The sequence below is a fragment of the Limnohabitans sp. 15K genome, from assembly GCF_002778285.1.
Classification (GTDB): Bacteria; Pseudomonadota; Gammaproteobacteria; order Burkholderiales; family Burkholderiaceae_C; genus Limnohabitans_A.
The window spans coordinates 1,015,140-1,071,139 of the sequence record NZ_NESM01000001.1 but is presented as its reverse complement, the minus strand read 5'-3'; the positions used below and the strand labels follow the sequence as shown (position 1 = coordinate 1,071,139).

At 59.3% G+C, this 56,000-nt stretch carries 53 protein-coding genes, 1 tRNA gene and 2 pseudogenes (1 of these 56 only partly in view); 33 read left to right on the top strand and 23 right to left on the bottom strand.

The window, feature by feature from the left end:
• Positions 1–14: 14 nt before the first annotated feature.
• From B9Z40_RS05060 to B9Z40_RS05045, 4 genes are all read right to left on the bottom strand, one after another.
• Positions 15–2,924, bottom strand: a complete 2,910-nt coding sequence (locus tag B9Z40_RS05060) for a ribonucleoside-diphosphate reductase subunit alpha (protein ID WP_100172934.1) — start codon at positions 2,922–2,924, stop codon at positions 15–17.
• Between the two features lie 422 nt (positions 2,925–3,346).
• Positions 3,347–3,922, bottom strand: coding sequence for a 1,6-anhydro-N-acetylmuramyl-L-alanine amidase AmpD (gene ampD / locus B9Z40_RS05055; RefSeq protein WP_100172168.1), 576 nt, complete (start codon positions 3,920–3,922; stop codon positions 3,347–3,349).
• Positions 3,923–3,940: 18 nt separating this feature from the next.
• Positions 3,941–4,177: a PP0621 family protein gene (locus B9Z40_RS05050; RefSeq protein ID WP_100172167.1), complete on the bottom strand. Its 237-nt coding sequence runs from the start codon at positions 4,175–4,177 to the stop codon at positions 3,941–3,943.
• Positions 4,174–4,950 (bottom strand): inner membrane protein YpjD, encoded by a 777-nt coding sequence (locus B9Z40_RS05045; protein ID WP_369823405.1) that lies wholly within the window; start codon positions 4,948–4,950, stop codon positions 4,174–4,176. The genes B9Z40_RS05050 and B9Z40_RS05045 overlap by 4 nt, the downstream gene beginning before the upstream one ends.
• A gap of 104 nt (positions 4,951–5,054) precedes the next feature.
• On the opposite strand from B9Z40_RS05045, the gene ffh reads away from it, so the two are divergent.
• Positions 5,055–6,440, top strand: coding sequence for a signal recognition particle protein (gene ffh / locus B9Z40_RS05040; protein WP_100172933.1), 1,386 nt, complete (start codon positions 5,055–5,057; stop codon positions 6,438–6,440).
• 1 nt (position 6,441) lies between these two features.
• On the opposite strand, the gene B9Z40_RS05035 is transcribed toward ffh, so the two are convergent.
• Genes B9Z40_RS05035 through B9Z40_RS05025 form a run of 3 tightly spaced genes read right to left on the bottom strand, consistent with a single transcriptional unit; the run spans position 6,442 to position 9,666 of the window.
• Positions 6,442–6,771 carry a 2Fe-2S iron-sulfur cluster-binding protein gene (locus tag B9Z40_RS05035; protein WP_100172165.1) on the bottom strand — a complete coding sequence of 110 codons (330 nt, stop codon included), beginning with the start codon at positions 6,769–6,771 and terminating at the stop codon, positions 6,442–6,444.
• Positions 6,772–6,796: 25 nt separating this feature from the next.
• Complete coding sequence (locus tag B9Z40_RS05030) at positions 6,797–8,278, bottom strand: glutamine synthetase family protein (protein ID WP_100172164.1); 1,482 nt, start codon at positions 8,276–8,278, stop codon at positions 6,797–6,799.
• Positions 8,275–9,666 (bottom strand): aromatic ring-hydroxylating dioxygenase subunit alpha, encoded by a 1,392-nt coding sequence (locus B9Z40_RS05025; RefSeq protein WP_100172932.1) that lies wholly within the window; start codon positions 9,664–9,666, stop codon positions 8,275–8,277. The genes B9Z40_RS05030 and B9Z40_RS05025 overlap by 4 nt, the downstream gene beginning before the upstream one ends.
• A 191-nt stretch (positions 9,667–9,857) precedes the next feature.
• Here B9Z40_RS05025 and B9Z40_RS05020 point away from each other — a divergent pair, with 191 nt between their 5' ends.
• Positions 9,858–10,253, top strand: coding sequence for a gamma-glutamylcyclotransferase (locus tag B9Z40_RS05020; RefSeq protein ID WP_100172163.1), 396 nt, complete (start codon positions 9,858–9,860; stop codon positions 10,251–10,253).
• A gap of 12 nt (positions 10,254–10,265) precedes the next feature.
• Here the strand turns inward: B9Z40_RS05020 and miaB are convergent, their stop codons facing one another.
• From miaB to B9Z40_RS04990, 7 genes and pseudogenes are all read right to left on the bottom strand, one after another.
• Positions 10,266–11,603, bottom strand: a complete 1,338-nt coding sequence (gene miaB, locus B9Z40_RS05015; RefSeq protein ID WP_100172162.1) for a tRNA (N6-isopentenyl adenosine(37)-C2)-methylthiotransferase MiaB — start codon at positions 11,601–11,603, stop codon at positions 10,266–10,268.
• A gap of 518 nt (positions 11,604–12,121) precedes the next feature.
• A complete protein-coding gene (locus B9Z40_RS05005; RefSeq protein WP_143473923.1) occupies positions 12,122–12,730 on the bottom strand; it encodes a hypothetical protein in 609 nt (202 codons plus the stop codon).
• A 540-nt stretch (positions 12,731–13,270) separates the two neighbouring features.
• Positions 13,271–13,396, bottom strand: a pseudogene (locus B9Z40_RS17420) (cell division protein FtsZ); the annotation flags it as partial.
• A 594-nt stretch (positions 13,397–13,990) separates the two neighbouring features.
• Positions 13,991–15,223, bottom strand: a pseudogene (locus tag B9Z40_RS17415) (VIT and VWA domain-containing protein); the annotation flags it as partial.
• Positions 15,224–15,227: 4 nt separating this feature from the next.
• The gene (locus tag B9Z40_RS04995) at positions 15,228–15,626 is read right to left on the bottom strand and encodes a helix-turn-helix domain-containing protein (RefSeq protein ID WP_100172158.1); all 399 of its coding nucleotides are present in this window, start codon (positions 15,624–15,626) and stop codon (positions 15,228–15,230) included.
• Positions 15,627–15,844: 218 nt separating this feature from the next.
• A complete protein-coding gene (locus B9Z40_RS17045; protein WP_143473922.1) occupies positions 15,845–16,045 on the bottom strand; it encodes a hypothetical protein in 201 nt (66 codons plus the stop codon).
• Positions 16,046–16,068: 23 nt separating this feature from the next.
• A complete protein-coding gene (locus B9Z40_RS04990) occupies positions 16,069–16,653 on the bottom strand; it encodes a DUF2889 domain-containing protein (protein ID WP_233204790.1) in 585 nt (194 codons plus the stop codon).
• A gap of 60 nt (positions 16,654–16,713) precedes the next feature.
• Between B9Z40_RS04990 and B9Z40_RS04985 the strand changes: the two genes are divergently transcribed.
• From B9Z40_RS04985 to B9Z40_RS04895, 19 genes are all read left to right on the top strand, one after another.
• Positions 16,714–18,273, top strand: coding sequence for an acyl-CoA synthetase (locus B9Z40_RS04985; protein ID WP_199172493.1), 1,560 nt, complete (start codon positions 16,714–16,716; stop codon positions 18,271–18,273).
• A gap of 132 nt (positions 18,274–18,405) precedes the next feature.
• Positions 18,406–19,209, top strand: coding sequence for a GntR family transcriptional regulator (locus tag B9Z40_RS04980; RefSeq protein WP_199172492.1), 804 nt, complete (start codon positions 18,406–18,408; stop codon positions 19,207–19,209).
• Between the two features lie 19 nt (positions 19,210–19,228).
• Positions 19,229–20,431, top strand: coding sequence for an ABC transporter substrate-binding protein (locus tag B9Z40_RS04975; RefSeq protein WP_100172156.1), 1,203 nt, complete (start codon positions 19,229–19,231; stop codon positions 20,429–20,431).
• Positions 20,432–20,468: 37 nt separating this feature from the next.
• Complete coding sequence (locus B9Z40_RS04970; RefSeq protein ID WP_100172155.1) at positions 20,469–21,341, top strand: branched-chain amino acid ABC transporter permease; 873 nt, start codon at positions 20,469–20,471, stop codon at positions 21,339–21,341.
• Positions 21,338–22,315: a branched-chain amino acid ABC transporter permease gene (locus B9Z40_RS04965; RefSeq protein WP_100172154.1), complete on the top strand. Its 978-nt coding sequence runs from the start codon at positions 21,338–21,340 to the stop codon at positions 22,313–22,315. The genes B9Z40_RS04970 and B9Z40_RS04965 overlap by 4 nt, the downstream gene beginning before the upstream one ends.
• Entirely contained in the window at positions 22,312–23,088 is a 777-nt protein-coding gene (locus B9Z40_RS04960; protein ID WP_100172153.1) for an ABC transporter ATP-binding protein, read from the top strand. Before B9Z40_RS04965 ends, B9Z40_RS04960 begins: the two co-directional genes overlap by 4 nt.
• Complete coding sequence (locus tag B9Z40_RS04955; RefSeq protein ID WP_100172152.1) at positions 23,085–23,795, top strand: ABC transporter ATP-binding protein; 711 nt, start codon at positions 23,085–23,087, stop codon at positions 23,793–23,795. Before B9Z40_RS04960 ends, B9Z40_RS04955 begins: the two co-directional genes overlap by 4 nt.
• 73 nt (positions 23,796–23,868) lie before the next feature.
• On the top strand, positions 23,869–24,846 hold the full coding sequence (locus B9Z40_RS04950; protein ID WP_100172929.1) for a tripartite tricarboxylate transporter substrate binding protein: 978 nt from the start codon (positions 23,869–23,871) through the stop codon (positions 24,844–24,846).
• Positions 24,843–26,123, top strand: a complete 1,281-nt coding sequence (locus B9Z40_RS04945) for a 3-isopropylmalate dehydratase large subunit (RefSeq protein WP_100172151.1) — start codon at positions 24,843–24,845, stop codon at positions 26,121–26,123. The genes B9Z40_RS04950 and B9Z40_RS04945 overlap by 4 nt, the downstream gene beginning before the upstream one ends.
• Complete coding sequence (locus tag B9Z40_RS04940; RefSeq protein WP_100172150.1) at positions 26,120–26,623, top strand: 3-isopropylmalate dehydratase; 504 nt, start codon at positions 26,120–26,122, stop codon at positions 26,621–26,623. Before B9Z40_RS04945 ends, B9Z40_RS04940 begins: the two co-directional genes overlap by 4 nt.
• A 35-nt stretch (positions 26,624–26,658) precedes the next feature.
• The gene (locus tag B9Z40_RS04935) at positions 26,659–28,323 is read left to right on the top strand and encodes a hydantoinase B/oxoprolinase family protein (protein ID WP_100172928.1); all 1,665 of its coding nucleotides are present in this window, start codon (positions 26,659–26,661) and stop codon (positions 28,321–28,323) included.
• Positions 28,320–30,392 (top strand): hydantoinase/oxoprolinase family protein, encoded by a 2,073-nt coding sequence (locus tag B9Z40_RS04930; protein WP_100172149.1) that lies wholly within the window; start codon positions 28,320–28,322, stop codon positions 30,390–30,392. The genes B9Z40_RS04935 and B9Z40_RS04930 overlap by 4 nt, the downstream gene beginning before the upstream one ends.
• Positions 30,389–30,991, top strand: a complete 603-nt coding sequence (locus B9Z40_RS04925) for a cysteine hydrolase family protein (RefSeq protein WP_100172148.1) — start codon at positions 30,389–30,391, stop codon at positions 30,989–30,991. The genes B9Z40_RS04930 and B9Z40_RS04925 overlap by 4 nt, the downstream gene beginning before the upstream one ends.
• 4 nt (positions 30,992–30,995) lie before the next feature.
• Complete coding sequence (locus tag B9Z40_RS04920) at positions 30,996–32,396, top strand: FAD-dependent oxidoreductase (RefSeq protein ID WP_100172147.1); 1,401 nt, start codon at positions 30,996–30,998, stop codon at positions 32,394–32,396.
• A complete protein-coding gene (locus tag B9Z40_RS04915) occupies positions 32,393–33,289 on the top strand; it encodes an oxaloacetate decarboxylase (RefSeq protein WP_199172491.1) in 897 nt (298 codons plus the stop codon). The genes B9Z40_RS04920 and B9Z40_RS04915 overlap by 4 nt, the downstream gene beginning before the upstream one ends.
• Positions 33,286–33,777 carry a GNAT family N-acetyltransferase gene (locus B9Z40_RS04910; RefSeq protein WP_100172146.1) on the top strand — a complete coding sequence of 164 codons (492 nt, stop codon included), beginning with the start codon at positions 33,286–33,288 and terminating at the stop codon, positions 33,775–33,777. Before B9Z40_RS04915 ends, B9Z40_RS04910 begins: the two co-directional genes overlap by 4 nt.
• 15 nt (positions 33,778–33,792) lie before the next feature.
• On the top strand, positions 33,793–34,782 hold the full coding sequence (locus B9Z40_RS04905) for a tripartite tricarboxylate transporter substrate binding protein (RefSeq protein WP_233204789.1): 990 nt from the start codon (positions 33,793–33,795) through the stop codon (positions 34,780–34,782).
• 23 nt (positions 34,783–34,805) lie between these two features.
• Positions 34,806–36,065: a flavin-dependent oxidoreductase gene (locus tag B9Z40_RS04900; protein ID WP_100172145.1), complete on the top strand. Its 1,260-nt coding sequence runs from the start codon at positions 34,806–34,808 to the stop codon at positions 36,063–36,065.
• A 141-nt stretch (positions 36,066–36,206) separates the two neighbouring features.
• Complete coding sequence (locus B9Z40_RS04895) at positions 36,207–36,992, top strand: fumarylacetoacetate hydrolase family protein (RefSeq protein ID WP_100172144.1); 786 nt, start codon at positions 36,207–36,209, stop codon at positions 36,990–36,992.
• A 1-nt stretch (position 36,993) separates the two neighbouring features.
• Here the strand turns inward: B9Z40_RS04895 and B9Z40_RS04890 are convergent, their stop codons facing one another.
• Entirely contained in the window at positions 36,994–37,701 is a 708-nt protein-coding gene (locus tag B9Z40_RS04890) for a hypothetical protein (RefSeq protein WP_100172143.1), read from the bottom strand.
• A 137-nt stretch (positions 37,702–37,838) separates the two neighbouring features.
• Here B9Z40_RS04890 and B9Z40_RS04885 point away from each other — a divergent pair, with 137 nt between their 5' ends.
• From B9Z40_RS04885 to B9Z40_RS04875, 3 genes are all read left to right on the top strand, one after another.
• Complete coding sequence (locus tag B9Z40_RS04885; protein WP_100172142.1) at positions 37,839–38,429, top strand: carboxymuconolactone decarboxylase family protein; 591 nt, start codon at positions 37,839–37,841, stop codon at positions 38,427–38,429.
• Positions 38,430–38,469: 40 nt separating this feature from the next.
• Positions 38,470–39,447, top strand: coding sequence for a tripartite tricarboxylate transporter substrate-binding protein (locus B9Z40_RS04880; protein ID WP_199172490.1), 978 nt, complete (start codon positions 38,470–38,472; stop codon positions 39,445–39,447).
• A gap of 61 nt (positions 39,448–39,508) precedes the next feature.
• The gene (locus B9Z40_RS04875; RefSeq protein WP_100172141.1) at positions 39,509–40,699 is read left to right on the top strand and encodes an MFS transporter; all 1,191 of its coding nucleotides are present in this window, start codon (positions 39,509–39,511) and stop codon (positions 40,697–40,699) included.
• Between the two features lie 39 nt (positions 40,700–40,738).
• Here B9Z40_RS04875 and B9Z40_RS04870 read toward each other — a convergent pair whose 3' ends face one another.
• The gene (locus tag B9Z40_RS04870; RefSeq protein WP_100172140.1) at positions 40,739–41,566 is read right to left on the bottom strand and encodes a 2-keto-4-pentenoate hydratase; all 828 of its coding nucleotides are present in this window, start codon (positions 41,564–41,566) and stop codon (positions 40,739–40,741) included.
• 113 nt (positions 41,567–41,679) lie between these two features.
• Here B9Z40_RS04870 and B9Z40_RS04865 point away from each other — a divergent pair.
• Positions 41,680–41,756: transfer RNA gene (locus B9Z40_RS04865), tRNA-Met, on the top strand.
• Positions 41,757–41,818: 62 nt separating this feature from the next.
• Here the strand turns inward: B9Z40_RS04865 and B9Z40_RS04860 are convergent.
• Complete coding sequence (locus B9Z40_RS04860; protein WP_100172139.1) at positions 41,819–42,598, bottom strand: enoyl-CoA hydratase; 780 nt, start codon at positions 42,596–42,598, stop codon at positions 41,819–41,821.
• 160 nt (positions 42,599–42,758) lie between these two features.
• Here B9Z40_RS04860 and B9Z40_RS04855 point away from each other — a divergent pair, with 160 nt between their 5' ends.
• The 3 genes from B9Z40_RS04855 to paaK all read left to right on the top strand — a co-directional run bounded on the left by B9Z40_RS04855 (position 42,759) and on the right by paaK (position 45,356).
• Positions 42,759–43,562, top strand: a complete 804-nt coding sequence (locus tag B9Z40_RS04855; protein ID WP_100172138.1) for an enoyl-CoA hydratase-related protein — start codon at positions 42,759–42,761, stop codon at positions 43,560–43,562.
• A complete protein-coding gene (paaI, locus tag B9Z40_RS04850) occupies positions 43,562–43,993 on the top strand; it encodes a hydroxyphenylacetyl-CoA thioesterase PaaI (RefSeq protein WP_369823401.1) in 432 nt (143 codons plus the stop codon). Before B9Z40_RS04855 ends, paaI begins: the two co-directional genes overlap by 1 nt.
• A 61-nt stretch (positions 43,994–44,054) precedes the next feature.
• Positions 44,055–45,356, top strand: coding sequence for a phenylacetate--CoA ligase PaaK (paaK, locus tag B9Z40_RS04845; RefSeq protein WP_100172136.1), 1,302 nt, complete (start codon positions 44,055–44,057; stop codon positions 45,354–45,356).
• 110 nt (positions 45,357–45,466) lie between these two features.
• Here paaK and B9Z40_RS04840 read toward each other — a convergent pair whose 3' ends face one another.
• From B9Z40_RS04840 to B9Z40_RS04825, 4 genes are read right to left on the bottom strand one after another with little or no spacing between them, the layout of a single operon-like run.
• The gene (locus tag B9Z40_RS04840) at positions 45,467–47,236 is read right to left on the bottom strand and encodes a M61 family metallopeptidase (protein ID WP_100172135.1); all 1,770 of its coding nucleotides are present in this window, start codon (positions 47,234–47,236) and stop codon (positions 45,467–45,469) included.
• A 10-nt stretch (positions 47,237–47,246) separates the two neighbouring features.
• Positions 47,247–47,705: a DUF3429 domain-containing protein gene (locus B9Z40_RS04835; protein WP_100172134.1), complete on the bottom strand. Its 459-nt coding sequence runs from the start codon at positions 47,703–47,705 to the stop codon at positions 47,247–47,249.
• Positions 47,702–48,418, bottom strand: coding sequence for a DsbC family protein (locus B9Z40_RS04830; RefSeq protein ID WP_100172133.1), 717 nt, complete (start codon positions 48,416–48,418; stop codon positions 47,702–47,704). The genes B9Z40_RS04835 and B9Z40_RS04830 overlap by 4 nt, the downstream gene beginning before the upstream one ends.
• A gap of 35 nt (positions 48,419–48,453) precedes the next feature.
• Complete coding sequence (locus tag B9Z40_RS04825; RefSeq protein WP_100172132.1) at positions 48,454–49,635, bottom strand: FAD-dependent monooxygenase; 1,182 nt, start codon at positions 49,633–49,635, stop codon at positions 48,454–48,456.
• A gap of 66 nt (positions 49,636–49,701) precedes the next feature.
• Here B9Z40_RS04825 and ychF point away from each other — a divergent pair, with 66 nt between their 5' ends.
• Positions 49,702–50,793 (top strand): redox-regulated ATPase YchF, encoded by a 1,092-nt coding sequence (gene ychF / locus B9Z40_RS04820; RefSeq protein ID WP_100172131.1) that lies wholly within the window; start codon positions 49,702–49,704, stop codon positions 50,791–50,793.
• Positions 50,794–50,859: 66 nt separating this feature from the next.
• Here ychF and B9Z40_RS04815 read toward each other — a convergent pair whose 3' ends face one another.
• Together B9Z40_RS04815 and B9Z40_RS04810 are read right to left on the bottom strand one after the other, a co-directional pair.
• The gene (locus tag B9Z40_RS04815) at positions 50,860–51,819 is read right to left on the bottom strand and encodes an alpha/beta fold hydrolase (RefSeq protein ID WP_100172130.1); all 960 of its coding nucleotides are present in this window, start codon (positions 51,817–51,819) and stop codon (positions 50,860–50,862) included.
• 72 nt (positions 51,820–51,891) lie between these two features.
• Complete coding sequence (locus tag B9Z40_RS04810) at positions 51,892–52,572, bottom strand: GntR family transcriptional regulator (protein ID WP_100172129.1); 681 nt, start codon at positions 52,570–52,572, stop codon at positions 51,892–51,894.
• A 204-nt stretch (positions 52,573–52,776) separates the two neighbouring features.
• Here B9Z40_RS04810 and B9Z40_RS04805 point away from each other — a divergent pair, with 204 nt between their 5' ends.
• The 4 genes in view from B9Z40_RS04805 to B9Z40_RS04790 are tightly spaced (at most 38 nt apart) and all read left to right on the top strand, a layout consistent with a single transcriptional unit that may run on beyond the window.
• Entirely contained in the window at positions 52,777–53,967 is a 1,191-nt protein-coding gene (locus B9Z40_RS04805) for a CaiB/BaiF CoA-transferase family protein (protein ID WP_100172128.1), read from the top strand.
• On the top strand, positions 53,968–54,777 hold the full coding sequence (locus tag B9Z40_RS04800) for an enoyl-CoA hydratase (protein ID WP_100172127.1): 810 nt from the start codon (positions 53,968–53,970) through the stop codon (positions 54,775–54,777).
• An 8-nt stretch (positions 54,778–54,785) separates the two neighbouring features.
• Positions 54,786–55,769 (top strand): zinc-binding dehydrogenase, encoded by a 984-nt coding sequence (locus tag B9Z40_RS04795; protein WP_233204787.1) that lies wholly within the window; start codon positions 54,786–54,788, stop codon positions 55,767–55,769.
• A gap of 38 nt (positions 55,770–55,807) precedes the next feature.
• Positions 55,808–56,000, top strand: partial view of a tripartite tricarboxylate transporter substrate binding protein gene (locus tag B9Z40_RS04790; RefSeq protein WP_100172923.1) — the start only. Its footprint extends 779 nt past the window's final position; 193 of the gene's 972 nt are visible here — the first part of the coding sequence; the start codon lies at positions 55,808–55,810; its stop codon lies beyond the right edge, outside the window.

Genomic DNA, 56,000 nt, shown 5'->3' with positions numbered 1-56,000 from the left:
CAATGCTTTTCAAATCACTGACAAGCTTCGCAGCCGACGTCGTCGATGGCGACAAACTTGACGTCGGTCGCAGGTGATGTGTTCATGGCCGCTTGAGTTGCTGCCGCAGAAGTCTCCGCAGCGTTCATGCCCGAAGACGAAACAGCATTGTGCGAGCCCGAATTCACAGTGGACTTTTCAACTTGCGTCGCGCTGGATGTACGCAGGTAGTAGGTGGTTTTCAGGCCACGCAACCAAGCAAGTTTGTACGTGTCATCGAGCTTTTTGCCCGACGCACCAGCCATGTAAATGTTGAGCGATTGCGCTTGGTCGATCCATTTCTGGCGACGTGCAGCAGCTTCGACCAGCCAAGTGGTTTCGACTTCAAAAGCGGTCGCGTACAAGGCTTTGATTTCTTGCGGCACACGGTCGATGGGGCGTAATGAGCCGTCGAAGTGCTTCAGGTCCATGACCATGACGTCGTCCCACAGGCCCAAGCGCTTCAAGTCACGCACCAAGTAGCCGTTGATCACAGTGAATTCGCCCGACAAGTTCGACTTGACCGACAGGTTGCCAAAGCACGGCTCGATGGAGGCATCCACACCGATGATGTTGGAGATGGTGGCGGTGGGTGCAATGGCCACGCAATTGGAGTTGCGCATGCCGTCTTTGGCAATTTTCTGGCGCAGCGAGTCCCAATCCAAGGTAGAGGAACGGTCCACTTCGACATAACCACCACGCTCTTTTTCCAGCAGTTTGAGCGTGTCCAAGGGCAATATGCCTTGGTCCCACAAAGAGCCTTTGTAGCTGGCGTACTGGCCACGTTCTTTGGCCAGCTCGGTGGAGGCCCAGTAAGCGTAGTAGCAAATCGCTTCCATCGACTGGTCAGCGAATTCCACGGCGGCCTGAGAGGCATAAGGCGTACGCATCTCGTACAACGAGTCCTGGAAACCCATCAAGCCCAGGCCCACAGGGCGGTGGCGCATGTTGGAGTCACGGGCCTTTTTGACGGCGTAGTAGTTGATGTCGATCACGTTGTCCAGCATGCGCATCGCGATCGTGATGGTTTTCTTCAGCTTGTCGTGGTCCAGGACTTTGCCGTTGGCACCGTCTTTGAGGTGACGCGACAGGTTCACTGAGCCCAAGTTGCAGACGGCGGTCTCGGTATCGCTGGTGTTCAGTGTGATCTCGGTGCACAGGTTGGACGAGTGCACCACGCCAACGTGCTGCTGCGGCGAGCGCACGTTGCAGGGGTCTTTGAACGTGATCCAAGGGTGGCCGGTTTCAAAGAGCATCGACAGCATCTTGCGCCACAGGTCGGTTGCCGGCACGGTTTTGCTGGGCTTGATCTCGCCGCGCTCAGCCTTTTGCTCGTAAGCCACGTAGGCTTTTTCGAAGGCCAGGCCGAACAGGTCGTGCAAGTCGGGCACATCGGAGGGGGAGAACAAGGTCCAGCTGCCTTTTTCCATGACGCGGCGCATGAACAGGTCGGGGATCCAGTTGGCCGTGTTCATGTCGTGCGTGCGGCGGCGGTCGTCGCCTGTGTTCTTGCGCAGCTCCAGGAATTCTTCGATGTCCAGGTGCCAGGTTTCCAGGTAGGCGCAAACCGCACCCTTGCGCTTGCCACCTTGATTGACCGCCACGGCGGTGTCGTTGACCACTTTCAGGAATGGCACCACACCTTGCGATTCGCCGTTGGTGCCTTTGATGTGGGCACCCAAGGCGCGCACAGGTGTCCAGTCGTTGCCCAAGCCACCCGCAAATTTAGACAGCAAGGCGTTTTCCTTGATGGCGTCGTAGATGCCGCCCAGATCGTCGGGCACGGTGGTCAGGTAGCAGCTCGACAGTTGCGAGCGCAAGGTGCCGCTGTTGAACAGGGTCGGCGTGGAGGACATGAAGTCGAACGAAGACAGGATTTCGTAGAACTCAATGGCCCGGGCTTCCCGGTTGATCTCATTGAGCGACAGGCCCATGGCCACGCGCATGAAGAAGGCCTGGGGCATTTCGATGCGGGTTTTGCGGACGTGCAGGAAGTAACGGTCGTACAAAGTTTGCAGGCCCAGGTAGTCGAACTGCAGATCACGTTCTGGCTTGAGGGCTTCTGCCAATTGCTTCAGGTCGAACTGAAGGAGTTTTTCGTCCAGCAGGTCGTTGTCCACGCCCTTTTTGATGAATTGTGGGAAGTAATTGACATACGCCTCTGCCATTTGGCTCTGGGGGACTTCCTTGCCCAGAATTTCCTTGGCGATGGTGTGCATCAGCAAACGCGCGGTCACATAGGTGTAGTCCGGGTCTTTTTCGATCAGGGTACGCGACGCCAAGATGGACGCTTTGTACACCTCTTCCATGGGCACGCCGTCGTACAGGTTGCGCATGGTTTCGGCCACGATGGGCTCGGGTTTCACGTCTTGGCCAAGGCCAGCACAGGCATTGACCATGAGCGATTTGAGGTAATCGAGGTCCAGAGCCACGCGTTGGCCCCCGTCGATCACATGCAAGCTGGGGCTGCTGGGCTGCGGTGCGGACTCTTGCTGGTGCTGTGTACGCTCTTGGGTGCGGCGCTCACGGTAAAGCACATAAGCACGAGCGACTTCGTGGTTGCTGCTGCGCATCAGGCCCAGTTCAACCTGGTCTTGCACATCTTCAATGTGGAAAGTACCGCCACCAGGACGTGATCGGACCAAAGCGCGGACCACGTTTTGGGTCAATTCTTCGACCACTTCACGCACGCTGGCAGACGCTGCGCCTTGGGTACCATGCACCGCCAAAAAGGCTTTCATCAAGGCCACGGCGATCTTGTTCGGCTCAAACGGGACCACGGCGCCGTTGCGGCGAATGATCTGGTAATGGGCCAGCGCTTGCAGGCTGGGCGTGCCATTGGAGGCCGCTTCTGGCTGGTGCAGCATAGCGGGAGATGAGGCCGTGATGTTCAGGTCTGTTTGCATGGTCATTTCTGTGATTTTTATGTGGTCTGGGGGTCTGGGCGAAGCACTCAAATCCGTGCTTTGTTCAATTGTGAAAATTTGTAAGAGACACTATATCTGGTGTCTGGCATCAGCACAAGCCACTACAGGTAGTGTACCGGGCAGTTTTGTCACTTTGTTGGCGCTGCACCAAATTATTCTGTGACCGCGGCTTGTGCTGTACGTTTTCATCTTCTGAAAATGTCGCTTGGAAGGCCTGATTTGAAGGGCTTTGAACTGGGTATTTCAAGCCAGATGGGGCTTGCCAAGCACTTTCTTGCGCGGCGGCTTGATGGCATGGGACTGTCCGGAATCTGTTGGGTTCGCCATCCCGTTGCCAGTGGGGCGGGAGCACCGGAATGTCGGCCGCCCACATTTTTTTGGCGCATGGCCAAATTCGGTGTTCAGGGGAATGTCTGGGGCGCAAAGTCCAACAGCTTTTGCAGGCGTGCCCATTCAAAGCCGGGCCCCGGGTCCCTTTTCCGACCGGGGGCAATGTGCTCATGCCCGGCCACATGCGCTATCGGGTAGTTTCGCTTCAAGTCTCGGCACAATTGAGCCAAGCATTGGTATTGGGCGTCTTCAAAGGTCTCGCCCTCCAGTCCCTCCAATTCGATGCCCACTGAATCGTCGTTGCAATGGCTTTTGCCTCTGTATTGAGAGGCTCCGGCGTGCCAGGCACGGTCGTCGCAGCTGACAAATTGCCAAAGTGAGCCGTCGCGCCGGATGAAGAAATGGGAGGACACCTCCAAGCCCCGAATGCTTTGGAAGTAGGGGTGCGCATCCCAGTCGAGTTGGTTGGTGAACAGGCGCTGTACCGCATCGCCACCATATTGACCTGGGGGCAAGCTGATGGAGTGGACCACGATCAGGTCAATGCAAACGGCCGCAGGACGTGGCCCAAAATTAGGCGAAGCCAAACGCTGTGCTTGGGGGTGCCAGCCTTGGTGCCAAAGCGCAGGGGTGGACTCGGAAAACATGGGGCCGAGCGGGGAGATTCAGACAGGGTTGCGGTCTTGCGCGACAGTCCGGTGGTCGGTGCTGCAATAAAGGCCTTTTTGGCCAGAGACGGCTTCTTCTTGCGGTAAGTGAATGCCGCAATGGGCGCAAGTGATCATCTCGGACGGCGAGGATGAGGCTGGTTTCTGGGGTGTTTGAGGTGGTTTGGGCGCTCGGCCACGCTTGACCGCCCAAATAACGACCAACACCAACAACAAGATCAGCAGGTATTTCATCCCAAGCGCCCCAGCATGATTTCCATGACAAATCGGGAGCCTGCATAAGACAGGAGCAACAAACCCGCGCCGATGTAGAGCACCCGGACGGCCCGACGGCCGCGCCAGCCCCATTTGCTGCGACCCACCAGCAAAACCGCAAAAGTCAGCCAAGACAGCAAGGCGAAGACAGTTTTGTGGTCCCAGCGCCAGCTGCCTTGCCCTTGGCCATACAGCGCATCACCGAACAAGACGCCAGCCACCAAAGTGGCGGTCAGCAGCAAGAAACCGGCCACCACGAATCGGAATGTCAGCCGCTCAAGCGTCAACAGGGGCACGCCACTGCTGGCATTGTGGGCTTGGCGGATATCCCTTTCAGCGCGGGTCATCATCCAGGCATGCACCACGGCAGAGCCAAACATGCCGTAAGCGGACAAGCCCAAAGCCCAATGCAAAGGCAGCCAGGCTGAGGCTTGCGAGTGCAGTGGCGTTCCCGGAAAAAACCAAGCCAGAACCACGGCCAGTGCCCCCAGGCTGCCCATGACCCAGCGGGCTGTGAACTTGGGGAAAAACTGGCTCTCTAATATGTAGGCACTCACCACCAGCCATGCCGTTGCAGAAATTGCAGGCGCAAAGCCAAAACGCACAGGCCCCACCAGCAGGCTGAGCAAGGCCACGGCATGGGCAGCCCATGCCAACCACAAAAGTCGACGGGCATGTGTGTGGTGCAGGCGATCCCCAATGAGTGCAGGCAAGCCATAAGCCAAAGCCGCCAGAGCGGTGGCGGGCAGCATCCAAAATGGGGGACTCGCTAAAATCATAGGTCCGAGTTTAGCCTTTCAGGTGCAGCCACAGGGGCTTCGCCAACCTGTTGAACCGGTTTTTTCTGGATTTGCCCATGGCCTCCGCTCTGACCGACAAACTTTCACGCCTCGTCAAGACCCTCAGCGGGCAGGCCCGCATCACCGAATCGAATGTGGCCGACATGCTGCGCGAGGTGCGCATGGCCTTGCTCGAAGCCGACGTGGCACTGCCGGTGGTGCGAGATTTCATTGCCCGTGTGAAAGACAAAGCCTTGGGCCAGGAAGTCATGGGTTCTTTGAAACCTGGCCAAGCGCTGGTGGGTGTGGTCAACCGTGAGCTGGTGGCCACCATGGGCGAGGGGGTGTCGGACATCAACCTCGCCGCGCAACCCCCCGCCGTGATTTTGATGGCCGGTTTGCAAGGTGCCGGTAAAACCACCACCACCGCCAAGCTGGCCAAACACCTGATTGAAAAGCGCAAGAAAAAAGTGCTGACCGTTTCGGGTGACGTGTACCGTCCCGCCGCCATCGAGCAGCTCAAAACCGTGACCGCGCAAGCTGGTGCCGAATGGTTCCCCAGCTCGCCCGACCAAAAGCCGATCGACATCGCCCGCGCCGCCATCGATTACGCCCGCAAGCACTTTTTTGACGTGTTGCTGGTCGACACCGCCGGTCGCTTGGCAATTGACGAAGCCTTGATGGCCGAGATTCAAGCCTTGCACGCCGAGCTCAAGCCTGTGGAAACCCTGTTCGTGGTGGACGCCATGCAGGGTCAGGATGCGGCCAACACGGCCAAAGCCTTTGGCGCAGCTTTGCCACTGACGGGCATTGTGCTGACCAAACTCGATGGCGATTCTCGTGGTGGTGCGGCCTTGTCGGTGCGCCAGATCACGGGCGTGCCCATCAAGTTTGCGGGCACCAGCGAAAAAATTGACGGCCTGGAAGTGTTCGACGCCGAGCGCCATGCAGGCCGTGTGCTGGGCATGGGCGACATTGTGGCCTTGGTGGAGCAGGTCACCGCAGGTGTGGACATGGAGGCCGCGCAAAAATTGGCGGCCAAGGTGAAAAGCGGTGGTAGTTTCGATCTCAATGACTTCTTGGCACAGATTCAGCAGATGAAACAAATGGGCGGATTGTCGAGCCTGATGGACAAATTGCCTTCGCAGATGACCGCCAAGGCAGGGGCCATGGACATGGACAAGGTCGAAAAAGACATCGGCCGCAAGCAAGGCATCATCCACAGCATGACGCCCAAAGAGCGCAGCAAGCCCGAGATGATCAAAGCCACACGCAAGCGCCGCATCGCAGCAGGCGCAGGTGTTCAGGTGCAGGACGTGAACCGCATGCTCAAGGAGTTTGAGCAAATGCAGGACATGATGAAAAAAATGTCTGGCGGCGGCATGATGAAAATGATGAAGCGCATGGGCGCCATGAAAGGCATGATGGGCGGCGGCGGGGGCTTCCCCGGCATGCCGCGCTGATTCAGTACTGGCTTGCAGGCAGCGTGACCCGCAGGCCGTCCAGTTCGGGTGTCAGTTCAATCTGACACGACAAGCGGCTGCCCACCTCGCGCGTTTGGGCGGTGAAGGCCAGCATGCCGTCTTCGTCGCTCGAAACGGGCGGCAGTTTGCCTAGCCAGTCGCCATGCACCACCACATGGCAAGTGGCGCAAGTCAGCAGCCCACCGCAATCGGCCTGGATGCCCGTCAAGTTGGCATCGACTGCGGCCTGCATCAGGCTTTGGCCGGGCTGGACTTGCAAAGTGTGCTCGGCTTGTGACGGGTCATGGGGTTGCAGGTGGATCGTGATCATGTAAGTGCGGTATGAAGTTGCTTATTCAAATGCGCCCGAAATATTCACGCTTGTGAAATTCCAGTGCGTCCTCGGCTTGGGCCGAGCGCTGGTGCTCGGCCAGTTTGATGGTGCTGTAGTAATCGACAAAGGGCTGCCCCAAAGCCTCGCACAAGATCGCGTCTTGCTGCAGTGCAAGCACCGCATCGGCCAAAGACGTCGGGATGGACGCGCCCCCTGCGGCGTATGGCGTTTCGCTGGCTTGCGGCGCTTGCAGTTGTGCATCCACGCCCGAGAGCCCTGCATGGATTTGCGAGGCCATGTACAGATAAGGATTGGCCGCAGGCTCGCCCAATCGGTTTTCAATGCGGGTGGCCTTGTCGCCGGGTTCACCGATCACGCGCAGCATGGCACCCCGGTTGTCACGGCCCCACAAAATCGAGTGCGGCGCCATGGCGTTGGGCCTGAAACGCCCATAGCCATTACTGGTGCTGGTGCACAGGGCCGTGAGAGCCGGTGCGTGCGCCAGCAAACCCGCCAACCATGACGCACCCACATCGCTCAGCACCTGCCGCGCATCCAGCGTACCGACACCCGGTGCCGCTTCATCGCGCATGAACACATTGCGGCCGGTGGCCAACGCACAAACCGACTGGTGCAGGTGCCAGCCGCTCGACATGATGTGCTCAAACGGTGGGCGGCACATGAAGGTGGCGTGGTAACCGGCGCGGCGCAGAGCCTGGCGCGTGGCGTTGCGAAACAGCACCATGTGGTCGGCAGCCGTCAGTACGTCGCTCACATCAAACACCGCTTCCACCTGGCTGGGGCCCAGTTCAATTTCGAGCGAAATCAGCGGCAGGCCCAGGGCTTGGGCGGTGCGCTGCACGATGCGCAGCGGCTCTTCTGCCCGGTCAAACCAGCCTTCGGTCAACAGGTTGTAGCCTGGGTGGATCAGGCTGACTTCGGGCGCGGGGCCGGGCCAAGCGGCTTGGCTGGGGTCCAGGTCTGCACCGTGCAGCGGGTTTTTGATGCGGTAGATGTGGAATTCGACTTCCAGCCCGCAGCGCATCTGCCAGCCGCGATCGGTCAGGCGCTGCACGGCCTGCTGCAACACATGGCGCGAATCGAGCGGCACGATGCGCCCGTCTGCCAAGTAGGGTTGGCACTGCAACCAGCCGGTTTTCTCGGTCCAGGGCAGCACCTGCCAGCTGGCCGGGTCGGGCATGAGCGTGAAATTGCTGGCCCCGGCAAAGCCGGGCAGGGTCTCTTGAATGCCCGGCTCGAACACCTTGAAGGCGGTGCGGTCCGAGCTGTCTTTGAGCAGCAAGGTGCTGACCATGCCGATGCCATTGGCCAATGCCTGGCGCAGCTGCGAAGCCACGATGGTTTTGCCGCGCACCACACCGTGCAGGTCACACCAGCCCAGGCGGATCAGCTCGATGCCCGAGGCCTCCACCTGCCTCAACAATTGCTCGCAAGCGGCTTCACGTTCGCGGCTGTGCAGGCCGCAGCGCTCAGCGAAGCTCATGCCGCGCTCGTGTCGGCTGAAGCGGCCACATCACCCGGAAGTGCCGCGTCCCACGGTGCGCCGCTGCGCTTGGCATCACAAGCCTCGCGCCACCACTGCGGCCACTGACCACTGGGGGCGATGCCGTCCACCGTGTCGGGGCCCACGCGCTGGCTGGCCACAGCCGTTTGCGCAAAGCCGGGCGGCAAGCCACCGGCCTGCACCGTCTCGATGGCTTTGAGCAAGACGCGCCGGTTCGCCATGATCACCTTGTCGCTGGTGCCCAGGTGTTCGCGGGTGCGGTCCTGGATCGCACCCATGCTCTCGCAGGCCCACTGGTCGTGCACATTGATGTCGTCTTCGCCCATACCCAAGTAGGTGCGCGCCACTTGCTCTTCGGGGTTGAAGCCCCAATGGTTGTGCTTGCCCACTTTGGGGATGTAGTCGGGCAGCGTGACCGAGGGCAAGCGCTGGTTGCGCATGGCTTCTTTGTCCACCGGGCCGTCAAAGCTGGTGAACACCGAATACCAATAGGTGTGCGTGTCGTCCACCGGCACATGCATCTGCGTGATGGTCATGGTCTCGGACAGCGGAATCACAAAAGTGTGCGGGAACAGCGCGTTGGTCACCCGCACATGCGTGAGTGCCTCGTTGATCGGGCGCAGGGCCGTCAGGCGCAGGCCCGCATCGGTGGGCTCAAACGAAATTTCCGGCTGGTCCAGCTCGCGCATCACACGCGTCATGGGCCAGCGCTCGCCTTGCACATTGCCCGCGCTCGCGCCGCGAAACTGGCGACCGTAGCTGCCTTCGAGCGACTCGTCCTTGAAGAAGCGGTGCAGGTACGAAGCATGCGCCGGGTCAATGCCCACCTCAAAGGCCTGCAGCCAGTTGCAGTGCCACAGACCCTTGAAGGCAAAGGTGTGCGTAGCCGGGGCGCTGAAAGCGTCGATGCCCGGCAGCGGGGGCGGGGTCTGGCCTTCGGGGCCGAACCAGCCAAACAGAATGCCGCTGCGCTCGATGATGGGGTAGCTGCGCTGGCGCACGCGCTTGCACAGCGTGCTGCCCGTGGGCTCGGCCGGGGTTTCGATGCACTGGCCTGTCACGTCGAACTTCCAGCCATGAAAAGGGCAGCGCAAGCCGTCGCCTTCGTTGCGGCCATAGGCCAGGTCCGCGCCACGGTGCGGGCAGTCGCGGTCAAGCAAGCCGTAGTCGCCCAGCGCGTTGCGAAACAGCACCAGGTCCTGCCCCAAAATGCGCACCGCCTTCACAGGGCGAATCGCCATGCGCGGGTCGAGCGCGGGGTTGAACTCGTCCACCAGGGCGACGGGCTGCCAATAGTGGCGCATCACCGCGCCGCACGGTGTGCCTGGCCCGATGCGGGTGATGAGTTCGTTCTGTTCTGCTTTCATGGGCGCCTCTGGCTTGTGCCTGGTGTTTGCCTGGTGCATGCACTCACCATGGTGGGTCACGCTTGTCTCTCGGAGAACAGTTTAAACGGCCATGTGGGCCGGACCTGCCAACAGGCGACACGGTGGGCATGGCTTGACGCGTGTCAATTCGAGGCGGTCAAAGTGGGCCACATTGGCGCAAAATCCAGCCCATGCAACACGCTCTTTTCATCTACGGCACCTTGATGCCCGGTTTGCGTCTGGAGGCCGAAATGCACGGCGCTCGTTTTGTGGGCGCGGCCCAGGTGCCGGGCCGACTGGTCGATGTGGGCCGCTACCCCGGCTTGCTGCACGGTGAAGGCCAAGTCACCGGCGAAGTCTATGAGGTCGATGACGCGCACCTGGCGCGGCTGGATGCGGTGGAAGACATGGTCCCCGGCCACCGCGCCGCCTCGCAATACTGGCGCGAGGAGGTCACGGTGGTGGGCGGCCCGCTGCACGGGCAAAGGGTGCAGACCTATGTCTACAACTGCCCGACCGAAGACTGCACGCCCATCGGGCACGGCGACTACCGCCGCTACATCCGCGAAGTCGGGCGCGAGTCCTGAAATCCCAGCAGGTCAGTCCTTGATCACCAACTCGCCGCGCAGCGAGTGCGACAAGCCTTGGGTGATGCGCACATCGGCCATCTGACCGATCAGGCGGTCCATGTTCGGGCCGCCGGGGAAGTTGACCACCCGGTTGCACTCGGTGCGACCCGCCAGTTCGGTGGCGTCCTTGCGCGAAGGGCGCTCCACCAAGATGCGCTGCACCGTGCCCACGCGGCTTTCGCCAATGCGCTGCACGTTTTCTTCGATGGTCGCTTGCAGGTGGTGCAGGCGGCGCAATTTTTCGGCGTGCGGCGTGTCGTCGTGCAGGTTGGCCGCAGGCGTGCCAGGGCGGGGGCTGAAGATGAAGCTGAAACTCGTGTCAAAACCGACATCGGTGATCAGCTTCATCATCTTGTTGAAGTCGTCCTCGGTCTCGCCGGGAAAGCCCACGATGAAATCGCTGCTGAGCGACATGTCGGGGCGGATCGCCCGCAGCTTGCGGATCGTGCTCTTGTATTCCATCGCGGTGTAACCGCGTTTCATGGCCATCAAGATGCGGTCCGAACCGTGCTGCACCGGCAGGTGCAAGTGGCTCACCAGTTTGGGGATCTTTTCGTAGGCGTCGATCAGGCGCTGCGTGAACTCGTTGGGGTGGCTGGTCACGTAGCGGATGCGCTCGATGCCCGGCATGTCGGCCACGTACTCCAGCAACAAGGCAAAGTCGGCAATCTCTGACGTGCCACCCATCTTGCCCCGGTAAGCGTTCACGTTTTGGCCCAGCAGCGTGATCTCTTTCACGCCCTGCGCGGCCAGACCGGCGATTTCGACCAGCACATCGTCAAACGGGCGAGAGACTTCTTCGCCCCGGGTGTAGGGCACCACGCAATAGCTGCAATATTTGCTGCAGCCTTCCATGATCGACACAAAGGCCGTGGCGCCGTCCACCTTGGCGGGCGGCAGGTGGTCGAACTTTTCAATCTCGGGGAAGCTGATGTCGACTTGCGGGCGCTGCTTACGCTCGCGCTCTGCCAACATCTCGGGCAGGCGGTGCAGGGTCTGCGGGCCAAACACCACGTCCACATAAGGCGCACGCTTGATGATCTCGGCGCCTTCTTGGCTGGCCACGCAGCCGCCCACACCAATCAACACGCCCTTGGCTTTCAGGTGCTGCACCCGGCCCAGATCGCTGAACACTTTTTCTTGGGCCTTTTCGCGCACCGAGCAGGTGTTGAACAAAATCAAATCGGCCTCGTCCACGTCTTGTGTGGGCTCGTAGCCCTGGGCCGCGCCCAGCACATCGGCCATCTTGTCCGAGTCGTACTCGTTCATCTGGCAGCCAAAGGTTTTGATGAAGACCTTCTTGCTCATGCGGCCTCCACGGCGGTCACGGAGGTGATGAAGTCAAGGCAAAGCAAAGCACGCCAAAGTAAAGCACGCCCGAAAAGGGCCATAGTGCAGCGGTTCATGGTGTAGATCCAGAGGCTGTTGGGGAAAGCGCTTGGGGCGCAGGTGAGGATGGATTGTCGCAGTATTTTCAATAACGTTTAGATGGAATCTGTGAAAATTGGATCTCAGGCTTGAGGATTAGTCGTAAAAATCATGAATTTCAGTTTGGCTGACTATCGAAAAATAAATTAACTCTTGATAAGGTCGAAGTTGTCAATAAAATCAGTACCGCAGGTATTGCACTTGATTTTTGATGGGGTCGGCTCTTCAAGTTTATTTATTTTCCAGTTTATGAGAAATTTTTCAGAATCCGGAGGCGTCTGCCAAGATGAACCCCTGGTCGAGCCTTTCTCTAAAAGAGTGATTTTTTCATTTTCCAAGCATTTCTTGCACATCAAATTAATAATGATTTTATCAATAATTCCCATTGTGATATTAATTTAATTGTAGTTATTAAATAATTCGAGATATGAGTCTAGAATTCGCGAGTCATTTTTGCCATGAATATAAATGGCATTGTTGATCATTCTGAATGCGATCCAGTCTGGTGATGCAACATAATCTTTTACATTTGATAGGGGGATGCTAGTAATTAATTTCCCAAATGAATCTTCGGAAAAAAATGACATAAAAGAATTTTTTATTTCATGTATATTTAGCGTTGATAGTACTCCGTCCTCATCGAACTTAATTTTTGAAATTGTTGACTTTTGATTGTAATCGACGCAGAAAACAAGATCGATTAATTTTCTATGTGATTCAGGGTCATTGAATTTTATTGTGCCTGGGTTTATTATAAATTTTTTCCAGATATTCGAGCTAAAAAATAAATCGACGTATTCTTTGGATTGTATTTTATCGGCTTCCATGTCATCTTGAAATAGAGACTCTTCGACGGCTGATAGCCGCGTTGATTTTGGTTTGAAATACTTATTTTTGATAATATTCAATACTGGTGATGTGTCTCGATTTATGGATATTGCATATAGGCGATTGTTGTGATTTAAATATTTGAAATGCCCATTTCCTGAAGTTGTAATGTATTTCATTTTTTTGCTCCTGGTGATATTATTTATATTAATTAATTTTCGTGATTAAGTTTTTTGATTGAATATTCGGTTGAATTGATTGTGAATTTCTTTAATGAGGTATGCAGATAATTTTGCCGTCAATGATTCGATTAGTCTTCGGCCATAACGCTCGAGTGGTAAATTCTTTTCGTCCGCCAGCCATAATAACAACACCGCCCAAAACATAGCAGGACTGCCCAATGCTTTGGCATGATGCAAAACGAATCCAGCCATGAAGCTTGTATCGGATGAGCGCAACGTTATAGACAACGCCGCTCTGAACGTACGGTTGCCGTAGGCCTGTTCATTGAATTTTTGCAGCATGGCAGTCAACGGGTTGGATGGGTCATCCAAGGTTTTCAGTACTTCGGTCAATTGGACGACTGAGTTGTTGAAGGTGTACTCGCGTTGTTTCTTCCAATAGTCGTCATCTTCCGGTGGGCTCGTTGAATCAGCGCGTTGTGCTTTAGCTTCGTTTCGTTCACGAGCTTTGCGGAGCATGTCGTCTAAGTCGTCTCCATCTGTAGCTCTGCGCAAGAAAGCTGGAATTTCGATGTCGTCCATGCCGGCATTCGACAAGCCATCCACTCTGGATGCTGTGTGTGTACGGCTCGTGCGCCATAAGGCAGGCATGTTCATGCTGCCAGAGTTCTGACTCAGACTTTCAGAATCATTCATTGAGTACGAGTAACTCGCCATGTGCGACAGATTCGACATATCAAAACTGCTGCGTACTTCTTGTATCACTGTTCCATTTCCGCCTGTCCCTGCAGCTTGCATCTGCATCACTTGTTGCAGCAATGGCAGATCTTGCGCTTTTTCGTCCTCAGCACGTTGGTGCACCAATATGAAGTTGGTGTGGGTTGTGACCAGTTGGTACTGCACAGCCATTGCACGCTGGCGCTGTGGGTCTGTGGTGTCCTGCAGGTGCTGGGCGGCGCACAGGCGGGGCAGGATGCCGTCTTCGTCCCACATCAGATTTTCTGCTCTGTGCTTGAGTGTTTTGTCTGTCATTGCCCAGCGCTGGCTGGGCGCGGCAAGTGGTTTTCTGGTCACTTGCGCCCATTGATGAATGGTGTCGCCCTGGGTGATTTCGCGTGGGCTGGGCGACTGGTAGATCAGTTCGGCATCGCTTTCCAAGCTGCAATGGATAGCGCAGGTGTGACGCATGCGTTCGAGCAAACGGGCCACGGCTTGTTGCATGCTTTGGTTGGGGCTGACCATTTCACAGGCACCCCCGCTGACTTCGGCCAGCTCGCGCAGCAGGCTTTCGGCCGGGGCGCTGCTGACGCCCAATGCAAAAAGACGGTGACCTGACTGGCGCACCGTGGCTACGATGTTTTCAATGTTCCAGACCTCGCCATCGGTGATGAGTAGGATGCTTGCCGCTTCAACAGGGCGCTCGTCTTCTGACGTAATCCGAATCACAGCTTCAAGTGCGCTGTCCATTTCAGTGCCACCCAAGTCGGCTTTGATGTTGCGGGCCTCTGAACGCAGGCGGCGTTGATAAGCCTCTGTGCAACGTTGTAGCCTGGGCAGTACATGCAAAGGATGGGTGCCAAAGCGTGTCATGCAGACTTCATCATCAGTCTCCAGTTGATGAAACAGCCAGTCCAGAGCATCGCGGGCTTGTTCGTTGCTGTCGCCTTGCATGGAGCCGGAGCCGTCCACCAGCACTTTCATGCGCAGTTTGGCGGGCGGTGTCTGGGCCGCATCCCAATGGGCGGTTGCGCTGGTCAGCAGGGTGTATTGGCCGGGTTGCGTCGCATCGGCGCTGGCCATGGCAAAAGCCATGTCTTTCAGGCCGTGGATGGTCAGCACAAAGTCGCGGTCCAGCCAGGCTTTGTCTTGCAGTTTGACCATCACGCCGTTTTGGTGTTTAACCCGCTGCACGCCATGCGATGGACTGGTGATGGTGCCATTGGCCAAGGGGTAGGCGATGTCGAGCGACACATGCAGGCGGTATTCGGCCAGTGGGCTGCTGGTGGTGGTCTGGTGCGGGGCCAGGCCACCTTGGCTGTGTTCGTCACCATAACGTGGAGCAATAGTGGTTGGCAGGTTCAGGCGCAGCATGCCGCCTTCCAGCTTCAGCAGTTGGGCGTATTCCAGCTCGATCACCACCTCGTTGCCGGGCAGGATGTTGCCCAGGTTGGCGGTGTAGAGGTCTTTGCCCGAGCGCTCTAGCATCACGGGCAAGTCGCCGGACTGGATGGCTTTTTCGTAAGTGGTTTCGGCTTCTTTCTTTTCGATCACGGTGCCGGTCATGCGTTTGCCGTTGAGTTCGACCGCCATGCCCAATAACACGCTACCCCAAGCCAAGGGGAAGGTGTAAACGCATTCGAGGTTGTCGCCCGTGGTGTTGCGGTAGACCTGCCGCAGCTTCATGCGCAACATCAGGCCTTGCATTTGGCCTTGAGCCTGCACCGATTGCAGGGCGACGGCTTGACCGTCATGGCGGCTTTTGAGGCCCATCACTTCATTGCTCATTTTTGTTTTCCCATGCAGTCATGACGGTGCGTACAAAGGCGCGGAGTTGTTCGGGCGACAAGCCCGCTTCTTGTGGGTCGATTTGCAGCTCTATCCCCGGCGCGATGAACACATGGCTGCGCACGCTGATGCTGCCGGGCTGTTGTTGGCGTTCAGGCACGGGCGATTCGCCACCGGCCAAGACGGTGCGGATACGCTCCAGAGAGACCCCGGCATCGGCCAACTTGCGGATTTGCATGAGCTGGCCCAGATGCACTGGCGTGTAGTGCGCTGCCCGGGTCTCGCCTACTGGCCGGTCCACCAGACCCAGCTGCATGTAATAGCGGACCGTGCGCTTGGGCAAATCGGTCAGCGCGCAGAGCTGGTCTATGGAGTAGGTGGTGGTCATGGGGTTATTGTGACATAAATGCTGTCGCAATAACTGTCTTTAATAAAACGAAGGCGATCAGCCCCTTGAGTGGGGCTTTCTATGGCTTGGGTAGCGGCAGCCAATTCATCTGTTGTGCTGCAAGTGCAAGCTCAGTCGTTTGTTGTTACTCGCCAGATAGTGAAGGCAAAAATAACGACAAAACTTTTTGCCAGCGTTACAGAATTAAGCGGTGGAGCTCAGGCTTTGCGTTGAGCCAGGGTTTTACGTGCTGTGAGCAGCTTGGCATCAAGTTGGGCTAGCACCTCATCTGCACAAATGCCATTGCCCAATACTTGGGTTTCGTATACCGAAGCCAGGCCGCTGTGCACAAATTCAGACCGAGATTCACCCGGAAATGTCGGCCTGACAAGATTTGGGGGATTGCGGCGGTTGTTCATGGATGGCTTGTATTGAACGGCATTCAATCCGGCCCATCCACCACCACCTTCGGCCTGAAAAACATCGGATAAGCCCTTTGCACCGTTGGGCTGTCATAGGCCCAGCTGTGGCATTGGCCCAGGTGGTAAGGCGGTTTGGTCACTTCGGGCTGAGGCTGGCCCGCCAGTTCGCGCCGGTGCCATTGGCCTGCGGGCAGGGTCTGGTAAGCGGCGGTGGCCATGTTGAACAGCATCTCGCGCAGGTGGGTGCAGCCTTCGGTGCCACCCACATATTGGTTGATGACTTTGCGCCAGCCCGGGCCCATGGTTTGGCCGATCAGTTTGTGCATGCCATGGGGAGCGCCTGCACATTCGGTGTGGGGGATGTCGTCCATCGAGGTCGCAATGGCCTGGATCGCCATTTTATTGTCCAGCGTGACGCGGATTTTCAGGCCGTGGATGGGTTCTTGCGCTGGGAAAGGCCGCTCATTGGGCACCTGGAAACTGTAGGTTTTGACGTCGGTCAGAGCCGCTTCGATGTCCCACAGGCCGTCTTCACGGTCGTAACCGTTGTAAACCACGGTTCGCGTATGTGACAGTTTTCGGGGGGATGCTGGGGGAAGTGCCACTTGTTTTCTCTTCGGTTCGGTTTCCAATCATGACATCATAAATTTGAGGAGCCTTGCCCCATGTCGCACACGATTGCCCCGGTGGTTCGCCGTCAGACCATTGCCGATGCCCTGCGCCGCACGGCGATCCGCTTGCCCGCCAAAACCGGCATCGTGTGTGGTGCCACCACCTGGACCTATGCCGAGTTCGATGCACTGGTGACGCGCCTGGCCTCTGGCCTGGCCAGCATCGGCGTGGCCGAGGGCGACAAGGTGGCGGTACTGGCGCGCAATTCGCACGGCTTTGCGGCACTGCGCTTTGCGCTGGCACGCCGGGGCGCGGTCATGGTGCCGATCAACTTCATGCTCAAGGCCGACGAGGTGGCTTACATCCTGCGCCACGCGGGTGCCAAAACCCTGGCCACCGACAGCGGTTTGGCCGAGCTGGCGCAGGCTGCCTCCAAACTCGACACACAAGTGCAGCAGTTCATCTGGCTGCCCTCCGAAGACCCGAGCCAGAGCGTGGCGGGCATGCACAGCTTTGATGTGCTGGCCGCTTGCACCGATACATTGCCCGATTTGCGCCTGGGCAGCTACGACGTGGCGCAGATTGTTTACACCAGCGGCACCGAGTCATCGCCCAAAGGCGCACAGCTCACGCACGACGCCGTCATGTGGCAATACGTCAGCTGCGTGATCGACGCCGAGATTGCCGAGGCCGACGTGGCCCTGCACGCGCTGCCGCTGTACCACTGCGCCCAGCTCGATGTGTTCTTTGGCCCGGCCATTTACATGGGCAGCACCAACGTCATCACCTCTAAGCCCACACCCGACAACCTGATGCCGATGCTGGAAAAATTCGGCATCACCAGCTTCTTTGCGCCGCCCACGGTGTGGATTGCGCTGCTGCGCTCGCCGCTGCTCGATGCCGACAAGCTCGCCCAACTGGCCAAGGGCTATTACGGCGCGTCCATCATGCCGGTCGAGGTGCTCAAAGAGCTGGCCTCGCGCCTGCCCAAAGTGCGCTTGTGGAACTTGTATGGCCAGACCGAAATCGCGCCCCTGGCCACCATGTTGGGCCCAGACGACCAGCTGCGCAAACCCGGTTCCTGCGGCAAAGCCGTGCGCAACGTCGAAACGCGTGTGGTCAACGACGACATGCAGGACGTGGCGGTGGGCGAAGTGGGCGAGATCGTGCACCGCTCGCCGCATTTGATGCTGGGCTACTTCCACGACGACGAACGCACCAAAGCCTCATTTGAGGGCGACTGGTTCCACAGTGGGGATCTGGGCGTCATCGACGATGAGGGTTACATCACCGTGGTGGACCGCAAGAAGGACATGATCAAGTCTGGCGGCGAAAACGTGGCCAGCCGCGAGGTCGAGGAAATGATTTACCGCCTGCCGCAAGTCAGCGAAGTGGCCGTGATCGGCTTGCCGGACCCCAAATGGGTGGAGGCGGTGACAGCGGTGATCGTGGTCAAGGCCGGGCAGGCGCTGGACGAAGCCGCTGTGATCGCGCACTGCGCTCAGCACATGGCCGGTTTCAAGTGCCCCAAACGCGTGGTCTTCACCGACAGCCTGCCCAAGAACCCCAGCGGCAAACTGCTCAAGCGGGATTTGCGGGTGCGCTACGCCTGAACAGCTTTCCTGGGTGCGATCCGGGCGCCAGGGTGGTGTGGGGTCATCAGGGAAATCCCTGATGAAATGTCCTATACATAAGACCTGAATGTTCTATTGACAGGACAATGGGACTGTTGGACGATTGTGGCCATGGATGCCCATCTGCCATTGCCCAAATACCACCAGGTCTATCTGGTGCTGCGTGAGCAATTGCGCGAGGGTCGGTTTGACGAGGGCTTGCCAGGTGAGCTGGCCTTGATGGGGCAGTTTGGCGTGGCCCGTGTCACGGTGCGCCGGGCTTTGTCGCAACTGGCCGAAGAGGGCTTGATTCAACGGGAGCCCGGCCGCGGAACACGGCCTGTGTCGGCACGATCGCAGCAGGTACAGATGCAGGCCTCCACCATGGCCACGGGTCAGCAGGCGCGCCTGACGGGTTTGCTGGAAAACTTGGTCACCATGGGCATGCGCACCAAGGTCAAGGTGCTCAGTGTGGAGCACATGCGTGCACCCGTGGATGTCGCTGCAGCATTGAAGTTGCCCGCCATGACCATGGTTCAAAAAGCCGAGCGCGTGCGCAGCACGCCCGAAGGCCCGCTCTCTCACATCACCACCTGGGTGCCCGATGCGATTTCGGCCGGCTTTGGCAAGCGCGAGCTGGCTCAAAAACCTATCCTTGTGCTGCTCGAAGAATCTGGCGTAAAGGTGGGCAGGGCCGAGCAAACCATCTCGGCCCGCTTGGCCGATGTGGGCATGGCCCAGCACCTGGATGTGTCCGTCGGCTCGGCCTTGTTGGCGGTGCGGCGTTTGATTTACGACGAGGACGACCGTCCCGTTCAATGGTTGCATGGCTTGTACCGACCGGACCGGTATGAATACCAAATGCAGTTATCCCGCGTTGGCAGCATCGATGCCAAGGTGTGGGTAAGCCAAGAGTTGTCCGCTAACTTTCATTGACTTTCAAAAGGATGTTCTCATGACCTCACGTCGCACTTTCATGGGCCAGTCCGCTGCTGCGGCTTCGGCACTCGCGTTTCCACTGGTGGGCGGGGCGCAACCCAAGCCTGTCAAAGTCGGTGTTTTGCACCCCGTGACCGGTGCCTTGGCTTACTCGGGCCAGCAGTGCCGCATGGGCGCCTTGATGGCGATTGAGGACATCAACAAGGCCGGTGGCATCAAGTCGCTGGGCGGCGCCAAAATCGAGGCCATGCTGGGCGATGCGCAGTCGAGCCCACAGGTCGGCACGGCCGAAATTGAAAAAATGAACGAAGCCGGTGTGAGCGCCGTGGTCGGTGCCTTTGCATCGGCCATTTGCTTGGCCACGACACAAGCGGCGGCCAAATACAACCTGCCCCATGTGGTCGATGTCGGCGTGGCCGACCAGATCGTCGAACGCGGCCTGAAAAACACCTTCCGCTTTGGTCCTGGCTACAAAAAGTGCGCTGAAGTGGCCGTGTCCAGCCTGCACGTTTTGAACACCGCAGCAGGCAAGCCCGCCCGCACGGTGATGATCGTGCACGAAGAGTCCTTGTTCGGTACAGGCACCGCCAACCTGCTGGCCAAAGAACTGCCCGGTTACGGCTATGAGGTGAAAGAAATCATCAAGCACGCCAACCCCACGCGTGACTTCAACAACATTGCCCTGCGCATCAAGCAGGTCAACCCTGACATCCTGATTCCGGCCAACTATTACAACGAATACGCTCTTCTGGTGCGCACCTTGCAACAGCAAAAAATCACGCCCAAGGCGATTTATTCGGTGCTGGGCGGTGCGGCTTCGAGCTACAAGTTCGTCAAAGAGTTTCCAGAAGCGGCCAACGGCATCATCGACTGCAACCACTGGTTCAACCCCAAGGACAAGCGCTCGGCCGAACTCAAAAAGCGCGTCGAAGCGCAAGGCCAGTTCTTCAGCTACGAAGTGTTCATGACCTACACCGCCATGATGCTGCTGGCCGATGCGATTGAGCGTGCCAAGTCGCCCGACCGCGCCGCCATCACCGACGCGCTGGCTTCCAGCAAGTTTGCGAACCACATCATGCCGTATGGCCCCACACAGTTTGTGAACGGCCAGAACATGGGCGCACAGCCCTTGATGACCCAAGTCTACAAAGGCGACATCAAGGTGATCGTGCCGCGCGATTACCGTGAAATCGAGCCGATCTTCCCGCTCAAGGGCTGAACCGGCATTGAGCTTGCGCTGACCTGAAAGATCCCCGATGCTGGACTTCAACATCCTGTTTCCTTCGCTGCTCAACGGCATCACCACCGGTGCCGTTTATGCACTGATTGCGCTGGGCTTGACGCTGATTTATGGCGTCCTGCACATCATCAATTTTGCGCATGGCGCGGCTTTGATGGTGGCGCTGTATGGCGTGTACATGCTCAAGGAAAAGCTCGGGGTCGATCCCTACATGGCCCTGCCCATCATGGTGCCCGCCATGTTTGTGTTGGGCTATGTATTGCAGCGCGGCGTCATCAACCGGGCCAGTCATGGCAAGGATGAAAACATCTTGCTGGTCACGCTGGGCATTTCCATCGTGCTCGAAAACTTGGCGCTGTTGTTCTTCAAGTCCGACACCCGCACCATTGAAACGGCGTACACCTTGACCACCGTCGAGATCGGGCCCGCCTTCATCGCGCTGCCCAAACTGGTGTCCTTTGCGGGGGCCTTGGTGGTGTCGGCCGTGATGCTGCTCATTGTGCAAAAGACCGATCTGGGCCGTGCCATCCGTGCGGTGTCCAAAGAAAAGCAAGGTGCACGCTTGATGGGCATCGATGTGGACCATGTGTATGCCATGTGTTTTGGCTTGGGGTTGGCCAGTCTGGGCGCTGCGGCTTGCTTTTTGATGCCGGCTTATTACGTCAATCCGCAGGTGGGCAACGGCTTTGTGCTGGTGGCTTTCACCATCGTGGTGCTGGGCGGCATGGGCAGCTTTGCCGGCGCCTTGCTGGGCGGTTTGCTGATTGGTGTGGTTGAGTCGTTGGGCGGTTTGCTCCTGGGCGAATCTCTGGGCCAAGTGGGCATTTTTGTGATTTTCATTGTGGTGCTTTTGCTCAGGCCACAAGGATTTTTTGGAGCGAAGGCATGAAAGACTTTCGCAACATCGCGCTGTTTGTGCTGGTGGTCGGCGTGGTGCCGTTTTTCACGCAGTCGGGCGTGATGCTTAACTTTGTCATGACCGCGCTTTACGCCTGTTTGCTGTCGCAAGCCTGGAACGTGCTGGGCGGTTTTGGTGGACAGTTTTCCTTCGGCCATGCTTTGTTCTTTGGAACGGGCGCTTATGTGCAAGCCATTGCGCAAATGCAGTGGGGCTTGAGCCCCTGGGTGGCTTTGCCCTTGGCCATGGCCTTCGCGGCGGGGGTGGGCGCTTTTGTCGGCGCGGCCTCGTTCCGTTATGGCCTCAAGGGCTCTTACTTTGCGCTGGTCACACTGGCTTTTGCCGAGGTGTTCCGCATTTTGGCCACCTCGGCGCCCTTCACCGGTGCGGGCGTAGGTCTGATGCTGCCGCTCAAAGAGTCGGCGGCCAACATGCAGTTTGGCAACCGTGCTGGTTTCATTTGGCTGATGCTGGGCCTGGTCACGTTGGCGCTGTGCCTCACGGCTTGGCTGCGCCACTCGCGATTTGGCGCTTACCTGCAAGCGGTGCGCGACAACGAAGACGCGGCGCGTGCCATTGGCGTCAACCCCTTCAGCGTCAAACTGATCGCCACCATTTTGTCGGGCGGCCTGATGGGGGCAGCAGGTGCGTTTTACTTGCAGGTCTTCCAGTACATCGATCCGGGCATTGCTTTTGGCTCCCACACCTCGGTCGAGGCTTTGGTGGGTGCGATTGTGGGCGGTTTGGGAACACTCTGGGGACCGCTGCTCGGTGCCGTGAGTCTGCACATCCTCGCCGACCTCACGCGCAATCTGTTTGGGCAGTTGCCTGGCATCAACATGGTCATTTATGGCGTGGTGTTGATTGTCATCGTGATGTTCTTGCCACGCGGCATTGCGGGCCTAGGCACCACCACGCCGCTGCAGTGGCTGCGCGGCCAGAAGTCTGACGGAGACAAACCATGAGCGCGCTGCTGCAGATCGAGGGCGTGGGCAAATCCTTTGGTGGCCTCAAAGCCGTGCAAAACGTGAGCCTATCGGTGACCGAAGGCCGCCTGAGCGCCCTGATCGGGCCCAATGGCGCGGGCAAGACCACTTTGTTTGCACTCATGTCGGGCTTTCTCACGCCCGATACGGGCAAGGTCGTTTTTGCCGGGCAAGACATCACCGGCCAGGCGCCGCACCTGAACGCCCGCATGGGCCTGACGCGCACCTTCCAGATCGTGCAACCTTTTGCGGCGCAAACCGTGCGCGAAAACATCGCTGTCGGCGCGCATCTGCATTTGCCAAGTCGCACGCCAGCGCTCGAATTTGCAGAATCCGTGGCGCAACAGGTAGGCCTCACACCGCAATTGGACAAGCTGGCCAGCGACCTGACGGTGGCGGGTCGTAAGCGCTTGGAACTGGCGCGTGCATTGGCCACCCGTCCACGTTTGCTGCTGCTCGATGAGGTGTTGGCTGGGCTGAATCCACAAGAAATCGCCGAGATGATTCCGGTGGTGCAGGGCATTGCCCAAAGTGGTGTGACGGTGCTGATGATCGAACACGTCATGCAGGCGGTGATGAGCCTAGCGCAAGAGGTCTGGGTGCTGGCACAAGGTCAGCTGATTGCGCAAGGCACACCGGCAGAAGTCACGAACAACAAAGCCGTGGTCGAGGCCTATTTGGGTCACGGCACGGCTGAGCGATTGCAAAAGAACGCAGCCCAAGCGCAGGCTGCTCAGGAGGCACAGGGATGACCGCTTTGCTGAATGTGCAGGGCCTGAAGTCGGGCTATGGTGCGGTGGAGGTGCTCCGCGGTGTGGACGTGCACGTCATGCCCGGTGAGCTGGTGGCGCTCTTGGGCAGCAACGGCGCTGGCAAGACCACCCTCAACCACACGCTCAGCGGCTTGGTGGCGACCCGAGCCGGTCAAGTGCAGTTTGATGGCCATGACCTGACCGGCAGGTCTTCAAGGCAGGTGGTGATGCAGGGCTTGATCCAGGTACCCGAAGGCCGCAAGGTTTTCCCCAACCTGAGCGTGCACGAGAACCTGGAGCTGGGGGCCTTCACACGAGGGTGCGAGCGCAAGCAACAAAACTTGGACAAAGTTTACGAGACCTTCCCCCGCCTGAAAGAGCGCGTGACCCAATTGGCCGGCACGCTCAGCGGTGGTGAGCAGCAAATGCTGGCCATTGGCCGGGGCCTGATGGCCGAGCCGCGTTTGCTTATTTTGGACGAGCCCTCCTTGGGTTTGTCGCCTCTGTTGGTCGAAGAAATGTTCGGCCTGATTTCGCAGTTGCGCAGCAGTGGCTTGGCGATTTTGCTGGTCGAGCAAAACGTAGGCCAGTCGCTGGACATCGCGGATCGGGCTTACGTGATGGAGAACGGGCTGATACGTTTTTCGGGCACGCCGCAAGCATTGCTGGCCAGCGACACGCTCCGGCAGGCTTATTTGGGCATGTGATTTTTCAGGCTTGAGTCAGGTCTTGATCCAAGCCGATGCCGACCATTGGTCCTTCAATTTCAACCGATTTGCCATGACACTTCGAACCGAATTTTCACGCCGCACTTGGCTGCTGACCGCTGCTTTGGCTTGTGGCCTTGCCGCAGGCCATGTACAGGCTCAAACGCAGCCGCCCATCAAAATTTTGGTCGGTGCCCCCGCTGGCGGCACCACCGACACCATGGCTCGCACATTGGCACAGGTGCTGGGCACGCAATTGGGCCGCACCGTGGTGGTCGAGAACAAACCTGGCGCGGGCGGCAACCTGGCCGCTGACGCTGTAGCGAAGGCCGCACCCGATGGCAATACCTTGCTCATGAGCTTCACCAGCCACGCCATCAACGCTTCGCTGTACCCCAGTTTGCCGTTTGACCCCGTGAAGGACTTCACGCCCTTGACCATGGTGTCCACATCGCCATCGATTTTGGTGGCGCACCCCAAGTTACCTGCTAACAACGCAGCGGAGCTGGTCAAACTGGCCAAAGCCAAGCCAGGCCAACTGAACTTCGCCATTGGCGCTTTGGGCTCGTCTCTCCACATGGCGGGCGACGCGTTCAAGATGCAAGCGGGTGTGTTCATCGTCAACATCCCTTACCGCGGCACAGCCCCGGCGGTGCAAGACGTGCTGGCCGGTCAGGTGGACCTGATGTTCGCGGCAGTGGGCAATGTGCAGTCGCACATCAAGGCGGGCAAGCTCAAGGCGCTGGGCGTGACCAGCGCCAAGCGACTGGCGGCTTTCCCCGATGTGCCCGCGATTGGAGAGAGCCTGCCGGGTTACGAGTCCAGTGCCTGGTTTGGGCTGTTCGGCCCTGGCCGCATGAGCCCCGATGTGGCGAAAAAAATGGCCGATGCAGCGCGTACCGCAGTGCAATCACCCGAGGTCAGGCGGCGCATCGAAAACGAAGGTGCCACGCCTGTGGGCAACAGCCCGGAAGAATTTGCCCGGTTTGTCGACAGCGAGATCGTTCGCTGGCGCAAGGTGGTGCAGTACGCTGGAGCGAAACCAGAATGAGCACGGCTGTGTCGCAAACCCTGGCGCAAAAACTCATTGCCCGCGCTGCCGGCCGCACCCATGTGGCCGTGGGTGAGGTGGTCACCTGCAACGTGGACTTGGCCATGTTCCACGACTCCTCCGGCCCGCGCCGCTTGAAGCCCATGCTCGACGAGCTGGGGGCCGAGATTTGGGACAAAAACAAAGTCGTGCTGGTGCTGGACCACTATGTGCCCGCCCAAGATGCGGATGCCCAAAAAATCATCCAAATCACACGCGACACCGCCAAGCAATGGCAGCTGCCGCATGTGATCGACAGCGAAGGTATTTGCCATGTGGTGCTGCCCGAGCGCGGCCATTTGAAGCCCGGCATGTTTTGTGTGGGTGGCGACTCGCATTCACCCACGGGCGGCGCGTTTGGCTGCTACATGTTCGGCATCGGCGCGACCGAAATGCTGGGCGTGTGCGTCACCGGCCAAATTTGGGTGCAGGTGCCGCGCACCTTGCGCATGCATTGGTCCGGTCGTATACAAGCGGGTGTGTCGGCCAAAGACATGATGCTGCACATGGTGGGGCGCTTTGGCATGAACGGCGGGCAATACCAGGCGGTCGAATTTGCCGGACCTGCCGTGCAGGCGCTGAGCATGGCCGAGCGCATGACCCTCTCCAATATGAGTGCTGAGATGGGCGCGCAGGCGGGTTTGATCGCCGCAGACGAGACCACCTTGTCTTATCTGCGCGGCATTGGTGTGGCCCCCGAACTGTTGGCCGGGGCCGAGCACTGGCACACCGACGAAGACGCTGAGTTTGAACAACACAGCTTTGACGCGAGCAGCCTCAGCCCCCAAGTGGCCGCGCCACACAGCCCGGCCAACACAAAGAATGTGGCCGATTTTTCAGACATCCAACCCAACATTGCGTACATCGGCGCCTGCACCGGTGCCAAGCTCGAAGACCTGCGTGCCGCCGCTTCGGTGCTCAAGGGCCAGCGTGTGGCCTCAGGTGTGCAGCTCATGGTGGCCCCGGCCAGCGCCCGTGAACAAGCCCAGGCCACACAAGAAGGCGTGATGCAAACCTTGCTGGATGCCGGGGCCACGGTGCTGCCCAACAGCTGCGGTGCGTGTGCGGGCTACGGCGCGACTTTCCCAGAAGGCTCCACCGTGATCTCCACCACTGCGCGCAATTTCAAGGGCCGCATGGGCCCGGCCAGCGTGAACGTGTATCTGGCCTCGCCCTACACCGTGGCGGCTTCGGCTTTGCGCGGGCGCATCAGCGATGCACGCGAGGTGTTGGTATGAACAAGCGCAGTTTCCAAAACGCACGCGTTTGGCGTGTGGGTGCCGATGTGGACACCGATGCGCTGGCCCCCGGTGCGTACATGAAGCACGGTCTGGAAGTGATCGGCTGGCATTGCCTGGAGGCGGTGCGCAGTGACTTCGCTTCGGGTGTGAAAGAGGGCGATGTGATCGTGGCCGGGGCCAACTTTGGCATCGGCTCTTCACGCGAACAAGCCGCAGGCGTGTTGCGGCACTTGGGTCTGGCGGCGGTGATCGCGCCTTCTTACAGTGGCCTTTATTTCCGTAACGCTTTCAACCTGGGCCTGTTGCTGCTGACCTGCCCTGAGGCCGACAAGATCGAAGAAGGCGAGCGTGTGGCATTGCACTTTGAGGGCGATATGCCGCAGGTGATCCGTGCCAACGGCCAGGTTTTGGCGTGTGCACCGATTCCCAGCTTTTTGATGGACATGGTCGATGCAGGCGGTTTGCTGCCCCTGCTCAAACAAAAACAACAAGGATGAACCCGATGGTTTCAGCTTCTCAAACACCCGCCGCCATGGACCTGGTCATGGACCCGGTGACTTTGGCCGTCCTGCGCGGCCGGCTCGAACAAATCGCCGACGAGATGGACGCCACGCTGTACCGCAGCGCGTTCAACCCCATCATTGCCGAGGCGCACGATGCTTGCCACGGCTTGTATGACGCCATCACCGGCGACACCCTGATCCAGGGCAAGTCGGGCTTGCCGGTGTTTGTAGGGGCCATGGCGTTTGCCGTTCGCGCCGCCATGCGCGTGGCCGCTGAGCGGGGTGGCATGCAGCCTGGCGATGTGTGGCTGTTCAACGACCCCTACGAAGGCGGCACGCACGCCAACGACTTCAAGCTGGTCAAGCCCTGCTTTCGCAACGGCCAGCTCTATTGCTTTTTGGCCTCGGCCGCGCATTGGCACGACGTGGGCGGTGCGGTGCCTGGCAACTACAACCCGGCAGCGACCGAGTGCTGGCAAGAAGCGGTGCAGATCCCGCCGGTGCGCATCTTGCGCGGCGGCGTGCTCGATGACGATGTGTTGGCCATCTTGCGCGCCAACACCCGCTTGCCCGACAGCCTGTGGGGCGACCTGAACGGCCAGTTGGCCGCGCTTGAATTGGGTGCGCGCCGCCTGGATGGCCTGCTCGATGAATACGGTGACGCCAAAGTGGCGCAAGCCCTTGTGGAGCTGCGCACACGCGCTGTGCGTTTGATGCGCTCTCACATCACCAGCCTGCCCAATGGCCGCTACAGCTTTGAAGACGTGCTCGACAACGACGGTGTGAAAGACGAGCTGCTCACCATTGCGCTCGACATGACGGTGGCTGGCGATCGGCTGACGCTGGACTTTTCGCGCACCTCAGCGCAATGCGCCGGGCCGGTGAACATCTCGCGCGCCACAGCGGTGGCCGCTTGTTATGTGGCTTTGAAGCATGTGTTCCCCGATGTGCCCGCTAACGCGGGTGTGCTGGATGCGGTGGACTTTGTGATCCCCGATGGTCTGGTCATCAGCGCCTCGCGCCCGCGCCCGGTGGGTGGTTACACCGAAACCATTTTGCGCATGATCGACGTGATCTTCAGCGCCACGGCCCTGGCCGATCCGCAGCGGGCGGTGGCCCATGCTTACGGCACCATCAACGCTTTGTCGATTGCCGGGCACCGCACCGATGAAAAACGCAAGGGTCAGCGCTGGGTGATGTTCAGCTTCTTTGGCGGTGGTCACGGCGGCCATTCGGATGGCGACGGTTTGTCGCACGGCAACGCGCCAATCTCGACGGCCACGATTCCGCCGATGGAAATTTTGGAAGCGGCCTATCCGGTGCGCTTCACGCAATGGGCCTTGCGCCCCGGCTCGGGGGGCGATGGCCAGCACCGGGGTGGCTTGGGCGCGATCTACGAGATCGAATTGCTCGAAGACAGCGCCGAGGCTTTCATCTTTGGCGAGCGCGGCAAGTCTGCGCCCAAGGGCATTCATGGCGGCCAGCCTGCGCTGCCCAATGTGTTTGAGTACTGCCAAAACGGCGAGTGGAAGACCCCACCCATGGTCTCCAAGATGCTGGGCATTCACCTCAAAAAAGGCGACCGCGTGCGCCTGCAAACCCCGGGCGGCGGCGGCTGGGGATCGCCCGCTGAGCGATCGGAACAAGACCGTGCCAAAGACAGCGCACTGGGTTACACCAAGGAACAAGCATGAGCGAGGCAGCAGTGAATCAGCCGCATTGGGTGGTGGGTGTGGACGTGGGCGGTACGTTTACCGACCTGTTTGTGCTGGACGAAAAAACCGGCCAGGCCCGCATCGTCAAAGTGCCGTCGACCCGGGGTGAAGAAGCCCGCGGTTTCATGAACGGCATCGCCAAAGTGACCGGCAACACCGGGGCCGATGGCGCCAAAGAGATTGCCACCATCGTGCACGGCACGACAGTGGGAACCAACGCTTTGCTGGAGCGCAAGATCGCCCGCACCGGCATCATCACCACACGCGGATTCCGCGATGTGCTGGAGATGCGCCGCCGCGACCGCCCACAAACCTGGGGCCTGCGCGGCAGCTACACGCCCGTGGTGCCCCGCGCCTGGCGTCTGGAAGTAGACGAGCGTGTGCTGGCCGATGGTCAGTTGCACACGCCAGTCGATTTGGATCAAGTGCGCGAACAAGCCCGCGCCCTGCTGGCCGAAGGCTGCGAAGCGGTGTGTGTGTTCTTTGTGCACGCCTATGCCAACCCCTGCAACGAACAAGCCGCCGTGGCCGCCGTGCGCGAGATCTGGCCCAACAGCTATGTGACGGCCGCCAGCGAAGTGCTGCCCGAGATTCGTGAGTTCGAGCGCTGCTCTACGGCCACCCTGAATGCTGCTTTGCAGCCTGTGGTGGGCAGCTATTTGCAGCGCCTCGATGGCGACCTGCGCGCCCAGGGATTTGGCGGCGAATTGTTGATCGTGCAAAGCAATGGCGGCGTGATGTCGCGCCAGACCGCTTGTGATGTGCCGGTGCGCACCGCGCTATCCGGGCCTGCTGCAGGCGTGATGGCTTGCGCCGAAATTGCCCGCGCTTCGGGTTTTGAAAACGTCATCACCGGCGACATCGGCGGCACTTCGTTTGACGTGTCGCTGGTGGCTGGGGGTGAAGCGGCCCTCGCCGCGCAAACCTCGATTGAGTTTGGCCTGGTGGTGCGCTCGCCCATGATCCAGATCGAGACCATCGGTGCCGGTGGCGGCTCGATCGCCTCGGTCGATGCCGGCGGCATGCTGCAAGTCGGCCCTGAGTCGGCTGGCAGCATTCCCGGCCCGGCCTGTTATGGGCGCGGCAACACCCGCCCCACGGTGACCGATGCCAATGTGCTGCTGGGTCGCATCGCGGCCGACCGGCCTTTGGGCGGCGGTTTGTTGCAAAAGCTCGATTCGGGCTTGTCCGAAACAGCGATTGCCCAGCATGTGGCCGAGCCTTTGGGTTTGACGGCGCTGGCGGCGGCCGAAGCGATTTTGACGGTGGCCAATGCCCGCATGGCCGGCGCGATCCGCGTGGTGTCGATTGAGCGTGGGCACGATCCGCGCCAATTTGCCTACATGCCCTTTGGTGGCGGCGGCGGCCTGCATGTCTGCGCCATGATGCGAGAGGTGGGCGTGACCACCGGCATCGTGCCGCGTTACCCGGGCGTGACGTCTGCATTGGGTTGCGTCATGGCCGACATGCGCCACGACGCGGTGCAAACCCTCAACGTCGCCTTGGCCAATGTGGCTTGGCCTGCTTTGTTGCAGCGCGTGGATGCGCTGGCCGAGGCTTGCCAGGTGCGCCTGGATTCTGCCGGTGTGAACTTTGTGCGCGTGGACGAGGTCATCAGCTTTGACATGCTCTACATGGGCCAGACCCATACCCTGCAAGTGCCCCTGAAGCGCGAAGCTTTGAACGCGGCGGGCTTGCTGGCGGCGTTTGAGTCGGCGTACCAACACGCCTTTGGCCGCGTCCTGCAAGGCCCGGTGATCCGCGTGATGAACCTGCGTTACGCCCGCATTGGGCGGCGTCCCAAGTTCGATTTGGCAGTGCTGGCGCCGCAAGGCGAAGGCCGCACGGCCCCGGTGGGCGAGCAGCAGGTTTACCACCAAGGCCAGTGGTGGACCGCGCAGCGCTATGAGCGCCTGAGCCTGCCCGTGGGCACTGTGGTGCAAGGCCCGGCGATTTTGGAGCAGCCCGATACGACGGTGTGGCTGGAGCCCGGCTTTGAAGGTCGGGTCGACAAACTCGGCAACCTCTTGGTGGAGCGCACAGCATGAACTTAAAGAAGGCCAAACTGGGCATGGTCATTGTGGACCTGCAAAACGATTTTTTGGCACCCGACGGCGCTTATGCCCGGGGCAACACCTTGAGCGCCGAGGCCGTCAAACTGCCCGAGCGCATGGCCCCGGTGGCGCGTGCCATCAAGGCCCATGGCGGCTTGGTCACGGCCAGTTTGTTCACGCTGTGGCCCAACGCGGAGGGTGAGCCCATGATTTCGGCGCACCTCAAAGAGCGTCGCCCGTTTTTGCGCCAAGGCGACTTCGCACCCGGCAGCCGGGGCCAGGCCAATGTGGACCTGCTCGCACCGCTGGTCGATGTGTCGGTGTTCAAGGTCGCGTATTCGGCTTTCTTCAACACGCAGCTCGATTGGGTGCTCAAAAAATCGGGCATCGACACCCTGGTGGTGTGTGGCATCGTCACCAACGGTGGTGTGGCCAGCACGGTGCGCGACGCACATGTGCGCGATTACCACGCCATTGTGTTGTCCGACGGTTGCGCCGCCTTCAGCGACGCTGCACACCAGGCGGCTTTGGCCGACATGGGCTCGGTAGCAGAGGTCACGGACAGCGCCACCTTTTTGAAACAACTGGGCTGAACCCGTGAACGCGCCGCTGCCGCAAGTTCGCCAGGCTGCTGATTTGCAAGCCGATGACCACACACCGGTGGTTATCGTGGGCGCTGGCGCATGTGGCCTCACGGCTGCGCTGGCTTTGCACAGGCTGGGTGTGGACTGTGTGGTGCTGGAGCGCGATGCGTTTGCAGCAGGTTCTACCGCTTTGTCGTCGGGCTTTGTGCCTGCGCCTGGTACGCAAGCCCAACAGGCTCAAGGCATCACCGACAGCGTGGCGCAGTTTGCGGCTGACATTCAGGCCAAGGCCCACGGTCAAGCCGCGCCGCATTTGGTGCAAGCCTATGCCCAACACATCGGCCCCGCCATGGACGCGCTGGCTAATCACCACGGCCTGCCCTGGCAGGTGCTGGACAACTTTTTGTACCCCGGCCACAGCGCCCACCGCATGCACGCCGTGCCCGAAAAAACCGGTGCGGGTCTGATGAGCCGCCTGCAAGCAGCGGCCGACGCCGCAGGCGTGGTGGTGCTGACGCAGGCGCAGGTCACCGAGTTGTGGGCTGACGATGCGCATCGCATCCACGGTGTGGGTTTTGTCAGGCCCGATGGCCAGACCGAGCGAATCCGTTGTGATGCGGTGCTGCTCGCCTGCAACGGTTTTGGCGGGGCCACGGCCATGGTGAAAGAGATGCTGCCCGAGATGGCCGAGGCCACCTACGCCGGCCATGTGGGCAACGACGGGAGTGCCATCGCTTGGGGCCAACAACTGGGCGCACGCCTGGCCGATTTGGGTGCTTACCAGGGCCACGGTTCTTGGGCCATCCCTCAAGGGGCATTGATCTCGTGGGCCTTGATGATGGAAGGCGGCGTTCAGATCAACGCCCAAGGCCAGCGCTTTCATGACGAAACCCAGGGTTACTCCGAGGCGGCAGTGCATGTGCTGGCGCAGCCGGGTGGTGTGGCTTGGAATGTGTTTGACGATGCGCTGCTTGCCTTTGCGCAAGACTTTCCGGATTTTGTGGCGGCGCAAGGCGCAGGCGCAGTGCAGCACGCGGGCGATGCGGCGGCTTTGGCCCAACTGATCGGCTGCCCGCCAGACATTTTGCAAGCCACTTTGAGCGCTGTTCAGCCCGGCATTGACCCGGCCACAGGCCGCACGTTTCAACGCGCCCTGCAAGCCCCGTTCCATGCGATCAAGGTCACTGGTGCCTTGTTCCACACCCAGGGCGGTTTGGACATCGACGCGCACACCCGCGTGTTGCGCCAGGACGGCACAACTTTGCCCAATGTGCTGGCCGCAGGCGGCGCAGCGCGGGGCGTGTCGGGCCAGGCGGTTTGGGGTTATCTGTCGGGCAACGGCTTGCTCAGCGCCATCGCTGGCGGCCACATTGCGGCTCACACCGCGCAACAACTTTTGAAGGACACGCCATGAGCCAGCCCCACACTTTGGCCCAATCCCTATTGGCCCAACGCCTGCAACAACCTCAGGCCCTGCTGGCGCCCGGCGTGTACGACGCGCTCACCGCACTGGTGGCGCAGCAGGCCGGTTTTGAAGCCGTTTACCTGTCGGGCGCATCCATCGCTTACACCCGCCTGGGCCGCTCCGACATCGGTCTGACCACCGCCACCGAAGTGGCGCAGACCCTGGCCCACATCACCGACCGGGTGAACATCCCAGTCATCGTCGACGCCGACACCGGCTTTGGCAACGCGCTCAACACCCAGCGCACCGTGCGCGACTTTGAGCGCGCCGGGGCCGCGATGATCCAGATCGAAGACCAGACTTTCCCCAAACGCTGCGGCCATCTGGACGGCAAGGGCGTGGTGCCGGTGGCGGAGATGCAGGGCAAGCTGCGTGCAGCCTTGGACGCCCGCCACGACAAGAACACCTTGATTCTGGCGCGCACCGATGCGGTGGCCGTGGAGGGTTTGGACGCCGCACTCGAGCGGGCCGAGCGCTATTTGGAATGCGGTGTGGATGCGCTGTTCATTGAAGCGCTAAGATCCGATGAACAGATGAACCGCGCCTGCACCCAGTTCGCCAAGCGCGTGCCACTGCTGGCCAACATGGTCGAAGGTGGCAAGACGCCGGTGCAAAGCGCGGCCGAGCTGGGTGAGCGCGGTTTCAAGATCGTGATTTTCCCGGGCGGCACGGCGCGGGCGGTGCTGCACACGCTGCAAGGCTATTACGCCAGTTTGCACACGCACCAGACCACGCGGCCCTGGCAAGAAAAAATGCTGGATTTCGATGGCCTGAATGCGGTGATTGAAACCCCGCAGCTGCTGGCGCTGGGTCAGCGCTACGAAAGCGGAGAAAAGGGATGACGCCAAACATAGCTTTGCGTGGTCTGCAGGTCGGTGACATTGGCTGGGTGGCGCACCGACAAGGCATTCTGTACGCGCAGGAATACGGTTGGGATGGCACGTTCGAGGCCCTGGTGGCCGAGATTGCCGCGCAGTTTGTCAAAAGCTTCGATCCAGTCCATGAAAATGCTTGGATCGCAGAGTGTGATGGGCAGGTGGTGGGATCGGTATTCTTGGTCAAAGTCTCAGACACTGAGGCCAAGCTCCGCTTGCTGTACGTAGAGCCTGAGATGCGCGGTAGCGGTTTGGGTCGGCGCTTGACCCAAGAATGCATCTTGTTTGCCAAAGCTCGGGGCTATCAAAAATTGAGTTTGTGGACCAACGATATCCTGCACGCGGCCAAGCACATCTACCAAACCACCGGTTTTGTGTTGTTGTCCGAAGAGAATCACCATTCGTTTGGACACGATTTGGTGGGGCAGTATTGGGCCTTGGACCTGAAAAATTAACGACTGGAGATTTCGATGACATTCCCTTCATTTCGCCTTGGCCGAACATGGCTGGCTGGTTTGACGGCTTTTGTGCTCATGGGCACGCCGCTAGCCCAGACAACTGCGCCATACCCCAACCAGCCCATCAAAATCATCGTGCCTTTCACGCCTGGCACGGGCATGGACACGATAGCCCGTGCCGTGGCGCCGCGCCTGAGTGAGCGTTTGGGCCAACCGGTGGTGGTGCAAAACCAAGCGGGCGCCAGTGGCAACATCGGCTCTGACGCGGTGGCCAAGTCGGCACCCGATGGCCACACTTTGTTGATCACGGCCAACACCATGCTGATGGCCACACAAATGACTGCCAAGAGCAGCTACAACCCGGTCACCGACTTTGCGCCGGTGGGCATGACAGCCTACGGCACCTTGATGCTGGTGGCCCATCCCAAAACAGGCATCAAATCGGCCAGCGATTTGGTCCGCATGGCCAAAGCCCAGCCGGGACGTTTGAACTTTGGCTCACCCGGTGTGGGCACGCCCCACCACATGGCCATGGAGTTGTTCAAACTCGAGACCGAGACTTTCATGTTGCATGTGCCTTACCGGGGCACCGCGGGTTACACGCAAGACTTGTTGGCTGGTGAAGTGCAGGCTGGATTTTTGCCTGTGCATGTGGCCGCCGGTTTTGTGAAAAACGGTCGCTTGGTGGCACTCGCGGTGGGCAGCCAAAAACGCCATCCCGTGGCAGCCGATGTACCGACCTTTGCCGAAGTCGGCATCCAGCGCATTGACGTGGACCTTTGGTACGCGTTTTATGCGCCCAGCAAAACCCCACCCGCTGTGGTGACCCGGTTGAACACCGAAATCTCGGCGATCATCCGCCAAAACGACGTCAAGGAACTGCTGGCACGTTCGGGCATGGATGCCAGCACATCCACCCCCGCTGAATTGGGCGCCTTGGTGGCCAAAGACTACCCGCGTTGGGGCAACGTGATCCGTTCCAAACAAATTTCAGCCGATTGATGGGTGAGGACACAAGGATATTTATGACAGAACGAACAGCAGACATCGCCATTGTGGGCGGTGGCATTGGTGGCTTGGCTTTGGCGCTTCACTTGCACCACCGGGGCGTGGTGTGCGAGGTGTTTGAGGCCGTGCAGCAGGTCCAAGAGATTGGTGTGGGCATCACGGTGTTGCCCCATGCCATGCGTGAGTTGGCCGCTTTGGGCTTGGCCGAAGCGGTGGAAGCGGCAGGCATCGAAAATTACGAAAGTGTTTTCTACAACCGTTACGGCCAGTTCATTTACAGCGAGCTGCGCGGCCGTCATGCAGGCTACGCGCTCCCTGAAGTGGGCATTCACCGAGGCAAGTTGCACAAAATTTTGTGGGACGCTGCGGTGCAACGCTTAGGAAGTGATCGGGTGCACACCGGGCACCGCTTTGCCAGCATGCAACAAGACGACACGGGTGTGACCTTGATGTTCACCGATGCCCAAGGCCAGGCTTTGCCGGTGGTGCGCAGTGGGGTGGTCGTGGCCTCTGATGGTGTCAACTCCGCGGTGCGTCGGGTGTTTTACCCCGATGAAAAAGTGGCCTTCAACGGCATCAACACTTGGCGCGGCGTCACCCGGCACAAGCCAATCCTGACGGGCAAAACCTACATGCGGGTGGGATCCATCGACACCGGCAAGATGGTGATTTACCCCATTGCCGACAATATCGACGGCCAAGGCACCCAGTTGATCAACTGGGTGGCCGAGATTGGCTTGCAAAACGAAAGTCCTAACGACTGGAACCGACAAGGCCGTTTGGAAGATGTCTTGCCCTTGTTCAAGGACTGGACCTTCGATTGGCTGAACGTGCCCGAATTGATTGCCAAGGCCGACTCGATCTTGGAATACCCCATGGTCGACAAGGACCCCATTCCCCAGTGGACTTTTGGGCGCGTCACCTTGCTGGGCGATGCCGCACACCCCATGTACCCGCGTGGCTCCAACGGTTCGGCACAAGCGCTGGTGGACGCGCGCACCTTGGCCGATGAATTGGCCAGTACTGCCGCTGGCGGTGACCGTGTGCAAGCACTGCACCGCTACGAAGCGGTGCGCAGGCCTTTGACCACGAAGGTGGTCTTGACCAACCGCAGCACGCCCCCGGACTTCATCAACATCAAGGTGGACGAGTTGACACAAGGCAAACCGTTTCGCCACATTGATGATGTGATCAGCCAGGCCGAGTTGCGCCAAATTTCTGACGATTACAAAAAAATTGCCGGATTTTCTTTGGACGCGTTGACCAATGCGCGTTGAATTTTTGGGACGAGCCCAAGCTGTCCCAAGCGCGTCAATCGGAAGCCTGGCCCGCGATATATAAATGGCCTGTCAATGCATGCGACTTCTAAAAGGTCAGTGTGCATTGACGGAGACGAGACATTCACAGAGGAAAACCCAATGGACAGAAGAAACTTTTTCCAAAGCAGCGCACTGGTGACGACGGGTGCATTGGCAGGTTGTGCACTGCCCGGTGTGGCGCAAAACCAGCCCAAAACACCTTTTTCAGTGCCCGCAACCTACATTCCGATCGAAGGCAGCGATGAGATGTTCCCGGTTCGGCGCATTTACTGCATCGGTCGCAACTATGCTGCCCATGCGCGTGAAATGGGCTCTGACCCAACGCGTGAGCCACCTTTCTTTTTTCAAAAACCCACCGACTCGATTCAGTATGTGAAGGCGGGGACCGTGGCGGATCACCCCTACCCAACCTTGACCAAAAACTACCATTACGAAGCGGAGTTGGTGGCGGTTTTGAACAAAGGTGGACGCAACATTCCCAAAGAAAAAGCCCTGGACCATGTGTATGGCTACACATTGGGTTTGGACATGACGCGCCGCGATTTGCAGCGTGGCATGGGCGATCAGAAAAAACCCTGGGAAATCGGCAAGAGTTTCGACAAGTCGGCACCGATTGGGGCCATTCGCAAACTTGCACAGACAGGCCACATCACACAGGGCAATATCTGGCTCAAGGTCAATGGTCAGACCAAGCAAAGCGCCAATTTGAACCAGATGATCTGGTCGGTGGCCGAGCAGATTGCCCAGTTGTCCGAGGCTTTTGAGTTGTTCCCTGGCGACATCATTTATTCAGGGACACCCGAAAACGTGGGCCCGGTGGTGCGTGGAGACGTGATTGAAATGCACGTCGAAGGCTTTCCTAACCTCAGCGTCAAAATCGTCTGATTCAGGTGTTGGCCGGGCACCAGCCCATTTCAAGCCAGTGTGCATAGCCTGGCTTGAAATCCCAGGCTGTGTGTTGCACCTGCGTGCCTTGCGGCAACACATGTTCGGTCAGGTGATCCAAGCAAGGGCTGATCGCCCCCATTTCATGCAGCCAGTTTTGGGCCTGCGGGCTTTCAATGGCCATGGGTGCAACACCTTGTTGCGCTAACGGCAGTGCACTCAGGGGTGAGCAGGGGCCTGACATGCGGTCGTGTACGCTGCCCCAAGCCACCGAGCGCATTTGCTTTTGAATTCGGCGCAATTGCTGTTCGACGCTGGGCACGTCTTGCCCGGTGAACCGCAACTGGCCCAGTACATTGTCAAACCAATAAAAAGCCTCAGGTCGTTCTAGCAGGCAGGTTTTCAAAGCCGCAAACCCATCGCCTGTGTGCCAGTGCAAATGGGTGGCAGACTTTTGGAGGGCCTGTCCATGACGCCAGCGAAACAAAGGCGCTGCGAGGGGGTCGATGTCCCAAGCATGCACTGCTTCGAATTGGCTTAACCAAGGGGTCGGCAACATCCAGCCTGCACTGGCGCCAATCAGGACCAGCTCTTGGCGGGGCATGGCTTGTGCAAGCAACCAATCTGAAATCTGAGCTGCAGCCGGTGCCCAGCGTTCTTGCGAACGCCAAGCGCGCCAATGCCAGTGCCACCCGCCTGTCAAATTCACGGCTGTCCTTCCGCTTTATTCGGTGCTCTACACCACCACGTACGCCTTCATTCCAGTCATTTCGGCGACTGTTGCGTGCAGTGCTTGTTGTTACCGTTGCCCACTTTCACAGTGCGGCAATTTCCGAGGTTATAAAAATGTCAGAACGATTGTCTCAGATCACTTATGAGGCCTTGCCTGCGGCGGTGCGACCTTTGGCGGATGACATCCTCAAGGTCTCCAGTGCTGCGCTGGGCGGTCCCTATAACGCGCTGCTGCGAAGCCCCGATATGGCGCGCAGGGCCTTCGATTTTTTGGACTATTTGCGGTTCAAAACCTCGGTCAACAAACGCTTGAACGAATTTGCCATCCTGATCCAGGCGCGTATTTCGAATGCGCAATACGAGTGGTGGGCGCATGAGACCATTGCGCGCAAAGCGGGCTTGTCCGATGCGGTCATGCGTGACCTGCAGCAATGCATTCGGCCGACCAGCATGGAAGATGATGAACGCTTGGTCTATGACTTTTGCATTCAGCTTTCGCTCAATCACCGCGTGCCCGATGCTTTGTGGCAAGAGGCCGTCGCCACCATGGGCGAGCAGGCCGTGGTGGACCTGACCGTTTTGTCGGGCACTTACGTCATGGTGTCCATGTTGCTGAACGCCACACAAGTGGGCATTCCGGGGGGAGGGGCTGAACCCTTGGAGGTGATGGACCCCCTCGACATTCGCCAACGCTTATTGGCTTGATGGGCTTGGTCCATTTTTTCAAACAGATCTGGAGACACCGATGACATTCCGTTTTGTGCGCAACGCCTTGAGTTTGCTGCTTGCTGCCACCGCGTTGCAGGCCTTGGCGCAGGATTTCCCCAACCGCGCGATCACCATGGTCATGCCCTATGCCGCAGGCGGGCCGGGCGACACCATCACCCGTGTGTTTGCAGGAGCCATGCAAAAGCATTTAGGCCAGCAAATTGTGGTGGACAACACCGCAGGCGCTTCGGGTTCGATCGGCACCGCCAAGGTGGCCCGTTCGAAGCCCGATGGTTACAACCTGTTGATGATCCATGTGAGCCACGCCACCAATGTGGCCATGTACAAAAGCCTGCCCTACCACCCGGTGGACGACTTTGACCCCATTGGCCGGGCCACCAGCGGACCGATGGTGATCGTGACGCGCAACGATTTTCCCGCCAAGAACCTGAATGAATTTGTGGCTTATGTCAAAGCCAATGGTCCCAAGGTGAGCTTGGCCCATGCGGGGGTGGGATCGGCATCGCACCTGTGTGGCTTGATGATGATGAACGCCCTGAACGTCAAAATGAATGAGATCCCCTACAAAGGCACGGGCCCCGCACTCACCGATTTGATGGGCGGGCAAGTCGATGTTTTGTGTGACCAGACTTCGGGCACGGTGCCTTCGGTCAAGACCGGAAAAATCAAAGCCTATGCCGCTGCAGGCAAGGCGCGGCTGCCGCAATTGCCAGAAGTGCCCGCCATCTCCGAGGCGGGGGTGGAGGGCTTTGACATCAACATCTCCTTTGGACTGTATGCGCCCAAAGGCACACCCAAGCCCGTTTTGGCTCAGTTGACGGGGGCTTTGCAAAAGTCAGTGGGTGACAGCGAAGTTCGCCAACGCCTCGAGGCCATGGGCATCTCGGCGGTGAGCGTGGACCAAGCCACCCCAGAGGCATTGCGGTCCCATCTGAAAAACGAGATCGACACCTTGGGTGGTTTGTTGGTCAAAGCGGGCGTGAAAGCCAATTGACCCTTCGGGGCTGACGTCTGGGCCTCAGCCTGCCGTTCTCGCTTGTACAGGAGATTGAACGATGAAAAACTGGTGGCCCTTGCTGCTGACCCTGGTGATCCAGGCCATGGTGGCCATGGCCTTGCTCACTTTGCCTGTTATGGCTCCGGTGGTCGCCCAAGCTTTGCAGGTGTCCCCTGCATTGGTGGGCCTGTATGTGTCGGTGACCTATGCCGGTGCCATGGTGGCCACCTTGATGGGGGGCGCTACGGTGGCCCGCATGGGCGCCATTCGCGTGAGCCAGTGGGGTTTGTTGTTGTGTGCTTTGGGGTTGCTCTTGTGCGCAGTGCCCTGGTTGCCCGCCATGTTTTTGGGGGCGGTGCTCATCGGTTTGGGTTATGGCCCGATCACCCCGGCCAGTTCACACCTGCTGGCGCGCACCACGCCCAAGCACCAGATGTCCTTGGTGTTTTCGATCAAACAAACCGGCGTGCCTTTGGGCAGCATGCTGGCGGGTGCGGTGGTGCCGTCATTGGCCTTGCTGATCCACTGGCAGCTGAGCATGGTGTGTGTGGCCGCATTGTGCTTGTTGTGCGCATGGGTTTCACAGGGCTTGCGGGCAGATCTCGACAGTGACCGTCAGGCTGGCGCTGCCATCCACTGGGGCAGTTTGATCCAGCCCATTCGATTGGTGGTGGCGCATCGCGCTTTGCTCACCATGGCGTCTTGCTCATTCATGTTTTCCATGGTGCAGCTGTCGCTCACCACCTATTTGGTCACTTTTTTGCACGACGATTTGTCCTATGGTTTGGTGGCAGCCGGTCTGGCCTTGTCGGTCACGCAGTTGGGCGGCATTGGTGGGCGGGTGGTGTGGGGGTATGTGGCCGATCGTTGGCTGGGCGCGCGGCCGATGTTGTTGCTGCTGGCCAGCATGATGGCGCTGGGCGCACTGGCCTCGGCGTTTTTAACCACCGACACCCCCCACAGTGTGGTGATCGCCATTTTGGTGGCCTTTGGTGCTTCGGCCATTGGCTGGAACGGCGTGTATTTGGCCGAAGTGGCGCGCCGTGCGCCAGCAGGCATGGCCAGCATGGCCACGGGCGGCACCTTGGCTTTCACGTTTTTGGGTGTGGTCTTGGGACCACCCATGTTCGGGGCCGTGTCGAGCGTGTTTGGCACTTACCGTGCGGGTTTTGTGGGCCTCATGGTGATGGCCTGTGTCAGTGGCACGGTCTTGTATTGGAGTCAGCGGCCCGGTCGGATGGTCCCGTAGCCGGGCGTGGCTTTCGTTTTGCCCTGCAGTTCACAGGACCTAGACCGAAAAATGCATGCTGACTTCACCCAGCACACCGAAGTCTGCCTTTGCCATGTCACCGGGAGCCAACTCCAGCGGAACCATGCAGGTGCCCGTGGTGACCACATGACCTTTTTCCAGCGTGATGCCCAAACTCGAGAGCTGGTTTGCCAGCCAAGTCAAGGCGATGCGGGGGTCTCCGAGGACCCAAGCGCCTGAGCCTGTTCGGGTGTACCGATCGGCCTCGCCCTGATGCACTTGCGCCTCAACAGCATGGGTGCTCAAGTCAATTTGACGCCACCCATCGGGCGCAGGAGGGCCCAGCACAAAATGGCGTGCGCAGGCGTTATCAGCCAATAACTGCGCCTCTCCAGCTTCAGTGAAGGGCGCCAGCCGTGAGTCCGGCACTTCAAGAGCCGGGTGCAGGGTGGCCACGGCGGCCATGACCTCTGGCAAGCGATATGGCGAGTTTTGTGGCGGCAAATCTTGCCCCATGGTGAAGGCGAACTCTGGTTCGGCCACGCGCATCCGGTTGCCGGATGAAGGAACGGTGGCACCGCTTTCAAACACTTGGCCTGACAACAAGCGCCCAGCCAAAGGGCCGCTGACATTGATGTGGGCTTGTCCATTGTGGCTGGTGGCAGCGATTTTCCAACCGATGACCTGGCGCCCCGACACCGTCGGCAAATGAGCCTGTACTTGATAACCTTGGATCGCGTTCAAAGGTCGGCAGGTTTCGGGAAAAATCGGGAATGCTTGCCCTGATTGCCATTGTTCCCAGACCCATTGAGCAGCTTGCTTGCTGGCAATGAGGTCACTGAATTGCGGGTTTGTCGGTGTTGTCATTTGAGAATTGTTGCGCTTTTCAGCGGGTGATGCACTGAATTTTGTGTATAATTTTTGGCTTGGTGACACATGTCATCCGCATTCAGCAGTTTGTTTGAATGTGATCAGTTTTTGGTGATATAGCTCAGTTGGTTAGAGCGCAGCATTCATAATGCTGATGTCGGTGGTTCAAATCCACCTATCACCACCAAATCAAAAGCCCACAGTTTTGCGACTGTGGGCTTTTTGGTTTTTGGCGTCTGCTCGAAGGGCTTAACCGTTCACAAATTGGGGTGGCCGCTTGTTCAAAAAAGCGTCCATCCCTTCTTTTTGGTCGGCGGTGGCAAACAAGCTGTGGAAAACACGGCGCTCGAACATCACGCCATCGGACAAGCCGCTTTCAAAGGCACGGTTCACGCTCTCTTTGGCCGCCATCACCGCCAGCTGGCCGTAGCCACAAATCATCAGTGCAGCGCCCAGGGTTTCGTCCATCAATTTGTCCAATGGCACCACACGGCTGACCAAGCCACCGCGTTCGGCCTCTTGGGCGTCCATCATCCGACCTGTCAGCACCAAGTCCATGGCTTTGGATTTGCCCATGGCGCGAGGCAGGCGCTGCGTGCCACCGGCACCGGGGATAATGCCGATCTTGATTTCGGGCTGGCCAAATTTGGCGTTGTCGGCTGCAATGATGAAGTCGCACATCATGGCCAGCTCGCAGCCGCCTCCCAGAGCGAAGCCACTCACGGCTGCGATCACCGGCTTGCGAATCGATCGGATGGTTTCCCAATTGCGGGTGATGAAGTCCTGTTTGTAAACTTCGTTGAAGTTGAACTTGGCCATGGCCGCGATGTCGGCACCTGCCGCAAAGGCTTTTTCGCTGCCGGTGATGACGATGCAACCAATGGCCTCGTCGGCGTCAAAGGCCTTGAGCGCAATGCCCAGCTCGTCCATCAGTGCGCCGTTGAGCGCGTTCAAGGCTTTGGGGCGGTTGAGGGTGATGATGCCAACTTGACCGCCTTCGGTCCGGACTTCGATGTTGTCGTAGCTCAAGTGTTTCTCCTGCGGGGGGTGAAAATGTCTGGCGCTGACTATAACCACGCAGCCTGCCTCAAGTCTGTCGCCAGAGCGTAGAGCAAGGGCCAACATAGGGAAAACATTAACCAACCGATCGGTCGGTTAATGGTAAATTCGGCCATCAAGGAGAACTTTCATGACCGAACCCACTGTTCCGACCGTGCTTTTAGAAGTGCGCGGCGCTGTTGCCCTCATCACGTTGAACCGCCCAGCGGCTTTGAACAGTTTCACCCGCCAGATGCACCACGATCTTTGGGCCGCCCTGGATCAGGCCGAAGCCAACCCGGCGATCCGGGCCGCGGTCATCACCGGCGCTGGCCGTGGTTTTTGTGCGGGTGCCGATTTGTCCGACTTCGATTTCACGCCCGGTCCCAACCGTGTCGAACGTGCCGATCCCGGCCCCATCATTGACCAAGCCTTCAACCCCAGCACGCGTCGCCTGCAGTCGTTGCGCATGCCCACCATCGCGGCGGTCAATGGCGTGGCGGCGGGCGCTGGCGCTTCGATGGTCATGGCGTGTGACATCGCGATCGCCGCGCCCAACGCCAGTTTCATTCAGGCCTTCAGCAAGATCGGTTTGATCCCCGATGCGGGCGGCAGCTGGTTGTTGGTCGAGCGTTTGGGATTGGCCCGTGCCATGGCGCTGGCCATGACCGGCGACAAACTGACAGCTGAGAAAGCCAAGGAGTGGGGCATGATTTGGGACGTGGCCGACGACGCGCTGGCTGCCGCTTTGGCCATGGCTGAGCGTTTGGCGCAAATGCCCACCAAAGCTTTGGTGGCCACCCGTGCTTTGTTGCAGTCAGCGACCACCCGAACGTTGTCAGAGCATTTGGACGCCGAGCGCGACACGCAATCCGCGCTGGGCCGCACGCACGACTATTTCGAGGGCGTGCAGGCCTTCCTCGAAAAGCGCCCCGCCCAATTCAAAGGCGAATGATGAACAACCCCCAAGCCCTGGCCCAGTTGGTGGGCGAAACCATGTTCGCCGTGGACGTGGCCTCCAAAGACACCATGGGCATGGAACTGCTGAGCTGCGAGCCCGGCCGCGCCGTGATGCGCATGGTGGTGAAACCACTGCACCTGAACGGTCACCAGATTTGCCACGGCGGCTTCATCTTCACGCTGGCCGATTCAACCTTTGCCTTTGCCTGCAACAGCTACAACAAGAACGCGGTGGCGGCGGGTTGCAGCATCGAATTTTTGAAGCCCGGCAAGTTGGGCGATGTGCTGACCTGCGAAGGCATCGAGCAAACGCTCAGCGGCCGTCATGGCATTTACGACATGAAGGTCACCAACCAAAATGGTGAGGTGATCGCCATGTTCCGTGGCAAGAGCGCGCAGATCCCGGGCTCGGTGGTGCCGGAATAAATCAATGAATTGGGGTGCAGGTCTTCAGCCCTGTCCCCCGCCTGATCAAGTGGAGTTTTGAATGAGCCAAAAAGTCTTCCCCCTGGAGCCGATTGAAAAGGCCAGCATCGACGAGCTGCGCAGCCTGCAGCTCAAGCGGCTGCAGCAGACGCTGCAGCACGCCTATGCCAATTCGCCCGTCTACCGCGCCAAGTTCGACGCAGCAGGCGTGCACCCTGACGATTGCAAGAGCCTGGCCGACATCGCCAAGTTCCCCTTCACCACCAAGTCAGACTTGCGCGACAGCTACCCGTTTGGCATGTTCGCTGTGCCGCGCGAAAACTGCGCCCGCATCCATGCGTCCAGCGGCACCACCGGCAAACCCACGGTGGTGGGCTACACCCTCAAAGACATTGACACCTGGTCCAACGTGGTGGCCCGCAGCATCCGCGCGGGCGGTGCCAAGCCGGGTGACATGGTGCATGTGAGCTACGGTTATGGCCTGTTCACGGGCGGCATGGGCGCGCACTACGGCGCCGAAAAATTGGGCCTCACGGTCGTGCCTTTTGGTGGCGGCCAGACCGAGCGCCAGGTACAGCTGATCCAAGATTTCAAGTCCAACATCATCATGGTCACGCCCAGCTACATGCTGGCGATTGCCGACGAGTTTGAGCGCCAAGGCATCGATCCCAAGACCTCATCGCTGCGCATCGGCATCTTTGGTGCCGAGCCGTGGACCAACGACATGCGCGCGGCGATCGAAAAACGCATGAACATTGACGCGGTGGATATCTACGGCCTGTCCGAAGTCATGGGCCCGGGTGTGGCCAGCGAATGCATCGAGACCAAGGACGGCCCGACCATCTGGGAAGACCACTTCTACCCCGAGATCATCCACCCCGAAACGGGTGAACCCGTGGCCGACGGTGAGATGGGTGAGCTGGTCTTCACGAGCCTGACCAAAGAAGCGCTGCCTATCATTCGTTACCGCACGCGAGACCTGACGCGCCTGTTGCCAGGAACGGCCCGCACCATGCGCCGCATGGAAAAGATCACCGGCCGCAGCGACGACATGATGATCATCCGCGGCGTGAACGTGTTCCCCAGCCAGATCGAAGAATTGATCTTGAAGCGCGCCGAGTTGGCCCCGCATTACCAGTGCGTGCTGACCCGCGAAGGCCCGATGGACGACCTCAAAGTGCTGATCGAGACCAAGCCCGGCGTGTCACCCGACAGCATGGAAGCGCGTGCTGCGGCCAAGCAGCTGCAGCACGAGATCAAGGTCTTTATTGGCTCGAGCGTGGCGATTGAACTCAAGGCAGAAGGCGGCGTCGAGCGCAGCCAAGGCAAAGCCAAGCGGGTGGTCGACCTTCGCAAGAAGTGACGGTGGTTAGGGCGAGCGGTGCTTTGTGGGAGCGGCGCCCCCGCCGCGAAAGCAAACCACTGCCCTCTTTACGAGCTCTTTCGCCCCGAGGGCGGGGCTCCCACACAATCTCAGATCGCCGGCCAGCCTTGTGCCCTGCCCGCAGCCATCCCCAGTTTCCAGCCACTGGCTTGTTCTGGCACTTTCAACGGCAAACGCAGCAAGCGTTTGTCGCGCGAGACGAGTGCCACCAGTTGGTGCTCCTTGCCCATCAGGGTGGGCAGTTCGTCGAGCTTGCTCAGTCGCCAGCTGCCGCCTTGCCCCTTGGCTCCCACATCCAGCCCCAGCCATTCGTCGCCGGATGCCAAGCCTGCGGCTTCGGCTGCGCTGCCGCGCAGCACGCCTTTGATTTGCACGCTGCCCCCAGCTTCGCTGACGCGCAGGCCCAGTCGTTGGGGCATCGTGGCGATGTCGGCTTCGATGGTGACGCCGTGTGCCGTCAGCAAGTCGCGCAGCGGCAGGTCTTGGGTGCTGTGAACCCAAGCTTGAATTTCTAGCGCCCAGCTGCGGCCCGTCAGGCTTTGCAGTTCGTCCAGCAGGTCTTGCTCGCGCATCGGGCCACCTTTGCAGCGCTTCCAGAGGCCACGCATCACTTTATCCAGTGTCTGGTTTTCTTGGCGCAATTTCAGGTCCAGGCACAGCGCAACGAGTGAGCCCTTGGTGTAGTAGCTCACCGTGGCATTGAGGGTGTTTTCGTCCTGGCGGTAGTACTTGACCCAAGCGTCAAAGCTGGCTTGTGCCACGCTCTGCACATGGCGGCCGGGTGTTTGCTGCACCTGGGCGATGGTTTTGCCCAGCAGCTTGATGTAGGTGGCGTCGTCGATCAGGCCCGCGCGGCGCAGCAGCAGGTCGTCGTAATAGCTGGTGAAGCCTTCAAAGAACCACAGCAGTTGTGTGTAGTTTTCTTGGGTGTAGTCGTAACGGGCAAAGGCATCAGGGCGCAGTTGCTTGACGTTCCAGGTGTGGAAGTACTCGTGGCTGATCAGGCCCAGCAGCGTGGTGTAACCCTCGCCCTTTTGGGTGTTGTCATACGGGCTGGTTTGCCTGGGCAAGTCGGACCGGTTGCAGATCAGGGCTGTGCTGTTGCGGTGCTCCAATCCGCCGTAGCTGTCGAGCACGGCGTTGAGCATGAACAGGTAATTTTGGTGGGGAGCTTTGGTCCCGGCCTGTTGGCCTTGCCCATGCCAGAAGCGGATTTCGGCTTCGCATATTTTTTGGGTGTCGGCCAGCAGGCGCTCGCCATCAAACGAGGGCAGGGCGCCCGCCACCACAAAGCGGTGCGGAATGCCGCAGGCCACAAAGCTGCCCGACCAGAACGCACCCAACTCGAATGGGCAGTCCACCAGCTCGTCGTAGTCGGCAGCTTGGTACAAGCCAAAGCCTTTTTTGTCAGTCTTGACGGGTGTGAGGCCCGTGGCAGCTTGCCAATCGGGCTGGCCTTTGACGGCTTGCAATTGCAGCTGGTGCGGCAGGTGTTCTTGTCCATGCACGCGCAGGCAAAGGCTGGTGCCATTAAAAAACCCGCGCTGGCTGTCCAGCCAGGCGGTGCGCACCGAGTTGTCAAAGGCATAAACCTCGTAACTCAGCACCAAGGGCTGGTCTGGTTTGCAATCGATGTCCCATGTGCATTTGTCACACTGCTGGATGGGAACGCCTCGGCGCCCTTGTTTGGCCTGAAGGTTTTGCAGGTTCTTGGCAAACTCGCGCACCAGGTAGCTGCCCGGAATCCACACAGGAAGCGACACGGTTTGTTGCGCTGCCGGTTGTGCGATGGTGAGCGTGACCCGAAACAGGTGGGCGTGCAGGTCTGCTGCTTCTACGGTGTAGTGGATGGCGGTCATGGGTGTTGTTTCAGGTGGCGCCAGCCGCTAAAAAGCAGCTCAGGCTGGCCACGATGGTCAGTTGCAAACGCATGGGCAACCAGGGGGCCAAACCTGCAGCGGGCCAGGTGCGGCGGTCCATCACGTAGCAGCCGATCAGCACAAAGCCCAGCAAAGGCAAACCTGCAAAAGCCGGCATCATCACGCCCACCCAAGCCAACAAGGAGGGCACCACACCCCATGTGAAGTGAAGGCGCGGTGCGTTGGGCGTGATCAAGGCATTGCGGAAACCCACGCCCCAGTGAATGCCGCCCAAAAACGACACGATCACCGCACCGTAACCTTGCATCGACAGCGCCACATAAGGGTGCAAGTCAGGGCCTACCAGCCAAAGGCAAAGCGCGAAAAAAACAAAGGGAATCAGCCCGGCATAGCCCAGGCGACGGATCAGATGCCAGGTCGGGTCTTCGGCGATAGGGGTGTTCATCATTTGATTTCCGCCAGCATTTTTTCGACTTGGGCCAGGGGCACAGCACCGGGCACGCGGGTGCCATCGGCGAACAAAATCATCGGTGTGCCTGTGATGCGTTGCTTTTTGCCAAATTCAACGATGGTGTCGATGGCTGAGGTGTCGCAGTTGGCGGCAGGCGGGGTGGTGCCGTTGATCATCCAGTCGTTCCAAGTCTTGGCCTTGTCTTTGGCGCACCAGATGTTTTTGGATTTGGTTTTGGAGTCCTCGCCCAAGATGGGGTAGAGGTAGTGGGAAATCGTGACGTTGTCCAGTTTTTGCAGGTCTTTTTCAAAGCGTTTGCAGTAGCCACAGTTGGGATCGGCAAAGACGGCCAGTTTGCGTTTGCCGTTGCCGCGCACTTGGGTGAAGGCCGTTTTGGGGGGCAGCTGGTCAAAGGGGATGGACGACAGCTTTTCCATGCGCTCTTCGGTCAGGTTGCGCTTTTGTTTGACGTCGATCAGCGACCCTTGGATCAAAAAGTTGCCCTCGGCATCGCTGTACATCACCTCATTGCCCATGCGAACTTCAAACAGGCCATTCATAGGCGTTTTGCTGATTTCGTCGATTTTGGGCAAATTGCTCAGGCGTTCGCTCAGGTTTTTCCGGATGGTGGCCTCTTGCGCCATCACAGCACTCCAAGACAAAGCGGTGGTGGCCACCAACAGGGCCAGTTTTGACAGGGCAAACTTCATCGAGGCACTTTCGGATTCAAAGAGGGCAGTAAATATCAGCTCTGCGCTTTGGCAGAAGGGCCAGGGCTGCTTTGGCCCATGGCGTGTTGTGTCACCCATTGTTTCAAAGGGCCACTGCGGTCAAAGCCGCGCATGCCCCAGTTGCGCAGGTTTTGCCAGACCGGACCGGGCTGAGCAAACAGGCGCTGCAGGCCATCGGTCACCAGACCCATGGCTTGCACATCGGCTTGGCGGCCGCGTTCGTAACGGCGCAGCAACTTCAGGTCGTTCAATGGCCGCCAAAACTCTTTGGCACGGATCACCTTGACGAGTTCGGCCACATCGGCCAAGCCCACGTTCAGGCCTTGACCCGCCAAGGGGTGCAGTGTGTGGGCGGCGTCACCCGCCAAGGCAAACGACTGTTTGACTGCGCCGGGCATGTTGCCAATCCAGCCTTCGGCACGCGCCAGCTGAAGTGGCCATACGGCACGTTCGGCCGAAAGCTGCATGCCGCCCAGTGCGTTGCCGCAGGCTTGGGCCAATTCGGAGGCGAACGCTTGAGCGGGCAGCGCCATGAGTTCTTGTGCCCGCAAGGGGTGCACCGACCAAACCAGCGCCACTTCGCACCCGCCTTCACCGCCTACAGGCAGCAGGGCCAGCACTTCGGCCTGCGGCTCTGACAAACCTGGGGCTTGGCTCCAGCCAAACCATTGGCGAGCGATGCCTTCGTGCGGTCGCTCACAGGCCAAGCGTGTCGCCACGGCATGTTGTTCGTAATGGGTGATGTCAAAGGCGACACCCAACTCGGCCCGCGTTTGGCTGGCGCGCCCTTCGCACACCACTGTGAGTGGCGCAGCCACCGGCGCTTGCACCACCTCGATGTGCGGCTGAAACTGCACGGCTTGGGCCAAGCGCGCTTCCAGCACCGGCACGTCCACCATCCAGTTGAGCTCGCCCACGCCTTGTTCGCGGGCCCCGAAGTTCAATCGGCCTCCGTGATCTCCCCAAATTTGCATTTGGTGAACCGGTGTGACGGCAGGGCTGTCGGGCCAGCAACGCAGGTCTTGCAGCAGGGCCATAGCGGCCCCGTTGAGCGAATAGGCGCGAACATCAGGTGCCGTGTGGGGATGGGGCGATTCGACCAAAGCCACGTTCAGCCGTTCGCGGGCCAGCAACAAGGCCAAAGTGCGGCCCACAATGCCAGCGCCTCGGATGCAAATGTCGGGGTGATTAGCCATGTGAAGATTGTAGAAGCCCCCCGGCTAAAATGCCGCAGTGACCCAGAATGAACCCGAAAGAACCCCATGAGCCTCAAATGCGGCATCGTGGGTTTGCCCAACGTGGGCAAATCCACCCTTTTTAACGCCCTGACCAAAGCCGGTATCGCGGCTGAGAACTACCCCTTTTGCACGATTGAGCCCAACACCGGCGTGGTTGAAGTGCCTGACACGCGCTTGCAACAGTTGGCCGAAATCATCACGCCCGAGCGCATCGTGCCCGCCATCGTCGAGTTTGTGGACATCGCCGGCCTGGTCGCTGGTGCGAGCACAGGTGAAGGCCTGGGCAACAAGTTTCTGGCCCACATCCGCGAGACCGATGCCATCGTCAACGTGGTACGCTGCTTTGAAGACGACAACGTGATCCACGTGGCCAACAAGGTGGACCCGATTGCCGACATCGAGGTCATCCAGACCGAGCTGTGCCTGGCCGACTTGGCCGCCGCCGAAAAAGCCGTTCACCGCGTGAGCAAAATCGCCCGCTCCGGTGACAAAGAAGCCGTCAAGCAAATGGCGATCCTGGAAAAATGCCTGGCTGCACTGAACGACACCCAGCCGGTGCGCACCATCGACTTCAGCAAAGAAGAGCGCGCTGAACTCAAGCAGTTCTTCTTCATCACGGCCAAGCCTGCCATGTTCGTGGCCAACGTGTCGGAAGACGGCTTTGAGAACAACCCGTTCCTCGACCGCTTGAAGGCCTTTGCTGCCAAGCAAAACGCGCCTGTGGTGGCCATTTGCGCCAAGATCGAAGCCGAGTTGTCCGAGATGGACGACGCCGACCGCCTGGAGTTCTTGAAGGAACTGGGCCAAGACGAGCCTGGCCTGAACCGCCTGATCCGATCTGCTTACGGCTTGCTGGGTCTGCAAACTTATTTCACCGCTGGCGTGAAAGAAGTGCGTGCCTGGACCATCCATGTGGGCGACACCGGCCCGCAAGCGGCTGGTGTGATCCACACCGACTTCGAAAAAGGCTACATCCGCGCCCAGACCATCGCGTTTGACGACTTCATCAGCTTCAAGGGTGAGCAAGGCGCCAAAGACGCTGGCAAGATGCGCGCCGAAGGCAAGGACTATGTCGTGAAAGATGGCGATGTGATGAACTTCCTGTTCAGCTCCTGAACCCGCTGAGGCTCCAACAAAAAACCGCTCCGAGGAGCGGTTTTTTTGTAGGACCAAGTCGCTGGGTCAGCGTTGGGACGCCAGAAACTTCAGCACCTCCGCCACGCTGCGCTGTGGGTCTTCCTCTTGCGGCACATGGCCCAGCCCGTCAAACACCACGTATTGGCTGCCTGCGATGTCTTGGTGAAAGCGTTGACCTGAAGGCTCGGGGATGAGCCGGTCCTGTGCGCCCCACAAAATCAGTGTGGGCTGCCTGATGGTGGCAATCAGCCCGGCGGACTGGGCATCGGTCTCGCGCAGCTTCATGCGTTGGGTCAGGCTTTCGCGGTTGCCCTCGCGCAGCGTCAGTTCGTAATAACGGTCCACCAACTCAGGTGTGACCTTGTCCGGGTCGGCGTAGACGTTGCGCACACTCGACTCGATCATGCGCCGGGGCAAGAGTCTGCTCATCACGGGCTTGAGCCACTCGATCTGCGCCAGCCGAAAGCCCAGCGGCACCGAGGTTGATTGCAGCGGGTAGCCGCTCGCGTCCACTAGCACCAGTCGGCTGACCCGTTCGGGGTTCTGCACGGCCGTGCGCCAGGCCACACCGCCGCCCAAAGAGTTGCCTGCCAACACCGCACGGCGCACGCCCAGCTGGTCCAGCAGCGCGGCGATGAAGTCGGCGTAACGGGTCATGCGGTAGTCGCCATCGGGCGCGGGGCCGGTCAGGCCAAAACCGGGCAAGTCCATGCGAATCACGCGCCGTTGGCCTTTGAGCGCATCTGTCCAGCCGTCCCAGGTGTGCAGGCTGGCCGAGGTGCCGTGGATCAGCACGATGGGCTCGGGGTCATCGCGCGGGCCTTCGTCACGCAAGTGCACCTGCATGCCTTGCAGGGTCACAAAGTGTGAGGGGGCCGTTGCCCAGCGTGCCTTGAGGGTGTCCACCCCTCGGTCTGGGGCCCAATTCCAGGCCACCACCGCGACCAAGGCGGCCAGCGCAGCCAAAAACACAGACAACAACACAGTCAATACGGGGGTCTTCATGGGCAAACCTCAGTGGGTGAAAAACAGCCAAAACACTTCAAGGTTGATTTGACCAGGCCGAGCATGGCCAGCTCAAAGCCCTGCCAGCGGGCTGTTGCTGTCCATGTTGCTCAGCAGCCGTTCGCGGCCTTTGAGCACATGGCGTTCTGCCGTTGATTTGGCTTTGGCCTTGGCTCCTTTGGCGATGGCCTCGTACAAAGTTCGGTGCTCGGCATTGGACTGGCGCATATTGCCCGGTGCATTGAAGTACTCGCGCCTGAACAGGTGCATTTCTTTGACGTAATCGTCGTAAGCAGCTTGGGCCCTTTGGTTGTTGGCCAGCAGCAGCACCAGCGCATGAAACTTCAGGTTCAGATCGTAATAAAGGTTGGCGTTTTCGGTCTCGCAGGCCACATCCATGGCGTTGAGCAGTTGCTCAAACTGCGCTTTGTGGCTTTCGGCCAGGTGGTCGGTGGCGCGTTCTGCCGCAAAACCAAACACCAAGGCGCGCAGGTCGTACAGCTCCAGCATTTCACGCACCGACATTTGGCGCACAAAAACACCCCGGTTGAGCACCGCCTTGACCAAGCCCAAACCCGTGAGCATGCGGATCGCTTCGCGCACAGGACCCCGGCTGGTGCCCATGCGCAGCGCCAAGGCCGCTTCGTTCAGGCGCTCACCGGGCTTGAGCTCCCCGCTGTAAATGAGTTGCTTGAGCTGGTCTGCCACAAAAACGGGCAAACCTTGCTCGGGCTTTTCTCGGGCTGTATTCATGGGGTGTATCGCTGGGCCAGACCTGCAAAATGGTGGAGTCATCCTACCTGAAGATGGCCAAAATCATGCGCTCAAGGTCGCGAATGTGTCAACAATTCAGACAAAGTGTTGACACTTTTGGGCCTGGCGTTCAAACTTTCGGGGTCATCAACAGGTGTCACGCACTTGTTCAAACTGAGCCCCTTTTTCGTCAGGACCACGACCATGCCACACCAACCCGCTTCTGCAGCGTTGTCTCGTTTTCGAGTGATCGACTTGACCCAAGTGCGTGCGGGACCCACCGCTTGCCGCCAGTTGGCCGACTGGGGTGCCGATGTGGTGCAAGTTCAAATGCCCGAGCACATGCGTGGCGACGACACGCTGGGCGGACAAGAGGGGTCAGATTACCAATACACCCACCGCAACAAGCGCTCGATCACACTGAACCTGAAAGAGCCCGAGGGCATTGCCTTGCTCAAGCAGTTGATCGCCAAGGCCGATGTGGTGGTCGAGAACTTCCGCCCAGACGTCAAGTTCCGTTTGGGCATCGATTACGACAGCCTGAAAAACGACAACCCCGGTTTGGTTTACGCCAGCATTTCTGGCTTTGGTCAAACCGGTCCTTTGGCCGCAAGGCCGGGTTTTGACCAAATTGCGCAGGGCATGGGCGGGCTGATGTCGGTCACGGGCATGACCGAGCAGGGCCCCATGCGCGTGGGCATTCCGATTGCCGACTTGTGTGCGGGCATTTTTGCGGCGCAAGGTATTTTGGTGGCCTTGCTGGAGCGCGAAAAGTCAGGCCAAGGCCAGTGGCTGCACACCTCATTGCTCGAGTCCATGGTGTACATGATGGATTTCCAGACCTCGCGCTGGTTGATCGACGAAGAGGTGGCCACGCAGGCGGGCAACTTCCACCCCACCAGCATCCCCACCGGGGTTTACAAGGCGCGCGATGGCTACATGAACATCGCGGTGTTTGGCTCCAAAATTTGGGAGCGGTTCTGCGACATTCTGGAAGCACCGCAATGGGTCACCGATCCGCGCTACCACGACAAGCCCAGCCGCTCGGTCAACCGCGATGCGTTGAACGCCGAGATCAACGAGCGACTGGCCTTGCAAGACCGTGCTTATTGGATCGAGCGCTTGAACGACGGTGGCGTGGCTTGTGGCCTGATCAACAGCATGGACGAAGTGTTCAAAGAGCCGCAAATTCAGCACCTGAAGATGGTCAAAGATGTGGTGTCGGTGCACCAAGGTCCGCAGCGTTTGGTGGGGCAACCCATGCAACTGGAGCGCACGCCCAGCACCATTGCCCGAGCGGCCCCTCGCCGTGGCGAGCACAGCGAGGAAATTTTGGGCGAACTGGGGCTCACGGCCCAAGCGCTTGAGCAACTGAAATCCAAAGGAGTTTTTTGAATGTCCGACATCGTCTACACCTCGCCCACCGAACGGGTCAATACCTGGCTGGAGGGCAGCACCTTGTTCATCCAGTTCAACAATGTCGCCCGCCACAATGCGCTGTCGGTGGACATGTGGGAGGCCGTGCCTGTGCTCTTGAACCAGGCCGAACACGACCCCCGAGTGCGCTTGGTGGTGTTCACCGGGGCAGGCGAGAAAGCCTTTGTCTCGGGTGCGGACATTTCGCAGTTTGAAGACATGCGTGCCGCCCGCGAGGCGGTCACGCGCTATGAGCACATGGCCGAGACGGCGCTGATGGGTATTTACAACTTTCCCAAGCCCACGCTGGCCTGCATCCGCGGCTTTTGCATCGGTGGTGGCATCAATGTGGCCATCAGTTGTGACATGCGGATTGCTGCCAGCGACGCCGTGTTTTCGGTGCCTGCCGCTCGCTTGGGCTTGGGCTACCGCTATTCGGCCATGAAAAACCTGGTGGATCTGATTGGCCCTGGCGCGGCCAAAGACCTGTTTTTCACGGCCCGAAAAATCAATGCACAAGAAGCACACAGCTTGGGGCTGGTCACGCGGGTTTGCGCTCCTGAGGCCTTGCCCGAGTTGCTGGGTGAATACACGTCAGCACTGGCCGCCAACGCGCCCCTGACCATCCAGGCGGCCAAGGCCATCACGCGAGAAATCCTCAAGCCATCGCCCGAGTTGGACATGGATTTGTGCACCCAACTTATCCGCGGCTGCTTTGACAGCGCCGACTATGCCGAAGGCCGCAAGGCTTTCATGGAAAAACGCAAACCCGTCTTCAAAGGCGAATGAGGTCCCCTATGAAATCTTATTGGATGAACATCAGCGACGGTCAAGGCCATTTGGAGCTGCGGGAGGTCGATGTGCCCGTGCCCGGCCCAGGTCAAGTGCTGGTCAAGTTGCATGCCGCAGCCCTCAATCGCGGTGAGTTGATCGTGGGGCACGGCCTGCACGGCAAAGGCGGCAGCAAGCCCGCTGGCATGGAAGGGGCAGGGCATATTGCGCAGCTGGGCAGCGACACAGGCGCTTGGCAAGTGGGCGATCGGGTGATGGGCCGATGCCCCGGGACATTTTCAGAATACGTGGTGATGGATGTGCGCGAAATCATGCCCGTCCCGGACAATTTGAGTTCGGAGCAAGCCGCCTCGATCCCGCTGACGTTTTTGGTGACGTATGACCTTTTGGTGATGCAAGGTCACTTGCAGGCCGGACAGACGCTTTTGATCAATGGGGTCTCTTCAGGTGTGGGTGTGTCCAGCTTGCAAATGGCCAAAGTTTTGGGGGCCAAAGTCATTGGCACATCGGGTTCGCAAGCCAAGCTCGACCAATTGAAGCCTCTGGGGCTGGATTTGGGTCTGTGCACGCGTGCTGCTGATTTCCACGAAACCGTTTTGCAAGCCACCGAGGGCAAAGGGGCCAATTTGGTGGTGAACACCGTGGGTGGGTCCATGTTTGCCGAGAACATGCGTTGCATGGCGTTTCAGGGGCGAATGGGCATTGTGGGCTACGTCGACAACACGCTCAGTGCCACCATCGATCTGGAGACTTTGCATTCCAAGCGCTTGTGCCTGTATGGTGTCTCCAACAAGAACCGCACACTGGCGCAGCGCTCAGAGGGTGTTGCGCAATTTGCCAAACAAATTTTGCCGGCCTTTGCCGATGGTCGCATCCAACCCCTGTTGGACCAAGTGTTTGAGTTCGACCAATTGCTCCAAGCCAAGGTCCGCATGGAAAGCAACCAGCACACCGGCAAGATCGTGCTGCGCATCGCCAAGCCGGATTGAAATTTTCCCAAGACATTCCCATCAAAGGAGACAACACCATGAACAAAAGAAACCTGATTTCAGCATTCGTCTTGTCGTGCTTGGCCATGGCTGTGCAAGCCCAAGGTGCAGCCTATCCCATCAAGCCGATTCGCTTGGTGGTGGGTTTTGCACCAGGTGGTGCGGCCGACTATGTGGCCCGTGCCCTCAGCGATGCCATGGGCAAGTCCTTGGGTCAAACGGTCATTGTCG

Bases quoted from the DNA above. Each gene is read 5' to 3' on its own strand.
- B9Z40_RS04975 (WP_100172156.1), top strand. From the start codon at position 19,229: ATGACCTCACGTCGCACTTTCATGGGCCAGTCCGCTGCTGCGGCTTCG.
- ampD (WP_100172168.1), bottom strand. From the start codon at position 3,922: ATGTTTTCCGAGTCCACCCCTGCGCTTTGGCACCAAGGCTGGCACCCC.
- B9Z40_RS04815 (WP_100172130.1), bottom strand. From the start codon at position 51,819: ATGAAGACCCCCGTATTGACTGTGTTGTTGTCTGTGTTTTTGGCTGCG.
- B9Z40_RS04950 (WP_100172929.1), top strand. From the start codon at position 23,869: ATGACACTTCGAACCGAATTTTCACGCCGCACTTGGCTGCTGACCGCT.
- B9Z40_RS04995 (WP_100172158.1), bottom strand. From the start codon at position 15,626: ATGACCACCACCTACTCCATAGACCAGCTCTGCGCGCTGACCGATTTG.
- B9Z40_RS04940 (WP_100172150.1), top strand. From the start codon at position 26,120: ATGAACAAGCGCAGTTTCCAAAACGCACGCGTTTGGCGTGTGGGTGCC.
- B9Z40_RS04925 (WP_100172148.1), top strand. From the start codon at position 30,389: ATGAACTTAAAGAAGGCCAAACTGGGCATGGTCATTGTGGACCTGCAA.
- B9Z40_RS04900 (WP_100172145.1), top strand. From the start codon at position 34,806: ATGACAGAACGAACAGCAGACATCGCCATTGTGGGCGGTGGCATTGGT.
- paaI (WP_369823401.1), top strand. From the start codon at position 43,562: ATGAACAACCCCCAAGCCCTGGCCCAGTTGGTGGGCGAAACCATGTTC.
- B9Z40_RS04930 (WP_100172149.1), top strand. From the start codon at position 28,320: ATGAGCGAGGCAGCAGTGAATCAGCCGCATTGGGTGGTGGGTGTGGAC.
- B9Z40_RS05005 (WP_143473923.1), bottom strand. From the start codon at position 12,730: ATGAAATACATTACAACTTCAGGAAATGGGCATTTCAAATATTTAAAT.
- B9Z40_RS04935 (WP_100172928.1), top strand. From the start codon at position 26,659: ATGGACCTGGTCATGGACCCGGTGACTTTGGCCGTCCTGCGCGGCCGG.
- B9Z40_RS04885 (WP_100172142.1), top strand. From the start codon at position 37,839: ATGTCAGAACGATTGTCTCAGATCACTTATGAGGCCTTGCCTGCGGCG.
- B9Z40_RS05020 (WP_100172163.1), top strand. From the start codon at position 9,858: ATGCAACACGCTCTTTTCATCTACGGCACCTTGATGCCCGGTTTGCGT.
- ychF (WP_100172131.1), top strand. From the start codon at position 49,702: ATGAGCCTCAAATGCGGCATCGTGGGTTTGCCCAACGTGGGCAAATCC.
- B9Z40_RS05030 (WP_100172164.1), bottom strand. From the start codon at position 8,278: ATGAGCTTCGCTGAGCGCTGCGGCCTGCACAGCCGCGAACGTGAAGCC.
- B9Z40_RS04795 (WP_233204787.1), top strand. From the start codon at position 54,786: ATGAAATCTTATTGGATGAACATCAGCGACGGTCAAGGCCATTTGGAG.
- B9Z40_RS05050 (WP_100172167.1), bottom strand. From the start codon at position 4,177: ATGAAATACCTGCTGATCTTGTTGTTGGTGTTGGTCGTTATTTGGGCG.
- miaB (WP_100172162.1), bottom strand. From the start codon at position 11,603: ATGAGCAAGAAGGTCTTCATCAAAACCTTTGGCTGCCAGATGAACGAG.
- B9Z40_RS04965 (WP_100172154.1), top strand. From the start codon at position 21,338: ATGAAAGACTTTCGCAACATCGCGCTGTTTGTGCTGGTGGTCGGCGTG.
- B9Z40_RS04905 (WP_233204789.1), top strand. From the start codon at position 33,793: ATGACATTCCCTTCATTTCGCCTTGGCCGAACATGGCTGGCTGGTTTG.
- B9Z40_RS04945 (WP_100172151.1), top strand. From the start codon at position 24,843: ATGAGCACGGCTGTGTCGCAAACCCTGGCGCAAAAACTCATTGCCCGC.
- paaK (WP_100172136.1), top strand. From the start codon at position 44,055: ATGAGCCAAAAAGTCTTCCCCCTGGAGCCGATTGAAAAGGCCAGCATC.
- B9Z40_RS04825 (WP_100172132.1), bottom strand. From the start codon at position 49,635: ATGGCTAATCACCCCGACATTTGCATCCGAGGCGCTGGCATTGTGGGC.
- B9Z40_RS04840 (WP_100172135.1), bottom strand. From the start codon at position 47,236: ATGACCGCCATCCACTACACCGTAGAAGCAGCAGACCTGCACGCCCAC.
- B9Z40_RS05045 (WP_369823405.1), bottom strand. From the start codon at position 4,950: ATGCTGCCCGCCACCGCTCTGGCGGCTTTGGCTTATGGCTTGCCTGCA.
- B9Z40_RS05025 (WP_100172932.1), bottom strand. From the start codon at position 9,666: ATGAAAGCAGAACAGAACGAACTCATCACCCGCATCGGGCCAGGCACA.
- B9Z40_RS04810 (WP_100172129.1), bottom strand. From the start codon at position 52,572: ATGAATACAGCCCGAGAAAAGCCCGAGCAAGGTTTGCCCGTTTTTGTG.
- B9Z40_RS04805 (WP_100172128.1), top strand. From the start codon at position 52,777: ATGCCACACCAACCCGCTTCTGCAGCGTTGTCTCGTTTTCGAGTGATC.
- B9Z40_RS04835 (WP_100172134.1), bottom strand. From the start codon at position 47,705: ATGATGAACACCCCTATCGCCGAAGACCCGACCTGGCATCTGATCCGT.
- B9Z40_RS05060 (WP_100172934.1), bottom strand. From the start codon at position 2,924: ATGCAAACAGACCTGAACATCACGGCCTCATCTCCCGCTATGCTGCAC.
- B9Z40_RS04985 (WP_199172493.1), top strand. From the start codon at position 16,714: ATGTCGCACACGATTGCCCCGGTGGTTCGCCGTCAGACCATTGCCGAT.
- B9Z40_RS04800 (WP_100172127.1), top strand. From the start codon at position 53,968: ATGTCCGACATCGTCTACACCTCGCCCACCGAACGGGTCAATACCTGG.
- B9Z40_RS04895 (WP_100172144.1), top strand. From the start codon at position 36,207: ATGGACAGAAGAAACTTTTTCCAAAGCAGCGCACTGGTGACGACGGGT.
- B9Z40_RS04955 (WP_100172152.1), top strand. From the start codon at position 23,085: ATGACCGCTTTGCTGAATGTGCAGGGCCTGAAGTCGGGCTATGGTGCG.
- B9Z40_RS04910 (WP_100172146.1), top strand. From the start codon at position 33,286: ATGACGCCAAACATAGCTTTGCGTGGTCTGCAGGTCGGTGACATTGGC.
- B9Z40_RS04915 (WP_199172491.1), top strand. From the start codon at position 32,393: ATGAGCCAGCCCCACACTTTGGCCCAATCCCTATTGGCCCAACGCCTG.
- B9Z40_RS05035 (WP_100172165.1), bottom strand. From the start codon at position 6,771: ATGATCACGATCCACCTGCAACCCCATGACCCGTCACAAGCCGAGCAC.
- B9Z40_RS04960 (WP_100172153.1), top strand. From the start codon at position 22,312: ATGAGCGCGCTGCTGCAGATCGAGGGCGTGGGCAAATCCTTTGGTGGC.
- B9Z40_RS04875 (WP_100172141.1), top strand. From the start codon at position 39,509: ATGAAAAACTGGTGGCCCTTGCTGCTGACCCTGGTGATCCAGGCCATG.
- B9Z40_RS04880 (WP_199172490.1), top strand. From the start codon at position 38,470: ATGACATTCCGTTTTGTGCGCAACGCCTTGAGTTTGCTGCTTGCTGCC.
- B9Z40_RS04870 (WP_100172140.1), bottom strand. From the start codon at position 41,566: ATGACAACACCGACAAACCCGCAATTCAGTGACCTCATTGCCAGCAAG.
- B9Z40_RS17045 (WP_143473922.1), bottom strand. From the start codon at position 16,045: ATGAACAACCGCCGCAATCCCCCAAATCTTGTCAGGCCGACATTTCCG.
- B9Z40_RS04830 (WP_100172133.1), bottom strand. From the start codon at position 48,418: ATGAAGTTTGCCCTGTCAAAACTGGCCCTGTTGGTGGCCACCACCGCT.
- B9Z40_RS04970 (WP_100172155.1), top strand. From the start codon at position 20,469: ATGCTGGACTTCAACATCCTGTTTCCTTCGCTGCTCAACGGCATCACC.
- ffh (WP_100172933.1), top strand. From the start codon at position 5,055: ATGGCCTCCGCTCTGACCGACAAACTTTCACGCCTCGTCAAGACCCTC.
- B9Z40_RS04980 (WP_199172492.1), top strand. From the start codon at position 18,406: ATGGATGCCCATCTGCCATTGCCCAAATACCACCAGGTCTATCTGGTG.
- B9Z40_RS04855 (WP_100172138.1), top strand. From the start codon at position 42,759: ATGACCGAACCCACTGTTCCGACCGTGCTTTTAGAAGTGCGCGGCGCT.